Genomic DNA, 56,782 nt, shown 5'->3' on the forward strand with positions numbered 1-56,782 from the left:
TCGTCAAGGGGCTGGAAGGCATCGGGGTCCAGGCCGCATTCGGCGGGGCCGGCGAGAACGCCGCAGGCCTGATGCTGGCGCTGAAGCATTCCCGGCAGATCCGCCCGGTCATCACACGGCACGAGCAGGCCGCGTCCTTCATGGCCTGCGGCTACGCGATGTACACGAACCGGCTGGGCTTCTGCTTCGCCACGGCCGGGCCCGGTGCCTTCAACCTCTTCTCCGGGCTGGCCGTGGCGATGTCCGACTCCTACCCCGTCCTCGCCGTCTCGGGATACGCGTCGATGAAATGGCAGGGATGGGGTTCGCTCAACGAGACCTCGGGCCTGAACCGCACGCCCGACTCCCGGGCCATGTTCGCGGCCACGACGAAGAAGTCCTTCCTGCTCACGGATGCCGCCGACACGTGCGACGTCCTCGAGGAGGCGGTCAACACCGCGTTCGAAGGGCGACCCGGACCGGTACACATCCACGTACCCGAGAACCTCACCGAACGCGGCATCGAGGTCACGGACTTCCGGCACATCCGGCTCGACGTCAAGCCGATCGCGCCCGATCCGGCACGCGTGGAGGAGATCGCCTCGGTGCTGGCGGACGCCCTCACCCGGCGGAAGCGGATCGTGGCGCTCGTCGGCTTCGGCGCCGTCCGCAGCGGAGCGGGAGCGGAGGTCAAGCGGCTGATCGAACGGTTCCAGATTCCGCTGCTGACCACGCTGGACGGCAAGGGCATCGTCTCCGAGGGGCACCCGCTCTCGGTGGGCGTCTTCGCCGACAGCGGCCACTCGAGTGCGTGGAAGGCCTTCCGCGAGGCTGACGTCGTGCTGTGCATCGGCAACTCCCTCAACCAGCACGCCACGTTCAACTACCGCGAAGACCTCTTCGAGAACAAGCTGCTCATCCATGTGAACATCTCCGAGGCCGAGTTCCACAAGGCCTACCGACCCGACCACGCGCTGCTGTCCGACGCTCGCCTGGCCGTGGCGGCGCTCGTCGAGGCCCTGGAGAGGAAGGTCGGCGAGGTCCCGAGGGCCGACGTCGACGGCCGGGACTACGAGGCCCGGCACATCACCCACCTGACGGGGCACATCCACCCCGGAGAGCTCGCCCAGGCGATCGGCCGGATGCTGCCCCCACACGCTGTGCTGCTCGCCGATGCGGGCGCCCACCTGGCCTGGCTCGGCTACTACGTGGAGCTCGAGGAGGGGCAGCACTTCCGCAAGGCCGGTTCGTTCGGACCGATGGCCGGCCATGTCAACGGCGCCATCGGCCTGAAGGTCGCACACCCGGAGCGGACGGTCGTCGTCGGCTGCGGCGACGGATGTTACTCGCTGTCCGGGTTCGAGCTGATGACCGCCGTCGAGAACGAGATCCCCGTCATCTGGGTCATCTTCGACGACCGGGAGTTCAAGCTCATCAAACTCTTCCAGCTCACCACCTACGGAGAGACGGGGCTGGTCGAGTTCCAGAACCCGGACTTCGCCGCCTATGCGCAGGCGTGCGGCGCCGACGGCTACCGCGTCGAGACGCTGGAGGAGTTCGAGAAGGCGTTCCGTGCGGCGCTGGCCTCCGGCCGGCCCACCGTCATCGACGCCAGCATCACGCGGTGGGCCGTCCCGCACTACAGCCCCTCACCCGACGGCGTCATCGCCGGTCTCGTCGAGACCCTCGAAGCACGTCTGCGCGACTGACCGCCGGCCGGCTCGGCTGCACCGAGAAGGGGCAGGAGCATGACAGACCCGACGAACACGCACCGCCACACCGGGCTCGACGCCCTCATGAACCGCCCGCTGATCACGTCGATCTGGCACCGCCGCACCCACCGGGTCAGCCGCGGAAGCTCCGTGGAAGCCGGCTCGATGAGCTGGTCCTCCACCGAGGCACGTGCACCGCTGACGGAGCTCGAGGAAGCGGTGCTCATCTCCATGACGGGGTGCACCGGCCTCACCATGCCGGACCGCCCCTTCGCCGATCCCCGCAACGGCAAGCCGATCATGGCCAAGCCGAACCTCAACATGGCCGGACGGACGGCGGGCAGCCCCGACAACGCCCAGGGCACCCACTTCTTCCTGATCAACGACACCGGCACCTACTTCCTGCGCAAGCTGCCTCCCCCGGCCGACGGCTCGCAGGCGGCCTTCGACGCGGAGACCCTGTGCTCACGCGCCGCCGAGGCGAAGGTGCAGCTGCTCGACCACCGCATCGACGTACCGGACGGGAAGCGCGACTTCCCCGCCTACCTCGACTCCAACCGGTTCCTCTCGAACCTGCCCGGCACCACCGTCCTGTTCCCGGTGGTGGACCTGTCGCGGCAGTACATCAACGGCATGATGTACCTGCTCACGCAGCCCGAGGGCGCACGGCCGGCCATCGTCGACGACCGGAACCTCTACCGCTCGGCGGGCGTGGGCAAGTGGGTCAAGTCGGGGTTCCTGAACAAGGACATCAAGCTTCCGCTGGGCGCCATCTGGGCGATGCGCACGCAGATCGAGGCCGACCTGCTGCTGCAGAACATCATGCTCACCGCCGACGCCATGGGACTCGGGGCATGGATCCATGCCTCGCTCGCCCCGCCGATCATGCTGGGCGACCCGAAGTTCCGCCCCGCGTACGGTCCGATGCTCGGCTTCGACTGGACCACGCCCCGGTGGCGGCCGGCCGACCTGCTGCGCTGGCAGGTGCCGCTGCCGCGCTACTCCACGCTGCGGGCGACCACCGTCGGCCTGCGCCACAACGGGGAGCACCTGATCAAGGCGATGTGCCCGCCGAACTACGCCACCATGAACGACGCGGTCGACGCAGTCGTGGCGGACAAGTTCGGGCCGCGGGGCATCTACACCGACGAGGGCCTGTTCGAGCGCATCTACCGGGGCGAGTTCGGCGCCCGGTACCTGCGTGAGGCCAGCGACTACTCGGCCGACGTCATCGCCTGCACGCGCGACATCTGCACGTACATCTACGAGACCCACGGACGGTTCCCCGCACACTGCGACACGATCCACGTCCCGGGGGTCTGGCTGCAGGCCCACCACGTCGAAACCGCCTACTACGAGCGGTTCTTCCGCGACGGGCTGACCGAGGCCCACCAGCTGCACGATCGGCAATGGCACGGCTGAGCTGCCTGATCCAACCCCTTCGGGCCGCTGTTGGCCGTGACCGGATTCCCGGCCACCACCGCCAACAGCACCCCGGTCCGCGAGTCTGATCGTCCCCCGGGGTCCTGGCGCAGTCCGTGAGACACCACACCAGGACCCCGGCTGACCAGTGGTCAGTCGGCCTGGCCGAGCTCGTACGAGAGGTGCCGCGGAGCCAGTGAGCGCAGGAACGCGTGCGCGTCGAAGATCTCGCCGGGCGCGACCACCCCGGCCGTCCCGGCCTGTCCCGCGAGGATTCGGCCGACCGCTTCCACGACGAGAGGCGCGCTGACGGCGTAGATGTCCTGTCCGCGGGCCACCGCACGGCGCCTGGTGCCGCCCGCGCGGACGACGACGTCGACGAGGAAGGTCTGCGCCGACCGCCCTCGCTCGTCGACCGGCTTCGGAGGTTCGGCGTCCGGGGCCAGCACGTCCTTGACGGCCTCGAGCGTCATACAGGTGTGGATGTCGGGGGCGGACAGGTGATGGGCGATGGTCACGCTGTCCGTGGTGGTGAATTCGCCGATCACGGGCCGGTCCCCGACCGGAGCGGGAAACGTCCACCGGCCCGTGGGTGCCTCGTCGGTGCGCAGCTCCAGGCGGCCCTTCGCGTAGACGAGCCGCCGGCCCTCGCGACGGCGCCGGGAGACCTGACTGGACCCGCGCGTCCCGGCCGTGGGCTGCCAGCTGCTCAGGGCGAACGCGAGGTGCACCTCGTCGGCCTCCGGGGCGTCACCCAGTGCGGCGGTGGCGAGCAGGTCGCCGAGACCCCCGTAGAACGCCATCGCGGGAACGACCACGATTCCGGCGTCGCGGGCCCGGTCCGCGAAGTGCGCGAACGTATCGGCGACCGCTTCCACCTCTCCCGCGACGTCCAGGTAGGCGATCCGTGCGCGCAGCGCCGCCTCGATGACCGGTGCGGCCGTCACGGCGAACGGACCGGCGCAGTTGATCACGGCTGCCGCGCCGTCCAGTGCACGGTCGAGCGAGGCCGGATCGTCGGCCGAGGCCGGCCGGACCTCGAGTCCGGGAAAGGCGTCGGCCAGGGCCCGGAGCTTGTCGGGGTCGCGGCCGGACAGGATCGGGGTCAGCCCCCGCTCCAGCAGTTCGGACACGACGAAGCGTCCGGTGTGCCCGTAGGCGCCGAACACCGTTACCGCCGCCGCTTGACTCGTTCCCATGAGGTTCCCCCGTCTCGTGCGCTCGCGCTTCTCGTGCTCGTACGCGAATGATCACCGGATGCCATCGTGCCTCCGGCGGCCTGCGGCCGGGAGTGGCAGCAACGCCACGCCCCGTACACTTTCGGACATGAGCCTTGTCGCACTGGCCGTCACACCCGGGGTACCGCACTTCGAACTCGCCGCCGCCTGCGATGTGTTCGGTGTCGACCGGTCGGACCTCGTCGATCCCTGGTACGAGTTCATCGTGTGCGCCCCGGGCACCGTTCCGGTCGGCGACCGCTTCCGGCTCGAGCCCGACGCCGGACTCGACCGGCTCGTGCATGCGGACACCGTGATCGTCCCGGCGTGCGCCGACCTGGACGCGGACCCGCCCGCCGAACTGGTCGATGCCGTGCGCGCGGCACACGAGGCGGGTGCCCGGGTGGCCTCCCTGTGCACGGGCGCGTTCGTACTGGCCGCCGCGGGTCTGCTGGACGGGCGCCGGGCGACCACGCACTGGCTGCACGCCGCGGCGCTGGCCGAGAGACACCCCGAGGTCGAGGTCGATCCGGACGTGCTCTACGTCGACCACGGGACCGTATTGACCTCGGCCGGCAAGGCCGCCGCGATGGACCTGTGTCTGCATCTGGTCCGCCGCGACCACGGCTCCGCCGTCGCCAACGAGGTCGCGCGCCGCCTCGTCGTGCCGCCCCATCGGGCCGGGGGCCAGGCCCAGTTCGTCACCACCCCGCTGCCCGAACGCCGCGACCACCCGCTCGGCGCACTGCTGGCATGGGCGATGGAGCGCCTCGACCAGCCGCTCACCGTGGAGGACCTGGCGCGCCGGGCGAACATGAGCTCACGCCACCTGGCCCGGGTCTTCACGGACGTCACCGGCACCACTCCCCTGCGCTGGCTGCTGACGCAACGCATCCACCGCGCCCAGGGACTCCTCGAAACCACCGACGACACCATCGGCGCGATCGCCGCAGCCACGGGCATGGGTACTGACGCCACCCTGCGGCGCCACTTCAACCGCACGGTCGGCGTGCCCCCGGACACCTACCGACGCACCTTCCGCAGCACTCGTCCGGACCGCGCCGGCTGACCGGACGTGGTCACCCCCGGGGCAGTGCCTTCTTCAGATCTTCGTCCAGGGCTTTGGCGAGTTGCGCGGGGGAGGGCGGCTTGTCGCCCTGGAGCCGGGCCAGTTCGGCGGTGAACGTCTGGCTGAAGGCGCCGTAGAGCGGGGTGCGCGGCCGCTGGACGGCGTTCTCCAGGGCGGGCAGCAGGGTGCCGCGCGCGTACCCGGGGCGGCCGTTCCCGTCCCGCGGCATGTGGTCGGTGCGCTCTGCCGTCGGGGCCGCGGTGGCCTGGCCGGGTGGCTTCGCCGCCTTGCACCGCAGCTTGTCGTCCACGTACGCGGAGATCCGGGTGGCCGCGAACCCCGCGTCGAGCAGGCAGCGTTCGTTCTCCCTGTTGGTGAGGAACTCGACGAGCTGCTTGGCGGCGGTGCTCCGCTGCGAGCCCGTGGCCACGGCCAGGTTCTGGCCTCCCAGCACCGCCCGGCCGGGCAGTGGGGCCACACCGAGCTTCTCTTCGGGCAGGGACTGGTGGAGCGTGCGGTAGGCGTACGGCCAGTGGCGGAGGAAGCCGGTGCGGCCGGCCGCGAAGTCGGTGAGCGTGTCCGCCTCGTCGGACTGGGTGGCGGCCGGCAGGGTGTAGGCCGCCTCGGTGCGGTTGCGCAGCTCGTCCAGCCCCTCCTTCAGCTCGTCCACGGAACCGGCGTAGCGGCCCTCCTTGTCGGTGAGGGTGAATCCGTCGGAGCCCGAAGCGGAGGCGAAGGCCTCGATGCCGTTGACGGTGAGCCCTTCGTACGACGCGTCGAGCTGCGAGGTCCAGCCCTTCTCGTAGGCCTCCGGCAGCCTCTTGCGCGCCGCGTCGAGGGCGCGGATCAGCTGCTGGACGACGGGCCAGCCGCCGGTGCCCTTGCTCAGGTCGGTCTCCGTGACGCCCGCGCTCTCCAGGTAGTCGCGGCGGTAGAACAGCAGCCCCACGTCACTGTTGAACGGCACCGCGTACAGCTTGTCCCCCCAGCGGGCCGTGGCGGCGACCGACTTGATGACGTCGGAGTCGACCAGCTTGTCGGAGAGCTGCTGGACGAGACCCGCCGCGGCGAACTCCGGCACCCAGGTCACGTCGAGGTTGACCACGTCGTACTCGGCGCTGCCGGACTGCAGTGCGCCGAGCAGCTGGCTGCGCTGCTGGTCCGCCGAGCCGGGCAGCTCGACCAGGCGGGCCCGGTGGCCGGAGCCCTTGCCCTCCTGCTCCCGGTTCCACTCGTCTATCAGCTGCTGGCGGATGCCGCCCTTGCCGGTCACGTCCCGGCCGCTTGCCAGCACGATGTCGCCGGGCTGGTCGGCGGCGGCCGCGGCGCCGCTCTGCCCGCCGCCGGCTCCGGCGCCTGCGTCGCAGCCTGCGGCGAGCAGCACGGCGAGGAGCACTGCGGACGCGGCGCGCGCTGCGGGCCCGTTCCTCATCCCTGATCCCCCGTTCCGGTCCTCGCGACCTCGGCGCGCAGCCGCGCAACGAGATCGCTCTTGGTGTCCAGGCAGCGGCCGCCGCTCGCCTCGGAGACGGCGGCATCCGGTTTGCCCTTGTCGCAGCCGGCGCTGTCCAGGGAGGCCATGACCACCGGGATCCTGCGCCCCGTCCGCACGGACTGGAGCAGAGCGCCGAGCCGGCCGCCTTCGGCCAGCCGGTTGTTGTCCTCGTCATCCGTGATGTAGACGATCAGCTGCGGGCCACGGGCGTCGGTAGCGCGCTGCCTCATGTAGTCCAGGGCCGCGACCAGCGCCCTGTCGGGATCGGCTTCCAGGTCCTTGACCTGGGCCTTGGCGGCGATGGCGCTCTGCGCCTCCTTGCGCTGGTACTTGCCGAACGGCAGCACTTCGCTGTACGCGCGGGAGCCGTCCGGCTCGGTGGCAACCGCCCAGACCCCGTACTCGTCCCGCTCGCCGAGCCCGGCCAGGGACTGGGAGATGATGCCGGGCGCACCGCCGGGGCCCTCCCACAGGCTGCCCATGGACCCGGACGAGTCGAGCAGGAAGAGCACCCGGCCCGGCCCGTTGGCCTCCCGATACCCCTTCAGCGCCGCCGCCATCGCGGCCGGAGGGGCGGGGCCGCCGAGCAGGCCGGGGTCGTCCAGGGCCCCGAAGTCGCTGAAGACGACACCGGTGTCGGCGGACGGTCCGGTGCCGTTGCCGAGGGGCTTGCGAGGACCCGATGCACTGCGGAAGCCGTCGTTCCCGAACACGGCGAGTCCGCCCCGGACGGCGGACGCGTCGTCGTTCGCCCCGTTCTTCGCGGCCGTCCCCTTGCCGGTCAGCCACGCGTGGAAGCGCTCCGCGGCGCTGTCCCGCGCGGCCTTGTCCCGTTCGGGGCCCAGCCAGCGCACGCGCACGAACGTCGGGGTGAGGCCCGGGACGTCGAGGGGGTACTCGGCCATCCGGCGGACCCGGGTCCTACTGTCGCAGCCCACTCCGGTCCTGAGCAGGAACTCCGGTACCAGAACGGTGGTGCGCTTGTCCGCGGTGTCGTCGTCGGGCAGCGTGCACAGGAGGTCCCCGCCGGTGCGCGCGGGCGGTCCCGGCTGGGCCACGCCCTGTTCTGCGGCGGCCGGGTCCGGCGCTCCCGCGCCGTAGAGGCCGACGGTCGCGAGCAGTCCGGCGTCGGTGTTCTCCGGGTCCGTACGCCGTATTTCGGACGTCGGCTGACGCTTCCTGAGCGCGTCCGTCAAGGCCGCGAGAGCACCCACCCGCTCGGCGACCGGCTCCGCCGCCGGGTCCTGCGGTACGGCGAGCACGACCGGCGAGTACGCGAAGGGCTCGGGATCCGCCTCCAGCGCGACATAGGTCCGCTCGCTGGACGCGGTACGGGCCCGTTCGACGCTCGCGGACGAACCCGGGATCCAGATGTCCGGCTGCGGGCCGATGTCGCGCTGCGGGTTGGTGTCGTCGGCCACCGGCCGCTGCCACGGGTCGGACTGCCGGTTGAACGCGGCGACCGCCGCGGCGGCTCCGGCGCTGTAGACGGTGATGCCGACGCGCCTGCACCCGCCCTCCGACGTGTTCTCCGCCGACGTCAGGTACGCCTCCGCGGCCTTGCGGACGGTGGGCTCGAGGTCGGGGTCGGTGAGCAGCCGGAGTTCGAGCGGCGGCTTGCAGGGGGCGCCGTCCCCTCCGTCGAGTGCGGCGATGCCGGTGGCGACGAGTCCGGCGATCACCGCGGGCACGCCGATGGCGGCCGCGAGTCTGCGGCCGGTGAGGGGGCGGAGCCTGCCGAGCCTGTCTGGTCTTCCGCCGGGGCCGGGGCCGGGGCCGGGCGATTGCGGCGAAGTCGGCCCGCCGCCGGACCCGCCCGGGGCCGAGTCGAGTTCCTGCGACGGCGACGCGTCCGGCGAGCGGACGGAAGGGGCTGCGAGCAGCACGTCGGCGCCCGAGGCGGCAGCGCGGCTCTGCGGCTCCCACGGCTCGGCGGGCTCGCGCAGCGTCGTGTGGTGCTCGGACATGTGGGCCCACAGCTTTTGGGCCAGTTCCACGAAGCCGACTTCGCCGCCCCGCCCGGAAAGGCCCTCGTGCAAGAAGCTCACGAGTTGGGCGGTGTACGGCGTCGGCGAGCCACCGTCGCCCGCGTCGATGCGGTTGTTGGCCTGGACGCTCATCAGCAGCGAGGTCCGCTGCCGCTGGGCCGTGCCGAGCGCGTTCCATGCCGCCGAGGCGTTACCCGCGTAGCAGCAGTCGAGGATGACGACCACCTGCTCCGCCCGGGCGCGGGACAGCACGGTGAGAACGCCCTTCCAGGGCGTGGCGCCGCGGAACACGGACTCGTCGCCCGGGACGATCGTCGCCCGCCGCATCAGCAGCCAGAGCTCGTCCCCCGTACTGGGCACGGCGCCGTGGCCGGAGAAGTAGAGCAGGAGCAGCCCCTCGGCCGCGTCGACCGCGGCGTCCAGCTGCTGGTCGAACTCGTCCACGGTGTGCGGCCGGGTGACGGTGATCCCGTCCTCGGCGAACACACCGCCCTCGCGGAGAGCCTGTTCCAGTCCGGCGAGGTTGTGCTCGACCGCGCCGAGGTCGCCCGACACCCCGAAGGGGTGCTCGGGCTGCTTGAAGTCGTACTCGGGGACTCCGACGAGCAGCGCCCGGTTCACTTTCCCTCGCGGGTCGAAGCGCGCCACCGGGCTATCTCCCGTCGCTCTCCGGCGCGACCTCGACCTCCGGGGGTTCGCCGCGTTCCACGGACCGGCGGTTCTCCCGCCACGCGCGGACCCCGCTCTTCACCTGCTCGAACACTTCGTCGAATAATTTGGAGGCGGCTGCTCCGATCAGCACCAGCGTGATCTCCATCCCGGCTCCCATCGGGCTGCCGGGCCCGCCCTCCGTCCCGGCGCGCACGTGGATCTCCAGCACGCCGTCGTTCCTGTGCGTTTCGAGCTTCTGCTCCCGCTCGAGCCACGCCTTCAGCGCCCCGATGTCGCTCTCGCTGGCACCCTGTGTCAGGCGCACGCGGATAGCCGTATTCGCCATAGCCTCCCCCTCAGCCACGACTCAGCATCATGACATGCGAGTTGTACGGAGGGGCACCCTTTGGTCACGAACGGGATCACGCCAAGGCGCCGGCGCCTTCAGCGGGTTGCCGCCTGATACGGGCGGAAGAACTCACGCAGTTCCGCTGCGTAGAGCTCGGGCTCCTCGAACGGTGCGAAGTGCCCGCCGCGTGCGGGCTCGGTCACGCGCACGACGTTCGCCGTGCGCTCCAGCCATGCGCGCGGCGGGCGGACGACGTCGCCGTGGAAGAGCGAGAAGCCGGACGGCACCTCTACCCGGCGGGCGTGCTGCTCGGGCGGGATCGCGGCGTTCGCCCGGTACATGCGCATCGACGAGCCGATCGTCCCCGTCAGCCAGTAGAGCGTGACGTTCGTGAGGATCTCGTCCTTCGTGAAGCTCCGCTCGATGTCGCCGTCGCAGTCGCTCCACGCCCGGAGCTTCTCGACGATCCACGCGGCGAGCCCGGCCGGCGAGTCGGTGAGCCCGAACGCGGCGGTCTGGGGCTTCGTACGCTGCAAGGCGGCGTAGGCGCCCTCGGTCGCGCCCCAGGCTGCGGCGCCCTCGAGCCAGGCGCGCTCCTCGGGCGCCAGGTCCGCCGGGTCGCCGGTGAAGACGGGCAGGCCCGCGTCGGTGCGGTGGACGGCCACGACCCGGTCGGGGTGGTCGAGCCCGAGGTAGCGGCTCACGTGGCTGCCGACGTCCCCGCCCGCCGCGCCGAACCGCGCGTAGCCGAGGACGCCCATGAGCTCGGCCCACAGGCCGGCGACGGCGATGGAGTCCGGGGGCGGGCCGGTGGGGCGGTCGGAGTACCCGTAGCCCGGCATGTCGGGCACGACCACGTCGAACGCGTCGGCGGGATCGGCGCCGTGGGCGCCGGGGTCGGTGAGGAGCGGGATGACCTTCGCGTAGCGCCAGAACGAGTCCGGCCAGCCGTGGCTGAGTACGAGCGGCAGCACGGGGCCGGCCGGCGCGACGGCCCGGACGTGCACGAAGTGGATCCCGAGGCCGCCGAGCGGGACGCGGAAGCGGGGGAAGCGGGCCAGCGCCGCCTCCTGCGCCGGCCAGTCGAAGCCGTCCGCCCAGTAGGCGACGAGCTCGCGCAGGTAGCCGAGGTCGGTTCCGAACGACCAGCCGGCGTCCTCGGGCATGTCCGGCCAGCGCGTCGCGCGCAGTCGCGCGCGGAGATCCTCGAGCGCCGCGGGGGCGGTCTTCGGGGTGAACGGCTCGGGGCGGGGAGCGACGTCCGGCATGCGACGCATCCTAGGCGTCCCACGCCGAACGAGCCGCCCCCGACGCGGCGTCGGGGGCGGCTCGTTCGGCACGACCGGTCAGCCGGCCACTCGGCCGGCCGGTCAGTCCGTCAGTCGGTGCCGGACTCCATCGCGGCGCGGTCCAGCAGCTCGTCCTCGGCGGAGACCTCGCCGCGGGAGGCGATGGCCTCGGCGCCACCCTCGGGCATGGCACCGATCAGCCCGGTCGCCGCCGCCTGCGCGGCTCCGACCAGCTCGGGGTGGGCGGTACCGACGATGCCGAGGCCGGCGTACTGCTCGAGCCGGGCGCGCGAGTCGGCGATGTCGAGGTTGCGCATGGTGAGCTGGCCGATCCGGTCCACCGGGCCGAACGCCGAGTCCTCGGTACGCTCCATCGACAGCTTGTCCGGGTGGTAGCTGAAGGCGGGGCCGGTGGTGTTCAGGATCGAGTAGTCCTCACCGCGCCGCAGCCGCAACGTCACCTCGCCGGTGACCGCCGAGCCGACCCAGCGCTGCAGCGACTCCCGGACCATCAGCGCCTGCGGGTCCAGCCAGCGGCCCTCGTACATCAGCCGGCCGAGGCGCCGTCCCTCGTTGTGGTAGTGGGCGAGGGTGTCCTCGTTGTGGATCGCGTTGACGAGGCGCTCGTACGCGGCGTGCAGGAGCGCCATGCCGGGCGCCTCGTAGATGCCGCGGCTCTTCGCCTCGATGATCCGGTTCTCGATCTGGTCCGACATGCCCATGCCGTGGCGGCCGCCGATGGCGTTCGCCTCCATCACCAGGTCGACCGGGGAGTGGAACTCCTTGCCGTTGATCGCCACCGGGCGGCCCTGGTCGAAGCCGATCGTCACGTCCTCGGCGGCGATCTCGACCGACGGGTCCCAGAACCGCACGCCCATGATCGGCTGCACGGTCTCCACGCCGGTGTCGAGGTGCTCCAGCGTCTTGGCCTCGTGGGTGGCGCCCCAGATGTTGGCGTCGGTCGAGTACGCCTTCTCGGTGCTGTCGCGGTACGGCAGACCGTGGGCGACCAGCCACTCCGACATCTCCTTGCGGCCGCCGAGCTCGGTGACGAAGTCGGCGTCGAGCCACGGCTTGTAGATGCGCAGGTGGGGGTTGGCGAGCAGGCCGTAGCGGTAGAACCGCTCGATGTCGTTGCCCTTGAAGGTCGAGCCGTCGCCCCAGATCTGGACGTCGTCCTCGAGCATCGCCCGGACCAGCAGGGTTCCGGTGACGGCGCGGCCCAGCGGCGTGGTGTTGAAGTAGGCACGGCCGCCCGAGCGGATGTGGAACGCGCCGCACGCGAGCGCGGCCAGGCCCTCCTCGACCAGCGCCGCCCGGCAGTCGACCAGGCGCGCGATCTCGGCCCCGTACGTCTTCGCACGGCCGGGCACCGACGCGATGTCGGGCTCGTCGTACTGGCCGATGTCGGCGGTGTAGGTGCACGGGACGGCACCCTTGTCGCGCATCCACGCGACCGCGACGGAGGTGTCGAGGCCGCCCGAGAAGGCGATGCCGACGCGCTCGCCGGTGGGCAGTGAGGTGAGAACCTTAGACATGGGAAGAGTATGCACTTAACCGCATGGCTATGCAAATACTCCCTGCCCCTCTGCCCGCCGATCGGCCATCCGGCCCGGGCTCCGGCTCCTTCGTGCGGGTTGCCCTCCCGGTCCACCGGAGCGGCGCAGGCCATGCGACGGGCGGACCGTGAGCATGATCGCCACGAGATCGCGAGCACGGCGGAGGCCGGACGGGGGCCACGTCTGCTCCTGTACGAGGAGAGGAACTGCACGATGGCGGGACGCCGGGATGTTCTGCGGTGGGGAGCCGGGGCTGCGGTGAGCACGGCGGGCGCCCTGGCCGGCGGTCTGACCGGCGGGTACGGTGCCGCATCGGCTGCCGTCACGCCCTTGCACCGCCGGCCCGGCGGGGTCGCCGACGGGTCCCCGCCGGAGCCGGGGGCCTGGCGGCAGCTGCGCCGCAGCCTCAGCCCGGCGGCCGGTCTGTACCAGCCGGGCAGTGCAGGCTTCGGCCTGCTGGCGGCTCCGGACAACCTGCGCTACGCCCACGTGCGGCCGGCCGGCATCGTGGCCTGCGCGACGGCGGGCGACGTACAGGCGGCCGTCCGCTGGGCGGCGGCGCACGGCGTACCCCTGGCGCCGCGCTCGGGCGGCCACAACTACGCCGGGTACTCCACCACCCGGGGCCTGCTCATCAGCCTGCGCCGGATGAACGGCGTGGGCGTCCGCGGCACCCGGCTGCTGCTCGGCGCAGGCGCCACCAACTCGGACGTGTACGCGGCCAGGTCGGCGAACCTGTACTTCCCCGGTGGCCGGTGCGGCGGAGTGGGCCTTGCCGGACTGGCCCTGGGAGGCGGCCTCGGCTTCAACGACCGCAAGTGGGGCATGACCTGCGACCGGCTGGCGGAGACCCGCGTGGTGCTGGCCGACGGCACCCTGGTGCGCGCCGCGGACGACGAGAACGCGGACCTGTACTGGGCCTGTCGCGGCGGGGCCGGGGGCAACTTCGGCATCAACACCGGCTTCGTCTTCGATGCCACCGACGTCGGTGACCGGATCGCCACGGTCTTCGACCTCTCCTTCGATCCGGAGGCCGGGGTCAGGCTGGTCGCGGCGGTGCAGGAGATCCTCGCCGACGACGACGCGGGCGACTTCGACGTGCGCATCGGCTTCAAGAACGCCGGCGACGGACAGGCCGCCTCCGTCGCCCTGCTCGGCCAGTTGCTGGGCGACGAAGCGACGCTGCGGAGGATCTTCGCCCCGGTACTGGAACTGCGGCCTGCGCGTGCGTTCATCGAGCAGCGCCGGTTCTGGGCGGCGCAGGACTACCTGCTGGAGAAGCCCGGGGCGCCGGACGACTACGCGTCCAAGTCCCTGGTGCCGGACCGGTGGCTCGGCCCGGGGACGGTCGAGTCGGTGGTCCAATGGGTGCGCGACTGGCAGCCGGGCGCGCCGGGCAACGCCGGCTACGTCACCCTCTTCGCGATGGGTGGCGCCAGCGGCCTCCCGGAGCCGGGCGAGACCGCCTACCCGCACCGCGGCGCCACGTTCGTCATCGACATCGGCACCCACTGGAGGCCGGACACCCCCCAGGACGGCGTCCGGCAGCAGCTGGCGCGGACCCGCGCCCTGCACCGTACGCTCTCCCGCGACCTGGAGACCCGCGCCGCGTACGTCAACTTCCCCGACCCGGACCTGCGCGACTGGCAGTCGGCGTACTACGGCGACAACTACGCGCGCCTGCTCGAGGTCAAGCGCCGGTACGACCCCAGCGGGCTGTTCCACTACGCCCAGGCGGTCGGTACGTAGCCGGCCGCCGCGAGCCGGCCCGCTCGTCGCGCGGTGCTCAGGCGGTGTGCCCGGAGGGATTCAGCCCGAGCATGACGCGTGCGAGGCACCGCCGGCGGGCGGGGTCGGCGTGGTCCTCGTAGGACGTACGGCCGTGCAGGACGCGCCGGTCGTCGATCACGAGGCAGTCGCCGTCCTCGAGCAGCGCGGTGATCCGGAGCTCCGGGCGGGCCAGCACCTGGCCCAGGGCGTCAAGGGCGGCACGCCTGTCGGGCGCAAGAGGCTCCCCGGCCAGCTCCGCGCCGGTCTCGAGCCGCTTGACGTTGCACCGGACCCGGATCCGGCCGTCCGCCTGCTCGAACACCGGCGCCCACACCACGGGCGACTCCCCCGGGGGCGTGACAGGCCGACACGCCCCCGTCCCTGACCAGCCACCCGAGGGCCGTGTCCGCGCCCCGGCCCTGCGGGAGCGGCTCCCCGAGGTGCCGGAGCATCGAAACGCCGAACTCCTGGGCTTGTCCCGTGCTCATCGTGGTGAGGGGCGTGCCCGTGACCAGGGCGAAGCCGCGACCGTCGAGCAGCGCGTCACGCACCCCGCGGGCGAGCACCTCGTGGTCGCGTACGTAGGGGAGACGGAACTCCCGGGAGGAGGCGAAGCTCTCCCGCACCCAGCCGTCCGTGACACCTCGGGACATGAGCACCGTCCTCCTGCCGGCTGAGCCAACTCGCACGCGGAGCTTAGGAGTCGGGGACAATCACCGGGAAGACCGCCTTCCGCACGGCGTTGCCGGAGACGGGGTGGGGAGACCGGGGAGCGGAGGAACGGATGCAGAAGCGCCTGGGCCACGACGGCCCGCTCGTATCGGCAATGGGCCTGGGCTGCATGGGCATGTCCGACTTCTACGGGTCCGCCGACGAGGCGGAGTCGGTCGCGACGGTCCACGAGGCGCTCGAGCGGGGTGTCACCCTCCTCGACACGGCCGACATCTACGGCCCTCACACCAACGAAGAGCTGGTGGGCCGGGCCATCGCGGGCCGCCGCGACCGGGTGTTCCTCGCGACCAAGTTCGGCGTGGTGCGCGGCGAGGATCCGCGGGCGCGACGGGTCGACTCGAGCCCGGCCTACGCCAAACGTGCCTGCGAAGCATCACTGCGACGCCTGAACGTCGACCACATCGATCTCTACTACCTCCACCGCCGCAATCCCGACGTCCCCGTCGAAGACACCGTCGGCGCCCTGAGCCGGCTGGTCTGCGAGGGGAAGATACGCCACATCGGTCTGTCGGAGGTGAGCGCCGACACCCTGCGCAGGGCGCATGCGACCGCCCCGATCGCCGCGCTGCAGAGCGAGTACTCCCTGTGGACGCGCGGCCTGGACCGGGAGATCCTGCCAGCGGCGCGGGAGCTCGGCGTCGCGCTGGTGGCGTACGCGCCGCTGGGCCGCGGCCTGCTGTCCGGAGCCCTGAACTCCGTGGGGGGCACTGGCTGCGGATGACGTCCGCCGCGACCAGCCCCGCTTCCAGGGGGAGAACCTCGCCGCCAACCTGCATCTGGTGCACCGTCTGAGGGCTCTCGCCACCGGTATGGGCTGTACTCCGGCGCAGCTGGCGCTCGCATGGATGCTGGCCCAGCCGGACACCGTCATCCCCCTCCCCGGCATGCGCCGCCGCTCCCATCTCAAGGAGAATCTCGGGGCCTTGGCGGTCCGCCTCTCCCCCGCGCAGCTGGACTTGATCGGCGAGACGATCCCGGAGGCCGCAGGTGCCCGCGCACCCGACGTGTCCCGCCTGGAGCAGTAGCGCGGTCACCGACGGGTACGGTTTGGCCATGGATCTTTCCACGAGCGCTACCGATGAGAACTCCCCGCAGTCGGCGGTCATCAAGGCCACCGCGCGCCAACTGCTGGTGAAACTGGGCGCCTCAGGGCTGTCCCTGGATGCCGTTGCCGAGGACGGCTGTCTTGCCGTCAGCGACGTGGCAGGCGTGTTCCCGCATCGGGACGACCTGCTGACCGCACTGGTCATCGACGCCTACAACGACTCCGCCGCCGCGATGGAGGAGGCCGACCGGGCTGCAGGCGCCGCCGGGGCGACGGCCGGCGCGCGGCTCCTCGCGGTGACCCGCGCACTGCGGAAGTGGTCCTTCGACCACTCCGCCGAATTCACACTGATCTACGGCTCCCCCGTCCCCGGCTACCACGCCCCGCAGGACACCGTCCCGGCCGCCTCGCGCACCCCCGCCGTACTGGCCGGCATCGTACGTTCCGCGCTGACGGCCGGTGAACTCACCCCGCCCCGGCGGACGGTGCCGGGGCCGCCACTGCTCCGGCCGGAGGCCGTGGAGCTCTTCGGCGGTGCGCCCGAGGCCCCGTTCTCGGACCTCATCGAGCGCGGCATCGTGCTGTGGAGCAACCTGATCGGGCTCCTGGTGTTCCAGGTCTTCAGCCGTACCCACGACAGCGTCCGGGACGAGTCCGCCTACTTCGACTTCGCCATCGCCGTGGCGGCCGAAGGCATAGGCCTGACGGTCCCCCTGGAGGAGAACACCCCCGCCGGCTAGACGGTCTGCGTCGCGCGTGGTCCGTCGCCGTCTCGTGCGTCACCGGGTGCCGGAAGCCTGCGCACCGGCAACGGCTTCCGTCGGGGTGGGCGGCCGGTGGCGGGACACCGCCACGCCGGCCAGGCACAGCGCCCCGCCGAGCAGGGTCAGCCAGGCGGGGACCTCGCCCAGGAGGGCCCAGCTCAGCAGCACGACGATGGCCGGGACGGCATAGGTCGTCGCGCCCAGTTTCCCGGCGGGCATGCGCGCCAGGGCGTAGGTCCACGTGGTGAAGGCGAGGGCGGTCGGCACGACGCCCAGGTAGACCATGTTGAGCGTGGCGGACACCGGCGCCCTCGGCAGTTCCGCGACCAGCTGCCCCGTGAAGGGCAGGCAGGCCACGGTTCCGGTCAGGCAGCTGTAGGCCGTGATCTGCAGGGGCGTCCCGAAGGACAGCGCGGGCTTCTGCGCGATGACGCCGCTCGCGTAGGCCACCGCCGCGAGCAGGCACAGGACGACCCCGAGCACCGAGGTCGAGCCGTCACCGCCGGACGACATGGACAGGCCGACGACCACCGCCCCGACGAAGGAGACGGCCATGCCCGCCAGCAGCCGTGGTGGCAGCGCCTCGCCGAGCAGGCGGGCCGCGAGCAGGGCCATGAGGATGGGCCCGGTGTTCACGAGCAGGGCGGCCGTACCCGCGTCGACGAGCCGTTCGCCCCAGTTCAGCGCGACCGTGTAGCCGCAGAACCACACCAGCCCGGAGATCAGGATTCCGCGCCGGGCTCCGCGCGGCGGCAGGCCTTGGCGGCGGATCAGGAGCAGGGCGGCGAGCACCACCGAGGCGGCCAGCAGCCTGCCGAGGGCCAGGGCCCCGGGCGAGTACGCGTCGCCCGCGCTGCGGATGGACACGAAGGCAGACGCCCAGGCGAACACGGTGAACGAGATGGCGGCGACCGTGAGGACGGCGGGCGGAATCGAGCGCAGGCGGAACGTCATGAGACCCACCCTACGAGGCCAACACTTCGGCGTCCACCGAAATATTGAGCGAAATACTTCGGCTCAGCTCCAGGCCTCCGGGCCGATCCCCAAGAGGTCGCCGAAAGCCCGTTCGCCGGCCTCGGTCACCTCCAGCCCCCGCCCGCCGGCCGCGGGCCGCACCACCCACTCCTCGCCGAGCGCCCTCGCGCACAGCCGCGCCCCGGCCAGGCCCCCCAGGTGGCGGCGCCGCTCGGTCCAGTCCAGGCAGGAGCTCGCCAGCGGCCTGCGCCCCTCGTGGACGAGGCCGACGCCGGCCCCGGCACACCACTCGCGCCCGGCCTCCGTCAGCTCGAAGACCCCGTCCGTCCGGAGCAGCCCGCGCCGCTCCATGGCGTCGGTCACCGCCATCCCGAGCCGCCCCGCGAAATGGTCGTAGCACGTGCGGGCGCGGGCGAGCGGGTCAGGCGCGGCCACCACGGGCACTGCGTGCGCCGCGTCCCGGTCCGGGATCGCGTACGAGGCCAGTTCGTCGACGAGGCGGGCCGTCGCGGCGTCGGCGATCCGCACGTAGCTGTGGCGGCCCTGCCGCTCGGTGACGCAGATACCCGCATCGAGCAGGCGCGTCAGATGGCCGCTGACGGTCGACGGTGCGACGGCAGTGATCCGGGCCAGCTCACCCGCGGTCCAGGCACGCCCCTCGAGCAGCGTCATGCAAATGGCGGCCCGGGTTTCGTCGGCCAAGGCTGCGGCGAAGGCGGCAAGGCGCGCCGCCGGGGCGACCCCGTCCGCCGGTGTCCCGGCATGCAATGCGTTCATGCTCCCAGGATGCCTCAAGAGTTCGGTGAGCAGCGAATGATCAGGCCCTGATCCGCTCCAGCAGTCGAACCCTGACGGGGTCGCCCTCCTCCTTGCCGATCGCTCTGCGGGTTTCGCAGGCCGAGGCGGCAGCCGACTGACGGCGGGCCGGACGCTTCGACTAGGGTCGGCGGAACAGCGCACCACGATCAACCATCGACCACGAGGAGCAGCCGTGAGCCGGCCGGCGTCCACCGTTCTGCAGCAGGAGATCGCCCGGGAGCTCCAGGTGTCGGAGACTTTCGACGCACACCGGGAGATCGAGCGCCGGGTGGCCTTCCTGGCGGACCGGCTCACCTCCACCGGCCTGCGCTCCCTGGTGCTCGGGATCAGCGGCGGCGTGGACTCCACCACGGCCGGACGGCTCTGCCAGCTCGCCGTGGAGCGGGCCCGGGAGAGCGGCCACGAGGCGACGTTCTACGCGATGCGGCTGCCTTACGGGGTTCAGGCAGACGAGCAGGACGCGCAGCTCGCGCTCGGCTTCATCGAGGCGGACCGGGTGCTGACGGTGGACGTCAAGCCCGCCAGCGACGCCGCGCTGGAGGCCGCGCTCGCCGGTGGCACCGTCTTCCGGGACGCCCACCACCAGGACTTCGTGCAGGGCAACATCAAGGCCCGCCAGCGCATGATCGCCCAGTACGCGGTGGCCGGGGCCCACGACGGCCTGGTCGTCGGCACCGACCACGCGGCGGAGGCCGTCTCCGGCTTCTTCACCAAGTTCGGCGACGGCGCGGCCGACCTGGTCCCCCTGACCGGCCTGACGAAGCGTCGGGTACGCGCGGTGGCCGATGCGCTGGGCGCGCCTGCGGAGCTGGTCTGGAAGACCCCGACGGCGGACCTGGAGACCCTGGACCCGGGCAAGGCCGACGAGGACGCCCTGGGTGTCACGTACGACGACATCGACGACTTCCTGGAGGGCAAGCCGGTCGACGAGCGCGCCTTCGACACGATCGTCCGCCGCTACCGCCAGACGGACCACAAGCGCCAGCTGCCGATCGCGCCGTAACGGAACTCCTGTCCGCGACAAGGGGGGAGCAGCCGTGCCGCGAAGGGTCTGGCGCTGGGTGGTGGCGGGCTGGGTCGCCGTCGTACTGTGCGGCGGCGCGTACACGCTGTACCTCGATGACTCGACCAGCGCCACACCGGAGCCGCAGCGGTGGGAACGCGCCCCGTCACCGAGTGACCCGCCGGTCCCGTGCCCCACCACCCGGAGCGGCGAGGCGGCCCCCACCGCGCACTCCTGCAGCCACTGGCAGCGGAGCTAGCTCCGGCCCAGGCCGCGTGGCGGGTACGGCGCTCCTACGATGGCGGGAACACCGCGGGGGCTCGCGGGGAGCGGGCGAGGTCCCGTGTGACCATGGCCCCTTTGGCACATCCGCACCTCATGGGGGGACCATGCGCACCCGTACCACCAGCGTCTCGACCGGCATCGCCGCCGCACTCGCGGCGTTGCTCGTCCTGGCCGGCTGCACCTCGTCCGGTGGGAGCCCGAAGGAGAAGCCGGGCAGCGGGGTCTCTCCTGCTCCGGCCCTGCCGGGCAACGGCTCCGGGTACGAGGGCCCGCGGCCCCAGGACCAGAACCTCCTGGCCTGGACCGGCGACCCCAACGACGCGGGGCACGTCACCGCCCAGTCCGCCGCCGGGGTGGGCGGACGGGTCACCCTCGTACGGATCGTGCTGCGCGAGCAGATCACCTGGTCCAACATCTGGCTGGGGCTGGCCGGCGTCGACCCGAACGCCCAGCTCTCCCAGTCCTACCTCGGCGTCTACGACGCCACCGGCGCCCTGCGCGCGTCCACCGCGGACATCTCGCCGCAGCTGATGACCGACGCGATAGCCAAACCGCTGCCGCTGGCCAAGCCGTTCACCGCCGCCCCCGGTACGTACTTCGTCGCCCTCCTGCTCAACGGCAACTGGGCCACCAACGCCCTCACCCTCAAGGCCACGGGCGCCGGGATCTCGGTCAACGCAGGCCTGACCCCGCCGAACCTCCGCTACAGCACCGTCCTGACCGGCCAGACCTCCCTGCCGGCCACGCTGAATCTCGCCGAGCAGTCCACGAGCACGATCAACACCGGCTGGGCCAGCCAGTGGTACGGGATTTCCTGAACCGGGACCTGCCTTCCGCCCGGCCCCCGGCCCTCCGGGCCGGGCCGGAGGGCCGGCAGACGGCGCCCCACGCCGCAGCGGGTGCGGGGCAGGCCCGGATGGGGGAAGCTGGGGACGGGTGCAGCACCCTACGGCGGACGGATGACCCGAGGAGGTCCCGTGGACGTTTCAGGAGACGGCGGGCGCGCTCCTGCACCCCGAGCCAGGGTGCGGACCGCCACCCTGCTGTGCGCGGCTGCGGCCCTCGTGGCGGGCGTCGTGCCGGCCTCCGCGCAGACCCGGGCCGCCCCGGAACCGGATCCCGAACCGATCGTGGTCGTGGACTGCTTCGACGAGGCCCAGGTACGCCCCGAGGAGTACCTGCTGGCCTGCGGCGACGGGAACAACCGCCTCGTCCGGCTGAACTGGGACACCTGGGGTCCGCGGAAGGCGACGGCCACCGGCACCGACATGGTGAACGACTGCAAGCCCTATTGCGCGGCCGGCCGTTTCCACGCGTACCCGGTCACGGTGACCCTGAGCAAGCCGGAGCCCTGGCCCGGACACCCCGACGTCCAGCGCTTCACGACCATCCGGCTCTTCTACCCCGACACCGCGCCATCCCCGGTCCCCAAGGACGTCACGTACAAGCTCGTGTACTGAACGGGCAGCGGTGCAGCGGGCCGTGCCACGGCACCGGCGGGACGCTATCCGCCGAGGCGGGCGCTGATCAGGTAGTCGGCCTCTTCTAACAGCCGTGCCCGCCGCTCCTCTTCCCGGGCACGCTCGAGTTCTCCCCGCAGGGCCAGTTCGGTGCGCAGGACCGTCGCCCGCGGTACGGGGATCCGCTGACCGGGCTTCTCGGTGAACGGCTGCAGCTCCGCAGCCGATACGTGGGCGTCCTCCGACGCGCTGCGGCGGAGCGAAAGGAACACCCGGGCCAGCCAGTCGGCCGGGATCTGGACCATGAGATCAGTCATATCCGGGAAACGACAGGCCGCCCCCGCCGTGACTCCCCCTCCCCCGACCGGCTCAGTGGGCGGCGCCGGACAGCGGTCGGCCCTCGGTCACTTCGCGGTCAGTTCGCGGTCACTTCGCCCAGGGCTCATGGCACGCAACGGCGATCGCCGACATCCAGGCGACGGCCGCCTCGCGCTGCTGCGGCGTCAGTCCCGCCTCGAGCGCGGCCTCCCGTCGCTGGACGGCCGGCAGCGCGTCCTCGTAGCGGGTCCCGCCGCGATCGGTGAGGTGCAGCTGGTGCGTCCTGCGGTCGGTGGGGTGGGGAGAGCGGGTGATCAGGCCGTCGCGTTCCAGCGCCGTGAGCATCTCGTTGGCGGCCTGGCGGGTGCTGCCGACCGAGCGGGCCAGCTGGGCCACCGACATGCCCGGCGACTCCCTGACCATCATCAGGGTCGCGAACTGCGGCACGGTGAGGCCGAATTCCTCCAGCTCGGCCCCGATGGCCGCCCGCATGCCGAGCCAGGTGTGGCGGACCAGGAAACTCAGCACTCGGTCGTGGCTCTTCTCGCCCACGAGATGACCTCCAAAAATTGTTGATTGACAGGGACTTGACGAGTTTGCCACGATGACCAGACCGTCAAGTACCTGTCGATTCTAGCCGCGCACGGCAGGTCCGGAACCCTCTTGATCCGAAGGTAGTCACGTATGTCATCCGCCACGCCACCGACGCCGTCCACGCCACCCCGCAGCCGCCAACGACTCATCCTGGGCGTTCTCGTCTTCGCGCAGGTCCTCATCTGGCTCGACGGCACCATCCTGTCCACCGCCTTCGAGACGCTGACGGACCCCGTCCGCGGCCTGGGTGCCACGCCCGGCCAACTCCAGTGGGCCACCGGCGCGTACACCCTGGCCTTCGCCTGCCTGATGTTCACCGGGGGTGCGCTCGGAGACCGGTTCGGGCACCGCAACACCCTGCTGGCGGGCATGGCCGTGTTCGGCGCCGCCTCGGCCTTCGCCGCGTACGCCGCCACGCCCGGCCAACTCGTCGCCGCCCGGGCCGTGATGGGCGCCGGGGCCGCGTTACTCGTCCCGGCCACCATGGCGGTCGTCAGCTGGACCTTCGAGCCCCGGCAGCGGCCGGCCGCCTACGGCACGCTGTCGTCCTTCGCCGGGGTAGGGATCGCCGCGGGGCCGATCCTGGCCGGGGGGCTGCTCGCGAAGTTCTGGTGGGGCTCGGTGTTCCTCGTCAACGTGCCGGTGGTCCTCCTCGGGCTCGGTTTCATCGCACGGTACGTGCCGAACTCCCGTAGCCCGCAGGTCCGCCGCCTCGACCCGGCCGGACTGCTGCTGTCGACCGGCGGCCTGGGCCTGCTCGCGTACGGTCTGATCCGCGCAGGCCAGGACGCGTCCTTCACGGAGCCGCGCGTCTGGGGAAGTACCGCCGCGGGCATCGCTCTGATCGCGGCATTCGTCGTCACCGAGCTGCGGATCGCACACCCCAGTTTCGATCCCCGGCTGCTGATGCAGCGCCGCTTCGCCGCGGGGAACGTCACCTTGATGTTGGTCTTCCTGGCGATGACCGCGGGCTCGTTCTACCTCGCGTTCTATCTGCAGGGCGCGCGCCAGTACTCGGCGTGGGACGCCTCGCTCCTCGGACTCCCGGCAGCGCTCGGCGTGGTCGTCGGCTCGCCCGTCGCCGTCCGGCTGACCCGGCTGACGTCGGTGCGGCTCGTCGGCGCGATCGCGCTGACCGTCGCAAGTCTGGCGATGGGGTCGTTGGCCCTGTTCGACGCGACCACACCGATCGCGTGGTACCCGGTGGTCATGCTGGTCCAGGGCACCGCGATCGGCATGGTGATCGCTCCTGTCACGGGCGCGGTTCTGGGGTCCCTGCCGCTGGAGCGGGCCGGCGCGGGCAGCGCGGTCAACAGCACCCTGCGCCAGACGGGCAGCGTACTGGGCATCGCAGCGGGCGGAACGATCACCTCGATCGCGTACCGGCACTCGATCGAGGGCTCGCTGGCCGGCCTTCCGGATCCGGTCCGGCAACAGGCCCGGGTCTCGGCCGAGCTGGCCAGGCACGCGGCGGCCGCCACGCACGACCCCGCCCTCGCCAGGGCAGCGGACGCCGCGTTCATACACGCGATGCACGTCGGCGCCCTGTGGACGGCGGGATTCGCCCTGATCGGCGTGGTGGTCCTGGTGCTCGGCTTCCGCCCGGCCCGCCGCACGCCCCCGCCCGTCCCGGCCCGCCCGACGCCCCTCGCGACGAGCGCCACGGCCTCCTGACCCGCGCAGCCCCCGAGCAGCCACAGCCGCCGCGGAACCTGCCGGTTCCGGGGCGGCTGCGTGGAGGACGGCCGGGGCGGCTCGGTCAGCTCTTCTTGATCTCGTCGATGCAGAGCACGAACTGCTTGCCCGAGCTGCGGCGGGAGCCCCTCATCTGCTCCTGGTAGCCGATGTCCGACTTGCCCTGGCACTGGTTCGTGTCGAGGCTGTCGGGTATCACCTTGACCACCTTGAACTCGGCGTCGGCGCCGCCGCACTTCACCACCTGGAGGTCAGGGGTCACCGTGTTCCCCTTGTTCGTCAGGCAGTCCCCGACCTTCGCCTTGTCCGCGTCGTCGCGGCTCGCGAAGTAGCCGACCGCAACCATGATGACGACGACCACACCGGCGATGATCTTGAGGATCTTCATGACCCCCATGCCTCCGCGGCGGGCGGGCGGCGCCGGCGGGGCCGCGAACTGCTGCGGGTGCGGGTACTGCTGCGGGTGCGGGTACTGCTGGGGCGCCGCGCCGTAAGGGGGCTGGGCCTGCTGCTGCGGGTATCCGTATCCCGGCTGGGGCGGGTACCCCTGCGGCTGCTGCCCGTTCGGGACAGGCTGGCCGTACGGGCCGGGGCCCTGCTGAGGCGGATAGGTCATGTGGGAATCCCCCGTGAGCGTGTGCATCGTACGTATTTTGACGTGCGCACGCTATATCAACCTGCCGTCACCAGCCGCATTGCGCCCACGGCAACGGCGGTGTCAGGAACCCGCCGCGCGGAAGGCCGTGGCACGGACGCTGTTGTCGCACAGCGCGAACTCGCCGCCGTCGTCCGGCCCCAGCTGGTACCTCCCGCCCGCGACACCCACCACCATCGACGGTGCGACGGTGGGATCGGCGCCGGAATCGCAATAGCCGTCCGCCTCACCGAGAACCGGTGTGAACGTGAGCCGCGCCGAGGCCTGGCCTCCCGCTGCCAGCTGCACCGGCCGCGCCCTCCCCTGGCGGTTGACCTGAAGGGGCCTGTTCTTGTCCGGCGAACCCTGCCCCGCGAGGGCCACGGTGGGGAAGCCGTTCAGTACGCACGGCTTCGAACCCTGGTTGGTCACGGTGATCAGTACGTGGGTGGAGTCGGTCCGCTGCGCGCCGTCCGCAACGATCTGGCTGCTCGTGCACGGGGCCGCCGGGGCGAGTCGTTGGGCGTCCGCGGCTGTCGCCGTGCCGGAACCTGCACCTGCCAAGATGCCTCCGGCCATGGCGCCCGCCACGAGCAGCACGGACGAGACCTTGATCGCGCCACTTCGCCTTGTGCATTTCATGGGTTGTCCTCCACGCTTCCACGGCACGGTCCACAGTTCGGGCCGGCCTCCTCCCAGCGTCCCACCCACCCGCACCATCGGCGCGGCACGGGCCCCATCGCCCCCGATCGACACGCCGGGCCGGGCGGGGGACGATGAAAGGGACGGACACACCGCTTTTCCCTCGGCTTTCTCGGGAGGAAGCATGTTGAACCGACGCATACGTCTGCTGGTGCTCACCCCCGTGGTGGCCGGCGCGTTCATCGCCGCCCCTGCCGCCCTCGCGTGGAGCGCAGCGGCCGCCGCCCCCACGGCCACCTGCTCCATCTCCGGCGTCTTCGACAACGGCAAGGTGCACCTGTCCGGCGGCGGCTTCACACCGGGTCCCGCGTTCCTGTCCTCACCGACCGCCGCAGGCGGGTCCTTCACCATCGGAGCCGACGGCGGCTTCCAGATGCTGAACGTGGAGAACGCCCAGTACACCGTCTCGCAGGGCAACGAGCGCACCGAGTGCAGCGGCTTCAACGGCGGTTAGGGGCGACCGGGGCCGGGCGCGACCGGAGCCGTTCCAGTCACGCCCCGGCGTGCAGGTGGGCGGCCCACAGCAGAGGGGTGCTCCTCCGGTCATAGCCGGGCGGCAGGTCGTCACCGTCCCGTAGTTGTCGCACGGCCCCGTGCAGTGCGCGGGCGGCCCGGTCCGGGTCGACGGCTGCCGAGTCGGTCCGCAGGCCGTCGTAGAAGGACCGGGCGACACGGACGGCGGTCTGGTCGTCGATCTCCCACAGAGTGCCGATGACGTGGGGGAATCCGGCGAGTTGGAAGGCCGACGTGAGGTGGATGACCTCGTCGAGCAGATCGACGGTGTCGATGGCCGCGGTACGGCAGGCGGAGAGGTAGGCCAGCCTGACCCGGTCGAGGGCGACGGGGGCCAGGCTCTTGACGGTGAGCGGGTCGTCCTGGTGGTCGTGGAGCAGCAGCCGGCTCTGTGAGGGATCGGCGGGATCGCTGCTTCCATGGCACGCGAAGTGGGCGATCGCACAGCGGGGCAGGCGCGCCAGTACGCGGGCCTTCGTCGGGGTGGTGGAGGGTGCCGGGTCCGCCCGTCCCCCGCCGTGGTCCGTCTCTCTGAGGACGACGGGATCGGGAAAGCGGGCCTGCAGCATGGCGACTTCGGCGTCCACGAACCGCAACCGGCCCTGGTCGGGCAGTCCGGGCGTGGTCGGCATGGCGACGACCAGCGCCCGGCCGGCCGCGCTGGGGTCGTTCCCCGCGCGCCGGCTGCGTTCGCGGGCGTAGCGCAGTGCGCGCACGGTCGGGGTGTAGGAGGAGACGACCCGGTCCATCACGGTGCGACGGTGCGGGTCGTCCGGCGCGTCGGTGTGATGGCCGGCGGCGTGGAGGGGCAGGAGTCCGAGCAGTCCGCCCGGCACCCACCACACGCGTGGCATGGCGTCACTGTCCCGTTCGTTCGCGGGAGGGGGACCTTTGTGTCCCAGGGCGTCCAGCACGGGGCCGGCGGCGGCGTTCCAGAGCCATTCGAGGACGTCGACGAGCACGGACTGCGCCGCTTCCCGCTCCTCCGGGTCCGCTCCTGCCAACGCCGTGTGCTGTGCCTGCCGGAAGGCGTCGACCCGATCGATCACGGTGGTGTACTCGAGCTCGGGCAAGGGGAGGCTGGTGATGCTCTCGGCCGTGAGCAGCAGTGCGTCGCTGCGGTCCCTGCTGAGGTTGAACACGACGATCGGCCCATGGGACGCCTCGGCCCTGAGTTCGTCGATGGTGGGCGGGAGGGCGAAGGAGCCGAAGCCCTCCAGGGTGCGGATCTCCGCCAGGACGGCGGTGAACTCCTCTGCCAGTCGGTGCCTGTTCTGCACGGCGAGGTCCTGGCGCAGCCGGTGGCGTGCCCCGTCGTCGTCGGCGACCTGCATGTCCGCCGGCTGGTCCATTCGGTCGCGCAACTCGGCGAACCTCTGCGCCAGTCCGGGATGGCGCTCGCGCAGGTCGGTCAGATCGCTGCGGATCTCCAGTGCCTGGCCGAGCAGTACGGCGCGGCCCACCTCCAGCAGCCCCAAGGCACGCTCCGCCCGCCCGTCCGCGGTCCCGCCCGGAGCCGCGAGCACGAGCGCGGCGGCCGTGGCGGTCATACCCGCCGTATTGCCGATGACATGCTGCTGGTCCTGGCGCTCCAGCCGGCGCGGGGCCAGCCGGGACATCAGGCGCACGGCCGCGTCCGCCGTGTCGGCCGCTCGCTCCGCATCACCGGACTGCGCCAGGAGCCGAGCCGCGGACAGCCCTGCGTCGACCCGGACGGACACGGTGGCCGATGCCGTTGCCGACGCCGCCGACCAGGCGGCCGCCGCCGCCTCCCGGTCCGCCGCATCCCCGTCCTGCTCAAACCGGGCCAGCAGCGCGTCTCCGAGGTTGTTCAGGTGTACGGCGCGCTCGGGGTGGTCTGCGGGAGCGGTCCGCACCGCCTGCCGTCCCACGTCGATCGCGGCGTCCAGGTCAGACCGGTCGCCGGTCCGGCTGAAGCGGGTCCTGAGCGCGGGGCCGAGGTTGGACAGGTACCGCGCACGGTGGGGGTGGTCGGCCGGAACCGCCTCGACCGCCTCCCGGTGGCGGACGATGGCGGCGTCCAGGTCCGCGACGGCGCCGGTCCGTGCGAACCGGACCTGCAGTGCTGCCCCGAGATTCGACAGGAACATCGCGCGGTGGTGATGACTCGCAGGTGCCGCGTCCACCGCCCGGCGGCCCATCTCGATGGCGGCGTCCAGGTCCCCGATGTCGCGGGTCCGCGCGAACCTGGCCCGCAGCATGTTCCCGAGGTTGGACAGGTACCGTACGCGCTCGGGATGGCCGGCGGGCACGGCCTCGACCGCCTCCCGGAGGCGGTCGATCGCGGCGTTCAAGTCCGCGAGCGCGCCGATCCGCGCGAACCGGTCCTGCAGCGAGGTCCCGAGGTTCGACAGGATCATCAGTCGTCCACGGTGGCCGGCAGGCAGTGCGTCCAGTGCCTCCCATCCCGCTTTGACGGCGGCCTCCAGGTCCCCGATGGCGCCGGTCCGCTCGTAGCGGAGCCTCAGTGCGTTGCCGAGGTTGCACAGCGCCACGGCCAGTGGCTCGCGACCGCCGACGGTGGCCGCCTCGACCGACTGCCACCCGGCTTCGATGGCGGCCTCCAGGTCCCCGGTGTCGCCGGCCTGCTCGAACTTCGCCCGCAGCACGTTCCCGAGGCCGGACAGGACGTCGGCGCGGTCGGGATGGTCGGCGGGCATCACGTGCACCGCTTCCCGGTGCAGGGCGACGGCGCTGTCCAGGTCCGCGACCGCTCGGGCCCGGACGAACCGGGCGTGCAGCAGGTTCCCGAGCCCGGTCAGCATCGTCGTGCGGTAGAGGCGGCCGTCCGAAGCGCCCTGCAACGCCTCCCGGAGCAGGGCGATGGCGCTCTCGAGATCCGCGACCGCTCCGGCTCGTTCGTACCGGGCGCTCAATGCGTCTGCGAGGTTGAAGAGGTACATGGCGCGGCTGCGGTCCTCGGAGGCGGACGACAGCGCCTCCCGGAACCGGTCGATCGCGGCGTCCAGGTCTGCCGGGGTGCCACCCTGCCGGACCACGAGGCGCAGCGCGTTCCCCAGGGCGGTCAGGTGGATGGCACGGTGGGGATGTCCGACGGGGATGGCCTCCACGATGCGTTGCCACAGTCTCACCAGGCCGGAGAGCCGTGCCGGGTCGTCCGACTTCCATGCGTCCGAGAGCAGTGGCATTGCGTACCCGGCCGCGTTCTCCGCGAGCAGGGGCACCAACGGCTCCGGCAGTTCGCGGACGCCGGCCAGGAAGCACACGGTGAACGACGTCACGGCATCGCGCAGGTCCGGTTGGTCCTGGTCGGCCGGTACGGGTACGGCCTGGTGGCGGAACCAGTGGAACCAGCCGAGCAGATGGTGGGCGGGGAGGCCGTCCTCGCCCGGCAGCAGCTCCGCAAGCCGCTGGGCTTCCCGGAGAGCGCCGGGCTCCAGCACCGGTGCCAGGTCCCGCGATTCCACAACCCGCCGGAGACGCACCTCCATTGCAGCCAGTCGTACGGCGCGCTCAGGGCCCCCCGGATCGCTCATGCCCGGTGATGCTAGTCCCACGACCCGTGGAGCGGCTGGTAGTTCCTCGGATACGCTCCGCGACAGTGGGACGCCGAGCCGGGGGGAGAGCCATGAGCGAGGCCGACGAGACGGCACGCCGACTGGGGATCGTATGCGCGAACGCGGACCGCATCCGCGGGCGTCTGCGCCGCGGGCCGACCGGAAACGACGCCGTCCTGCAAGAGGTGCTCACCGCGGTGCGGGACGGACGGGAGACGGCCCGCCCGGTCGACGACCTGCATGCGGTCCTGCAGTCCCTGGGCGACAACCAGGGCCTGTACGCATACGGAGGGGCCGGGGGCACGGCGGAGCGCGGGGTCCATGCCGCGGGTGTGCACCGCGACCGCTGCGGCGAGCCGGTGTACCTGTGCCCCGCCAACCGGTGTGCGCGCTACGGGTGGCCGGGCCACGGACCGGCGCCGGTCTGCGCGATCAGCGGCGACCCGCTGCGCCTGGACCGGCTGTAACGGTGGGGACCCTGCTGGGAGAACTCGGCAAGAAGCTTGCCGAGCGGTGGCTGTCCCTGCTGGTGCTGCCCGGCGCCCTCTACCTGGCGGTCGCGGCCCTGGCCCGGACGCTCGGCCAGGCCCATCCCTTCGCCGTGGACCGCCTCACCGGCCAGATCAGCGCGTGGGCCGGCGCTCCGGCCGCGCGCACGGTCGGGGGGCAGGTGGTGGTGCTGGCGGCGGTACTGGGCGGCGCTGCGGCCGTCGGGGTCCTCGCACAGGCTCTGGGCTCCGCCGCCGAACGGCTCCACCTCGCCACGGACTGGTACACCTGGCCGGCTCCGGCCCGCGGGCTCGCGCACCGGATCACCGTCCGCCGTCGGCGAAGCTGGCGGACGGCGGCCGAAGCCTGGCACCGGCACCGGCAGGAAGCCGCAGCCGCCCGCACCCGCGGCGAACGCGTGGACCCCGCCGGACGGCGTTCCGCCCGGGCGGCGATGCTGCGGATATCCCCCGAGCGTCCGGACCGCCCCACGTGGAGCGGCGACCGCATCCATGCCGCGTCCGTGCGCGTGGACCGCGACTACCACCTCGATCTGGCCACCCTGTGGCCGCACTTGTGGCTGGTCCTGCCGGACACCACCCGGACCGAGGTCACCGCCGCCCGCCAGGCCCTGACCCGTGCCACCACGCTGTCCGCCTGGGCCCTGCTCTACCTGCCCCTCGCCCTGTGGTGGTGGCCCGCGGCCGCGATCGCGGCCGCTCTCGCCGTCACGGCCCGGCAGCGCACCCGTACCGCTGCCGACGGCTACGCCACCCTGCTCGAAGCCGCCACGCGTCTGCACGCCCGTGACCTCGCCGGCCTCCTCGGCATGGACCCGCCCGGTCCCCTCACCCCCGAGGTCGGGGGCGCGCTGGGCATCCGCTTGGCGCCCAGCCCGCCGCCGCCACCGTACGACGGGGCACCCTGAGGGGTGAGAACGGCAGTCAGACCGTTTGCCTGTCCTTGACGGCTTCCGAGGCTCCGGAGGCCCGTTCGTCTCCGCCGGCGGGGACGAACACGAGCCGGGTGCCGGACCGCAGCGGGGATTCCCAGGCGGCTTCCACCCCGGCCATCGGCACGGCGACCGCCTCGGTGGTCGGCACCAGGTCGGGCAGGCGGTCGAGCAGCTCGCGCAGGGCGGCATCGCGGCGGGCACCCGAGATCGAGCCGAGTCCGCTCCCGCAGACGCTCACGTCCCCCTTGCGCAGCCACGCGGACGGCACGGTCATGTCGGCCCCGGCCGCGGAGCCGACCTGTACCCACCGCAGGGTTCGGGTGAGATCGGAGCGGTGGCGCAGGATTCCGTCGAGGGCCAGCTCGGCAGGCCGCTCCCACAGATAGTCGAGCACGATGTCCACATCGGCGGCCGCCGCGCCGAAGGCGGCCGCGACATCCTCGTCGGAGCCCTGGAGGGTCACCGTACGGTGGGCGCCCAGGGCGGCCGCGGCCTCCAGTGCCAGCGGATCGCGCCCGGCCGCCACGACGGAGCCCGCGCCTTGGTCGAGGGCCAGCTGGATCGCGGCCCGCCCGGCGTTGCCCGTGGCACCGAGTACGAGTACCGAATCGCCCCTGCGCAGCCGGCTGCGCTCACGCAGCGCGATCCATGCGGAGGATGCGGGGTTCATGACGGCGGCGACGGTGACCGGATCGAGCCCCTCCGGTACGGGCATGAGCGCGGTGGCCGGTACGGAGACGCGTTCGGCCATCGTCCCGTGCGGGGGCTCCAGCCCCGAGATGTAGACGAGTTCACCGGCCGCGGTCCGGCCCACCCCGTCGAACCCGGGGATCAGCGGCAGCGCATCGCCGCCCGTGTAGTGTCCGCCCGAGGCGAACGAGCGCACCAGCGGGTACAGCGCGGCCGCCAGCACCTCGACGACCACCTCGCCGGCCGCGGGAGTGGGCTCGGGCACGGACTCGTACCGGGGCGGCTGCCCCAGGGCGTGGACCACGGCTGCGTACATGAACTGGCCCCCAAATGGGTGATTAAGCGGCATGGCGGACAGCCCCGATTGTGACGGCTCCCTGCCGGACGCGCCCGCTGCGCCACGCGGCAGAGGCTCACCTGCCCGCCGTGACGAGGCGGTGTGCCCCGGCCGAGTGGACGAAGTCCGTGAGGGAGACGGTGTAGTCGCCCTCGTCGGGGCGGTAGGCGGTGCAGTACCGCGTGGGGTACCAGCCCGGGATCCGCCAGGCGGCCGGCTGGGGAACGGCCTCGCAGGTGCGGTGGCCGGCCGAGGTGCGGTGCCGTTGGAGGAAGTCCCTGGTGAGCATGGGCTCCATGAAGATCAGGTCGCCCGCGTACGCCCCGTAGATGAAGGTCTGGCCGCTGAGCGTGCCGGTGGACGGGGGGCGGCTGTCCAGGTGCGCGCCCATGGCGCCTTCCGCGGTCTGCGGGCTGCTCGCGGGGTAGCCCGCCGGCAGGTACGCGGCCGGGACGGGCTTTCCGGCCGTGGCCAGTTGGCTGCAGGCGATCAGCAGGGCGCAGCCGCCGGTCTGGATGGCCGACCGGACCTCGCGGGGGACGAGGTAGAAGTGCACGTCGAAGTGGGCGACGTCGTAGCGGCCGTGCGGGTTGTGGCCGTACGGGTTCCAGTTGAACAGCACCCACTGGAAGGGCAGGCCGGCCGGGGCGGGCGGGGCGGGTGGCAGCGCGAGTTCCAGGCTGTGGCCGCCGACGCACTCGTGGGCGGCGTCGACGCTCCCGTCGGCGTCCGCGTCGTAGCAGTGCTTGCCGTCGGTGGGGGTGGTGGGCAGGGCGGTGACCGCCGGGGCGGTCAGGGAGACGCCCAGCGTTCTGGGGACCCCGCCCTGGTACTCGCCGTACGTGCGGACCGTGCCGCGGCCCAGGCGGGCGGCGGGACCGTACGTGGAGCACACCGCGCCGCCGGCGTGGTCACCGCAGTCGGGCATGCGCGCGGCGGAGCCGGAGGGCAGCGGGGCCGCGGGCTGCCCGGTGGCGGCCAGGAGCGCCGCCAGCAGAACGGCGGAGGCGAGCGCGGCGGCGGAGGTGGAGCGCAGACGGGAGCTGTTCATACGGCGACGCTCCAGGAGGAACGCGCATTGAGCGCGGTGGCGTCCACGCCGGTGACCTGGCGCGTACAGGACTTGATGCCGTCCAGCCTGTCCTCCGGCAGGACGTGGCGAATGTCGAGGAAGCCGTGCGGGGCAAGGGCCTCCACCTGGCGGAGGACCGGGTCGGGTTCCAGCCGGCGGTGCGCCGCGAGGAGGAGGGTGGTCTGCGGGCGGCGGTCCGCCACGTACCGCGCCAGGGCCTCGTCCACGTCGTGGTGGGCGAGCGCGTAGGCCAGTACGCGGGCGTCGACGATGGCCTGCGAGGCGCCGTTGGAGCCGGTCGGGTACAAGGGGTGGGCGGCGTCGCCGAGCAGGACGACACGGCCGTCCGTCCAGGCCGGCAGCGGGTCGCGGTCGATCATCGGGTACCGGCCGATGCGGGGCGCCCCGGCGATGATGCCGTGGAGGTCGAGGAAGTCGCTGCGCCAGCCTTCGACGTGCGCGAGCACCTCCTCCGGCGGTACCGCACGGTCCCAGTCGGCGCCGGCCCGTGCCTCCTCGTCGCCCAGGCCGTCGGCGGTGCGGCTCTCCACCACCCAGTTGAGCAGGCACCGCCCGCTCCCGTCGGGCCGGGAGACGGGATAGGCCACGGCCTTCACCCGCGCGTTGCAGCCGACGATGACCATCGTGCGCCCGTCGAGGAAGGGCGGGCCTTCGGTCACCCCGCGCCACATGGATATCCCGTTGCCGAGCGGCGGCCCTTCGTCCGGATACATGGTCGCGCGCACGGCGGAGTTGATCCCGTCCGCGCCGATGAGCAGGTCGCAGCAGAACGGGCCCGGCCGGCCCGCCGCGTACGCCCGTACGGTGGGCCGCCCGTGCTCCCGGCCCTGCTCGTACCGTACGAGGCGCTCTCCGGTGACCAGTGCCCCGGGGCCGAGGCGGTCCCGGACCGCCGACAGCAGGATGTCCTGCAGGTCCGCCCGGTGGACCGAGTACTGCGGCCAGTGGTAGCCGGCGGCGCGCCCGCGCGGCTCCGACCAGATCAGGCCGCCGTAGCGGTGGTGGTACTCCAGCCGGGCGGTCGCCACCGCGACGTCGTCGAGCGCCTTCGCCAGACCGAGTTCGGTCAGCTCGCGCACGGCGGCGGGCTGCAGATTGATTCCCGCACCGACCGGGCGCAGGTTCGGACACGCTTCCAGGACGAGAACTTCGTCCAAGCCTGCCGCATGAAGGCTCAAGGCCGTTGTCAGTCCGCCAATTCCGGCACCGGCGATCACGATGCGCGGAGAATTCTTCCGGCCGTACGGAGACATGCCCTCTACCTCCTGGGAAAGACGCCTTCCGTTGAAAGTGCGGTACTTCACCGATGAGTACAACCACGGTTGCAAGGGGTCAAGATGCGCAGGTCAGGCATCTCCGTTCACCCGATCAGGCTACGGCCAAGTGCCGCCTGATGGGTGACATGGCTTTAATCAGGTGTCGGCAACAGAAAGGCTGCGACATGCATCAAGTGACGTTCGAACCGTGCGACGTCCAGCGCCTCCAGCATGCTGTTGACTACGCCCTCCACGCCTCCAAAAAATCACTGGACGCCCTCTTGCCACCCTGGATACCGGGTGATCTCAAACGGGAAATCAAGAGCGGATGCGTTGTGTCGCATTGTGCAACGCTACTGTTCCCGGAAACAGTGGAATCCGCTCTCGAGTACTTCGAGGAGAACGGCTGGCCCGCATCGACCACCATACCGAGCGTGCTGGTGAAGCGCCGTCTGGTGGAGCGTCACTGGCTCCCGGACGATGCGGACATACGGGTGACGCGGCTGCGCGTCACGAGCGGCCTGGCGCCGGAGGTCGAGGTCTTCCTCTTCCCGCGGTGCAGCCCCGGCTACACGGACGACGTGGGGGCGCAGGAGCGCGTCCACGGTTTCGAGAACCACGTCGGTCTGTTCATGGACAGGCCCGACGCGAGCGCGCTGGCCCGCCTGGCGGACCGCCTCGAGACCACCGGCCGAATGGTGTACGAGGGTTCGGCGCACAACCCCCACGAGAACACCACCATGCTGTATTTCGCCCCCAGCGCGTCCGTGGCCACGTCCCGGCGCCGCTTCCCGCGCTGGGAGCTGCAGTGCGCAGGCGATCTGACCGCTTTCGCCGACCGGCGCCCGGTCCGCAGGCAGGCGCTGTCCAGCGCGTACGCAGCGCTCAGGGCGAACCACGTGGACGGCGGAATGACACGGTCCGCCCGCCGGCCCGTTCCGGTGGCGGCGCCGAAAGGCTGATCCCGGCTATGGGCTCCCCGTCTCGGTGTGCCGCCGCGTACGAGGCGGGGAGTCCTTCGCGATACCGGGGCCGCCCGGGCAGCCGCCGCTACGGAATCCGCCACTGCTGGGCTCTGCTCCCGGAGCAGGCGACCACCGTCAGCTGGTTGCCGGCGCCGTTGTCCGTCAGGCAGCCGCCCTGGAACGCGATGTCCTTGATGTAGTAGGCGCCCGCCGTGGGGGCCTTCTCCAGGTTCCACCACCCGTCTCCGGCGAACGGGCCGGCGAGCTCGACGCGCACGGTGTCGTTGAACTGCGTCAACGCCCGCGTCATCGAGATGCCTGACGAGCCGCACGTCTTGAAGCTGTCGTAGTTGTTCTTCTCGTGGAGCCAGCCGAATGCGGTGGTGCCGCCCATGATCACCTTGGCGTTCCCCTGCGGGGCGGCGCCGCTGAAGCCGATCTTGAGCCCGTCGCCGACGTTGGTGATGGCGCCCCAGCCGGCTCCGCCGCAGCCCTGCGGCGGGTTGGACCCTCCGTTGCCCGATCCTCCGGGGGTCGAGCCGCCGCCCCCGGGCGTGGTCCCGCCCCCGGCGCCGCCACCGCTCGGCCCCGAGCCGGGCTGGCTCCCGCCGTTGCCGGAACCGCCTGCGGCCGGCTGGGGGTCCGGGGCCGGCGCCGCGCCGCCGACGCCGCCCGCGGCGGCCCCGCCACCGCCCTGCGCGCCCGGGTTCTCGCCCGGCGGCGGAGGCGGGGTATCGGGCGTACCGGCTGCCGCGCTCCCCGAGGGGGACACACCGGGACTCTGGCTCCCGCTGCCGGATGCCGGCGCGGACGCGGACGCGGAGGGGTGCTGCCCCGGCCCGTTCGCATCGGTCCGCCGAGCCCCGGGGTCGATGTAGAAGACGGTGACGGCCACCGAGACCGTGATCGTCACGCTGAACCCGATCGCGAGCGGCGCGGAGACGGACCCGGGGATGCGCAGCCGATCCCGCCACGACCGCCGCAGCTCGGCGCCGGCCCCCGCAGCCGGGGTGGCCGCCGCCGCGACGACCGGTACCGCGGGCGCGTCGAGCTCGCCGAGCGGCCGTCCGGCTGCCGCGCGCCGCGCCGCCGCAGCCATCACCGAGGCGTCGGCGTACCGCTCCTCGGGCCGCTTGGCCAGCGCTCTGGCGACGAAAGCGCGTACCGGCCCGGGGAACTCGGCCGGAAGGTCCGGGACCGGCTCCCTGATGTGCTTGAGCGCGATCTCGACGACCGATTCGCCGGTGAACGGTGGTTCTCCGGTGAGCAGTTCGAAGCAGACCACGCCCATGGAGTACAGGTCGGACGCGGCGATGGCGCCGAGCCCCTCCGCCTGCTCGGGAGCCATGTACAGCGCGGTCCCGAGAACCGCGTGCGAGTCGGTGATCCCGGTGCTGGCCGCGCTGGAACGGGCGATGCCGAAGTCGGTGACCGTCACCCGGCCGTCCTCGCCCAGCATCAGGTTCGACGGCTTGATGTCGCGGTGCGTGACACCCTGCAGGTGCGCGGCGTGCAGTGCGTCGAGGGCCTGCCCGGCGATGTCGAGTGCCTGCTCGACGGGGAGGGGTCCGGACTGTGCGCGGACCTCGTTCAGCGTCCGCCCCTCGACGAGGTCCATGACGATGTACGCGACCTGCTCACCGGATTCGATCCGGCTCTCGCCGTAGTCGTGCACGTCGACGATGCCCGGGTGACTGAGCGAGGCGAGGACCGTGGCCTCGCGGCGGAACCGCGCCGCGAACGAGACGTCGTCGAGCAGCGCGGGAAGCAGCACCTTCACGGCGACCTGACGTCTGAGCACGTCGTCGTCGGCGCGCCAGACCTCGCCCATGCCACCGCCGCCGATCCGCTCGGCCAGTGTGTACCGGTCCCCGAGGACCGTCCCCCGCCCCCACATATCTGCCCCTCGCCGTCCCGGTTCGCTGGTGGTCAGCCAAAGTCCGTCTGGCAGAGGATACTTGGGCACTCGCGAGCTTCCACGTCACCCTCGGGCATCGTGATCGATCGTGATCAGACGATGCTCGTCAGCCCTTCGATCGCGGTCCGGGCCCATTCCTGCGCCCCCACCGTCGTACCGGCCACGACGCCGGTGGCGATCGGGGCCAGCGTTCCCTTGAGCAGGGCGAGCGCGCGGCGGAGCCGGCCTTCCTCAGGAGGTTCCGGGCGGCTGATCTCCGCGAGGACCTCCCTGGCCGCGGACTCGGCGTCCTCCCGGTCCCGATCGGCGAGGCCCGCCCGGGGCAGTTGCCGGAGCAGGTCGGTGACGAGCGCGGCGAGCTCGGCGAAGCCCGGGGCGACGGTGCCGTTGTTCTGCTGGTTCTGGGTGACCGTGTCGTTGTTCCAGGCGAACTGTGCGCCCGACACGGGGGCGTTGAACACCGGCCCGTCGTAGTTGTTGACGTTCTGCGGTTCGTTCATGGGCTGGAACCGTCCTCGTTGGTCTGCTGGATCACGTTGCCGTTGTTCCACGCGAGCTGAGCACCGTGGACCGCGGCGTTGAAGACCGGGCCGTAGAAGTTGTTGACGATCGTCGGCGGACGCTCGACCGGCGGTGCGGTCTGCTGGACGACGGGCAGCGACGTACGCAGCGAGACCAGTTCGACGCGGCCGTTGTCCTGCACGGCCGCACCCTGCGTGCCGTTCACCGAGCAGTCCACCAGCCGGCCCCCGCACTCGTCGGCGAATCGGGCGCCCGCGGCCGAACAGTCGGTGAACTCGCTGTTCGCGACCTCCAGATAGGCGGAGTCCGTACCGCAGAGCCCGAATGCGCCGGAGCCCGTCACGGTGAGGCTCCGCGCGACGAGTCTCCCGTTGCCGAAGGCGATGGCCCCGCCGGCGCTCACCGCCCCGACCCGGCAGTCGTCGACGAGCAGCTGGGCGTCCTCGCCGACGCCGAAGCCCAGCACCCCGCGCTCAGCCGTCACGCCCTTGAGCGTAACGCGGGACTGGCCGAGGACGGATACCGCGCCCAGGTCGAAGTCACGGAAGTCGGTGTCGGAGACGGTGGTCTTCGTGCCGCCGTCGCCCCGGGAATCCAGGCCCAACGGACAGCGCTCCACGCGGACTTGCTCGAACACGGCCCCGGAGCCGTCCCAGACCCGCAGGCCGAGGCCCGTCAGGTCCGCGATCCCGACCCGGGTGAAGCGGCCCCGGGCGGCTTCGGTGACGGCGATGCCGACGTTGCCGCCGGAGATGCGGCAGCCGTGGACCTCGGGGGCGCCGCCCGTGGTGGACAGCACCGCGACGTTGCCCGCGTCGTGGACCTCGCAGTTCTCGAACCTGCCGCGGCCGGAGGTCTGGACGTTGATGCCGGTATCGCGGCAGCCGGTCAGGATGCAGCCGCGCACCACCGGGTCGGCACCACTCGCCACTGCGATCCCGTGTTCCGCATCGGTCACGCGGGTGTCGTCCACGGAGCCCCGGGACTGTTCGATGAACATGACGCCCTCGGCGTGCGTGGCGGTGATCGTGCAGCCGGTGACGGCGAGTTCCGCGCGCGTGTCCGCGATGACGGCCGCCTTTCCGGTGCCGGTCAGCTCGCACCGGACGACCTCGGCCCGCGCCTCGCTGACCCGTACGCCGTGGATCCGGCTGCCACCGATCCAGCTGTCGCGGACCGAGACGTCGGCGCCCTCGATCACCGCGACGGCATTGTCGGCGGCGTCGGTGAACCGGCACCGTTCGACGAGTCCGGCCGACCCGGCGAAGAGGGTCCGGCCGTGCAGGACCACGCTGTCCCGCAGGGTCACGGAGGTGTTCGGTTTCGCGTGTACGCCGACGCCGTGGTCCGCCCGGATCTGCGTGTGCTCGAGCGTGAGCGTTCCCGCATGGCAGGCGACGACGTCCGCGTCGCGGCCGGTCAGTACGAGGCCGTGGACACGGACCGATCCGAAGGTGTCGAGCACGGCGCCGCGCGGCCGGTTCACGACCACGGAGCCCGGGCCGTCGATGGCGGTCAACCGGACCTCGCCGTGGACGCTGAGCGCCTCGTCGTAGCGGCCGGCCGCGATCTCGATCACCGCTGGGCGGCCCCGCGCGGCTGCGGCGCGCAGAGCGGACGTGATGTCGGGGTGGGCGCGGCGGCCGCCCTTCGGCGAGACGACGTACCTCGCGACCATGTGCCTGCCTCCCCCGTCCGGCCGGAGAGGCCGATGCTACCGAAGCCTTTCGGGGGTCCAGTTCAGCCGTCCCGTGTGGATCAGCCGGAGTTGGCGGCGGGCGGTCCGGGTGACCGCTGCCCACTCCTCGTCCTCCGGGCCGGCGGCCAGGTAGGCGGAAACGGTCATCACCATGTGGTCGACGTACAGCCGCGCCAGCATGAGCAGGTCGTCCGCGCTCCAGCCCGCACTCAGCGGATCGGCGCCGAGGCGCTCGGCCACCTCGTCGGCGAACGCGTCGAGCTGGCCCGCCACCGCCTCGCGTACCCTGCGCACGCCGCCGTGCCGTTCCCGCACGATGAAACGGATGTGCCCCGGGTACTCCCGTACGAGTCCGGCCATCAGGCCCACCGTCGTGTCGATCCGCTGCTCCGCGTCGCCGGAGGCGGTGAGGGTCGAGCGGACGGTGCCGTGCAAGCTCTGCAGCGCCTCGTCCACCAGCGCGATGCCCAGCTCTTCGGTGTCGCGGAAGTGCCGGTAGAAGGCCGTCGGCGTGACCCCCGCGACGCGGGTCACCTCCCGCAGGCCGAGGCTGCCCAGGCCCTGCTCCTCCAGCAGTGACAGGGCTGCGTCCAGCAAGGCCCTGCGAGTTTTGTTCCGTTGGGCCTGGCGCGCCCCGATGGTCTCACTCATGACGAAAAGTCAACCCCCGATTCCCTGAATCCGCGCGCTTGCATTTAGACTGAGCAGTCAGTGCACAACTGTCTCCTATTCTTTGGAGTGAGCACGATGGAGGAAGCACGATGCTCTTCCTGATAGCGGCCCTCATGCTGATGGGGGTCGCCCTGGGAACCGTGGCCCATGTGCCCGTCGACATATCCCTCGCCGCCACCGCCGCGATCTCCTGCTGGTTGCTGGTCTTCGCGGTGCGCGAGCGGACCGCCAGGCGCCACCGACCGGCCGGCCGACAGGAAGGATGATCATGAATACCCCCGGTACCGCGCTCCCCGCTCCCGTCGTCCGTCAGGCCGACGGGATGGCGGTGGCCTCGTTCGTGTTCGGCCTGATCGGCCTCCTCGCGATGAACCTGTTCCTCGGGCCGACCGCGATCGTCCTCGCCGCCCTCGCCCTGCACCGCGGCACGGGCCGTCCCGGACGCGCCCGGCTCGGCCTCGCCCTGGGCGTCGCCGACCTCGTCGTCCTCGCCTGGGTGGTCAGCGCGGACCAGACCTGGTCGTGGAGCATCTGACCGCCACACCCTGACACCGCCGGACCCGCCGGACCGCCGACCCGCCCGCCCCGCTACGGCAGCGGGGCTCCGCGGGCGGCGATCCACAGCTCGTACCACTCCTCGTGCGTGAGATCGGGTTCGCGCAGCGCGGCGTCGCGGCAGGCCCGGATGCGCTCGGGGCGGCCGCTGCCCACGACGGGGGCGACGCGGGCGGGATGCCGCTGCAGCCACCACAGCAGTACCGTCTCCGGCGTGGTGCCCTTCGCTTCGGCCAGCGACCGCACGAGGCCGGCCGTTGCGTGCTCCTCGGGGCTCTCCTGCCGGCCGGTGAACCGGCCCTGCGCCAGCGCGCCCCAGGCCTGGAGGCGGACTCCGTTCTCCACGCAGTACTCGAGCGTCCCGGCCGGGAAGCCGTTCCCCGCTGCCGCGGCCGTGTTGACGAGGACGCCGTCCTCGAGCCAGTCCCGCCGGTCCAGGCTCATCTCCAGCTGGTTGGCGACCAGCGGGAACTCCAGATGCCGCTGGAGGGCGGCGATCTGCGCGGCGTTCATGTTCGAGACGCCGAACCGGCGGACCAGTCCCTGCTCACGCAGCGAGGTGAGGGCCGCCGCGATGTCCCCCGGGTCGGCCAGCGGGTCGGGCCGGTGCAGGAGCAGGACGTCGACGACGTCGGTGCGAAGGCGGCCGAGGCTCTCCTCGACGCGCCGCACGATGGACGGGCCGCGCAGGTCGTACATGCCGGGGAGGTCGCCGTCGGCCAGCCGGATCCCGCACTTCGTCTGCAGCACGATCCGCTCGCGCAGGCCCGGAGTGCGGGCCAGGACCTCTCCGAAGACGGCTTCCGCCTTGCCGCGCCGGTAGATGTCAGCATGGTCGAAGGTGTCGATTCCACTGTCCAGCGCCGCCGCGATCGCCGCCTCGGCCGCATCGATGTCCGCGGGGCCGTACGTATCGGTGTCCCAGCTGCCGCCGAGCGCCATGCATCCGTACAGCAGCCGGGTGCCGTCCTGCTCCGCTGGTGTGATCGCCATCCCGCCACCCTACGAGGTCGCGGCCCGACCCCGTATCCGGGCTCCGTGCGCGGGCGTCCGGGCCGCCGGCTTCGTGGCGGGCCGGGGGCGTGGGGCTTCCACGGGCTTCTTCTGCGGCGGAGGCGTCCTGGGCGGGTAGGAGGGCGGCACCTTCGGTCCGCTCGCACCGGTCGGCTTCGTAGTCATACCACCACGCTACGGGCCGGGCTTCCTTCCCGGGCCGGGTCCGCCACCGGGAGCGAGCAGCACGGCCCGCCACCGCGCGGGCGAACGCGGTGGCGGGCCGGAGCGGCTGCTGCGCTGCCGTCGTTACGGCGCCATCTCGTACGCCCCGGACAGTGCCTCGACACGGTCCCAGACCCGCGCCGAGCGGGCTGCATCGATGACCGGACGCCGGACCGCACCCATGGCCCAGCTCTGCTGCTCCTCGGTGGCGGAGTCCTTTCCGTGCAGCTCGACGGCGTGCGCGGAGAAGTCGCGTACGAGGACGGCGAACAGCTCGTCCAGGACGTCCTCGTCCAGGCCGGTCAGCTGCGCCTGCTCCAGGATCAGCTGACCGTGGACGACGAGCGCGAAGAGCTGGCCGACGGCGAGCAGGAGGTCCAGGTCGCGGCTCTGCTGCTCGTCGGGGGCGGCGGTGGTCACGAACGTGCACAGCGCGTCCGCCTGCTCGCGGAAGCGGGCGACGTTGGGCAGGGCGGCGTACGCGTCGAAGGCGGGGCGCCAGTCGTGGAAGCGTACGGAGCCCAGGCCGCGGGCCGGGCCCTGCCGGAAGAGGAACTCGTCGTCCGCCGCATCGAGGCGGGTCGGGACGGGCGCGTACTGCGCCGGGTCCAGCAGGTGGTTGCGCATGAACTTGAGGATCAGCGCGAGGTTGACGTGGACCGTGCCCTCGAGCTTCGGCAGCCCGCGGATCTCGACGGCGGCCTGGGCGAAGTAGTTGTCCTTCTCGAAGCCCTTGGCGGCGATGACGTCCCACATCAGGTCGATGACCTTCTCGCCCTCCGTGGTCACCTTCATCTTCGTCATCGGGTTGAAGAGGAGGTAGCGGCGGTCGTCGGGGCCCGCGGTGCGGAAGTAGTCGACGGCTCGGTCGCTGAACAGCTTCATCCCGACGAGACGGACGTACGCGTCGGTCAGCTCGCGCCGCACGTGCGGGAAGGCGGTGACGGGGCGGCCGTACAGGATGCGGTTCTGCGCGTGCGTGACGGCCTCGTACATCGCGTGCTCGCAGATGCCGATCGAGGCGGTGCAGAGGTTGAACTTGCCGACGTTGACGGTGTTGAGGGCGGCGTCGAAGGCGGCGCGACCGGTGTGCAGGACGTCGTCCGGGCCGACCGGGTAGTCCTCGAGGCGGAACTCGCTGACGTACTTGGAGGAGTCGACGACGTTCTTCACCAGGCGGTAGGCCGGGTGGCGGCTGTCGGCGGCGAAGAAGACGTACCCGTCCGGACCCTCGATGTCGGTGCGGCGGCCGAAGACGGAGACCAGAGCGGCTGCGTTGCCGTTGCCGATGTAGTACTTGGAGCCGGTGGCCCGGAATCCGCCGTTGCCGTCGGGCTCCAGCAGCATGTCGGTGGAGTAGATGTCGGCGCCGTGCGCCTTCTCGGACAGGCCGAAGGCGAACACCTCGCCCTGGGAGAGGAGTTCGGCCGCGCGGGTGCGGGCGGCGGCGTTGTCGCTCTGCCAGACGGGGCCGAGGCCGAGGATGGTCACCTGCCAGGCGTACCAGTAGTCGAGGCCGTAGAAGCCGAAGATCTCATTGAGGGCGGCGATGCGGGCGGTGTCCCAGCGCTTGTCGGCGTGGCCGTCGGCGGCGGAGGCCGGGGTGAGGAACGTGGCGAACAGGCCCTCCTTCGCGGAGAAGGCGAGGAAGTCCGCCAGCCAGGCGCGGGACCGGTAGTCCTCGATCAGCCGGCGCTTGCCGCGCTCCTCGAACCAGTCGACGGTGGCGCGCAGCAGCCTGCGGGTCTCGGGGTCGAAGTGCTGCGGGTCGTAGGTGCGCGGGTTGAACAGCAGGGCGTCGGCCATGGAGGTCCGCCTTCCGAGGGGTTGGGTCGAGGGGTGAAGGGTGCTGGTTCCGGATGCGGGGGGGGCGGTTCAGCTGCGCGGGCGGGGCGCTGCGAGCCGGTGGACGGTGGCGAGCACGTCGTCGAGCCAGGCGATCGTCATCCGTTCGTACGCGATGCCGCCGCGCAGCACGACGTGCTGCAGTTCCTGACCGGCGTCTGGCGTTGCGGGCGCCTCGGGCCCGGTGAAGTCGCGCAGTTCCCCGGCGAGGTAGTGGGCGAGCCGGTCCCGGTGCACCTGGCGGTGCCGCTCGACCTCCTGGACGAGTGCGGCCGGGTCGTCGAAGGCCGCGCCGCGGATCTTCACGGCGAGGTCGTGCCGGAGGCTCTCGGGTTCGATCGGCTCGTGCAGCCACCGGGAGAGGGCGGTGCGGCCGGGGCCGGCGACGGAGTACTCCTTCTTGTCCGGCCGGCCCTGCTGCACCACCTCGCGGACGGCGAGCATGCCGTCGCTCTCCATGCGCTTGAGGACGCGGTAGATCTGCTGATGGGTGGCGGTCCAGAAATAGCCGATGGACCGGTCGAAGCGCCGGGCCAGCTCGTAGCCTGAACCCGGCTTCTCCAGCAGCGAGACGAGGATCGCGTGTTCGAGCGCCATGCCCCTGATCTTTCTATGCAACTCGTTGCATAGACAAGCCGCTGCGCCCGGGTGAGACGCGGCTCACCCGCGGCCGGCGGGTCGGCCGCCGCCCGGCAGCGGGACCCGTTTGTCATGCAATCAGCGGCCGGGCACTGCCGCCGCCGAGTCGATCGGCGGCCCCTGACGCGAACGAACACTTTACCCGCCCTTCATGGCATGGCCCGGTCAAATCTGCCAGGCTCTTCCGGCAGTCGTCGCCCTGACCCCAGGGGGACGTGGCACAGCAGATCTCACTCAGCGCTCGTGCAGACGATGCGCACAGCCCGCGGCCGCCCTCCGGCGCACCCGAGCCGACCGGGCGGCCACCGAGCAGGCCGGAACCCCGGCCGCCTCAAAGGAGTTTCGTGTGAGACCGACCCCCCACAAGGCCCTCGCCGCGGGCGCGTTCGCCCTCGCCGCGCTGGCAGCCGCCGCACTCTCCGCCACCCCCGCGGCCGCCGCGCCGCCCGAGGCGCCTCTCGCAGCCGCCTGCACTCCGGCCCAGGTGGTCGCCAACGGCGACTTCGAGAGCGGCACCTCGCCCTGGACCCAGTCACAGACCGGCCTCATCACCAACCGCGCCGGCCAGGCCGCCCACGGCGGCACCACGTTCGCCTGGCTGAACGGTGTCGGCCGGACGCACACCGACACGCTCTCCCAGAGCGTCACGATCCCCTCCGGATGCAGCACGGCCAGCCTCACGTTCTGGTTGCACATCGACACCGCCGAGACGACCACGTCGACCAAGTACGACAAGCTCACGGCGAAGATCGGCGCCACGACGCTGGCGACGTACTCGAACCTCGACAAGAACACCGGCTACGTGCAGAAGTCGTTCGACGTGTCGGCCTTCGCGGGCCAGACCGTGAGCGTCGCCTTCACCGGAACGGAGGACTCCAGCCTCCAGACGAGCTTCGTCGTCGACGACGTGGCCCTCGCCACCTCCGGTGGCACGGTCCCGCCCGCCGACTCCACGCGTACGCCGGCCGCACCCTCGTACACCGTCAGTCTCAGCAGCAACACGAGCGGCACCGTCTGGACCGGCCACGAGAGCGCGACCTTCACCAACGCCTCCGCCACCCCGCTCAGCGAGGTGTACCTGCGGCTGTGGGACAACTACCACGGCACCTGCTCCGCCATGCCGATCACCGTCGGCAACGTCACCGGCGGCACGGCGGGCGCCCTCTCGGTCGGCTGCACGGCCCTGAAGATCGGCCTGCCCGCGCCGCTGACGCAGGGACAGACCGCCACGATCGGCTTCGACCTGGGCATCACCGTGCCCAGCGGCGCCGACCGCTTCGGCTACGACGGCGCCTTCAGCTTCATCGGCAACGCCCTGCCCGTGCTCGCGGTCAGGGACGCGGCGGGCTGGCACCTGGACCCGTACACCAACAACGGCGAATCGTTCTACTCGCTGGCCGCCGACTTCCGCGTGGCCCTCGACCACCCGAACACCCTCCTGGTGCCCGCGACCGGCGGCTCGGTCGACACCCCGGGATCGAGCGGACGTACGGTCACCACGGCAACCGCCACCAAGGTCCGCGACTTCGCCTGGGCGGCCGGCCCGTTCAGCAAGATCTCCGGCACCTCGGCCGCCGGCACCCCGGTCAACGTCTACTCCGTCTCGGGCATCGGCTCGGCCGACGCGCAGTCGATGCTCACCACCGCCAAGTCCGCCGTGGACGCCCACGCGGCCCGGTTCGGCGCCTACCCGTACGGCGAGCTGGACGCCGTGATCGACAACAACTTCTGGTTCGGCGGCATGGAGTACCCCGGGTTCGTCCTCGACCTGGTCAGCACCACCGCACTCACCCACGAGATCGGCCACCAGTGGTGGTACGGCATCGTCGGCGACGACCAGTACACCAGCCCCTGGCTCGACGAGGCGTTCACCGACTACTCCACCGACCTGGCGCTGAACAAGACCGGTGCCAACTGCTGGAACGGCGTCTCGTGGGCCGGATCGGCAGAGAAGATCACCAACTCGATGGCCTACTGGGACGCCCACTCGTCCCGGTACTCCACCGTCATCTACGGCTACGGCAAGTGCGCCCTGCACGACCTGCGGCGCGTCCTCGGCGACAGCGTGATGGCCAAGCTGCTGAAGGACTACGCCACTTCACACTGGTACGGCGTCTCGACCACCGCCGAGTTCAAGGCGGCCGCCCAGGCAGCCACGACCACGGACCTGACCTCGTTCTGGACGCAGCACCGCATCGACGGCTGACCTGACGTCGGCCTCCTCGCACGGCTCGCCGCGGGCGGGCGCCTCCCGGCGTCCCGCCCGCGGCGAACTTGTGACGTCTCCAGCACTCTAGCCGTCACCTGTGACATGTGAAATATTACCTGCGCTTCGACCGAACTCACGAAAGGTCAGCCACGTTGCGCAGACTCCCCGCGGTGGTAGCGGCGATATCCCTCGCCCTCCTCGCCACCCCCGCGCTCGCCGCGCCCGCCCCGCCGCCCCCCGCGGCGCGGCCGGCCCCCGAACTCTCCCCGGCCCCACCGCCCGCACCGCTGGAGCTCCAGCGCCAGAGCCTGCGCCGCCAGGCGCTCGAGGGCGTCGCCTCCGGCGCCACCGCGGCCGAGGCGGACGGCACGCTCCCCCGCCGGGCCGCGGTCGGCAAGCGGTACGTCGAACTCGCCCAGGAGCGCAAGGACAAGGTCTTCGTGATACTCGCCGAGTTCGGCGACCAGGTGGACACGACCACCGAGTTCGAGGGCAAACCGCGCTTCGGCGGCACGCCCGGCCCCCGCCACAACACCATCGGCAAGCCCTCGAAGAGCGACAACCACACCCTGTGGCGCAAGGACTTCAGCCAGGCGTACTACCAGCAGCAGTTCTTCGGAACCGACCCCGGCGCCGTCACGCTCCGCAACTACTACCGGTTGCAGTCCTCCGGCCGCTACGACATGGACGGCCAGGTCAGCGACTGGGTACGGCTGCCGTGGAACGAAGCCCGGTACGGGACCGACAACTGCTCCGAGCCCGGCCAGTGCCGCACCAACTGGGACCTCGTACGCGATGCCACCAACGCCTGGTACCACACCGAGCGCGCCAAGGGCCGTACCCCGGAGCAGATCAAGGCCCAGCTGGCCGAGTACGACGTATGGGACCGCTACGACGCCGACCACGACGGCAACTTCGACGAGCCGGACGGCTATCTCGACCACCTCGTCGTCGTCCACGGGGGCAAGGACCAGACCTGGGGCGGCGGCGACCAGGGCAAGGACGCCGTGTGGGCGCACCGCTGGTTCGCGTACTGGGACCAGGCCGGCAGCGCGGGGCCGGCCGGCAACAAGGCGGGCGGCACCCCGGTCGGCGACTCCGGCATCTGGGCCGGCGACTATCTGACCGGCGGCGAGAACAGCGGGGTCGGACTGTTCGCCCACGAGTTCGGGCACGACCTCGGACTGCCCGACCTGTACAGCTCCGACGGGGACAACAGCGTCAACTTCTGGTCGCTGATGTCCTCGGCGTCCTACCTCGGCAAGGGCCGGAACACCACCGGCGACTACCCCGGCGACCTCGACCCCTGGAGCAAGCTGCAACTGGGCTGGCTGGAGTACACCGAGGCCGACGCGGGCCGCAGGACGCGCGCCGTGCTCGGGGTCTCCGGCTACAACACCGAGGATCCACAGGCGTTGTTGGTGCATCTGCCGCCGTCGGTGACCCGCACCGATCTGACCGACCCGTACGAGGGCGCCGGCCAGTGGTGGAGCGGCACCGGCGACTTCATGGACAACACCCTGACCCGGACGGTCGACCTCTCCGGCGCGGGGCAGGCGGCCCGGCTCGACGCCCGTGTCTGGTACGACATCGAGCAGGACTTCGACTTCCTGACCGTGGAGGCCTCGACGGACGGCGGCACCACGTGGTCCCCCCTGCCGGGCACGGTGGGCGGCGCCCCGATCCCGGCGAAGGGGATCTCCGGCACCTCGGGCGGCTGAGCCGAACTCGCCGTGCCGCTGGACGGGTTGGCCGGCCGCAGCATCCAGCTGCGGCTCCGGGTGACCTCGGACGGCAACACGCACGGCAAGGGCGTCACCTTCGACGACATCCGGATCACGGCGGGTGATCGGGAGCTGCTGCGCGACGGGGCCGAGCAGGGCGCGAACGGCTGGAACGCGCTGAAGTGGTCGCGTACACAGGGCCGTACGGGCACCGCGGAGCACCCCCGCGCGTACCTGGTCGAGAACCGGCGCTACACCGGCTACGGGGCCTACCTCAAGAGCGGCCCGTACAACTTCGGCGCCGGGAACGACACGGTCGAGTTCTACCCGTACCAGCAGGGCGTGCTCATCTGGCTCTGGGACACGGCGTACAGCGACAACACCACGAAGGCGCACCCGGGCGCGGGGATGCTGCTGCCCGTCGACGCGCGGCCGGAGCCGCTGCGCAACGCCGACGGGACCCTGCTCAACGCACGGGCCCAGACCTTCGACGCGACGTTCTCCACGCGCCCGAGCGACGAGATCGTGCTGCACAAGGCGGGCGTACCGGTGCTGATCCCGGCGCGGCCGGGTGTCCCGGTCTTCGACGACCGGCGTGCCGGCTACTGGAACGCCGACCTGCCGCAGGTGGGCGTGAAGGTACCGGACACCGGCACACGCATCACGGTCGTGAAGGAGGCCTCCGGCGGCGCCCTGACCACCATCCAGGTCACCCCGTCGTCCTGACGCGCTCGGTCCTCTCGGCGCAGGGGCGCGGAGAGGACCGGAGCGGCGCGGCCGCGCCGTACGTGTCAGCGGGCGGTGAAGGGGCCGGCGGTGCCGAAGGCCAGTTCGGCGAAGCGGTCGGCCATGCGGCGGTGGGTGGCGGCGTCCGGGTGGAGCTGGTCCGGGAGCGGGAGGTCGGCGAAGTCCGCCTCGCCGTAGAGCTCGCGGCCGTCGGCGTAGTGCAGGTGGGGGTCGTCGGCCGCCCGCTGTTCCACGATGCGGGCCAGCTCCTCGCGGATGACGTTGAGCGTCAGCTTCCCGGCTGCGCGCTCCGCGGGATCGCCCGCGGCCCGGAATTGCAGCCTCCCGGCGCCGAGGGTGCAGAAGTCCGGGGCGGTGGGGCCGGGAGTGTCCTCGTGGATGGGGCACAGGATGGGCGAGACGACCAGCAGGGGCGTGGTGGGATGCCCCTCGCGAAGGGTGTCGAGGAACCCGTGCACCGCCGGGGTGAAGGCGCGCAGACGCATCAGGTCCGTGTTGACCAGGTTGACGCCGATCTTGACGCTGATCAGGTCCGCGGGGGTGTCCCGCATGGCCCGGGCGGTGAACGGATCCAGCAGGGCGCTGCCGCCCAGACCCAGGTTGACCAGCTCCACGTCGCCGAGGGAAGCGGCCAGCGCCGGCCAGGTCGTGGAGGGGCTCGCCGCGTCCGAGCCGTGGCTGATCGAACTGCCGTGGTGCAGCCACACCCTGCGGCTCCCCTGCGGTACCGGCTCGACGGGGGCGTCCGTGCGCAGCGCGACGAGCTCGGTGATCTCGTTGTACGGCAGCCAGATCTCGACGTCCTTCGGCCGGTCGGGCAGACCGGCGAACCGGACGGTGCCGACCGGGCCGGGGCGGGTCTCCGCGGATCCGGTGCTCATGTCGACCAAGAGGACGCGGCCGCCGGTCACACCGGACCGCCCGGCCACGCGGCCGTCGACCAGGAGGTCGTACACGCCGTCGGGGCGGGGCGGTGCGCCCACGTAGGCCATCTTGGTGCGGAGCGTGTCCAGCTCGACGACGGTGGCCCGGGTGCGGAACACCAGCCGTACGCCGGAGGGCTGGGCCTCCGCCATCGCCAGCTGCCCGTCGGTGCACTGGGCGCGGGCCCTGGCCGGCAGCCGGTGCGGGAGCACACCGTGCTCGGTGCGCTCCAGGTCGAGGGCGCCGCGCAGGAGTTCCGCGGTGATGGGTGTGGTGGTCAGCTCGTTCATGATCTCAGCCTGTCAACCCGACGCCGGATCCGCACATCAGTTTGTGCCGGTTCAGCCGGCCGTGGTGGAGCGGGCCGGGCTGTCCGCCGGGGTGCTACGGCGCTGGGGTGCCAGGAACAGGACCATCGTCGGGACGAGGTAGAGGCCCCACACGGCCAGCTGGAGGACGGTCGGGTCGGGCTGGAAGTTGAACACGCCCTTGAGGAGGGTCCCGTACCAGCTGTCGGCCGGGACGGTGTCGCTGATGTCGAAGGCGAGGGTGTGCAGGCCGGGGAGGAAGCCGGCCTCCTGGAGGTCGTGGAACCCGTACGCGAGGACGCCCGCCGCGACGACGATCAGCATGGCTCCGGTCCAGGTGAAGAACTTGGCCAGATTGATCTTCAGCGCACCGCGGTAGAACAGCCAGCCCAGCACGACGGAGGTCAGGAGTCCGAGCAGCGCGCCGATCAGGGGGCGGATGCCGTCACCGGTGGCCTCGACGGCCGTCCAGATGAAGAGGGAGGTCTCCAGCCCCTCCCTGCCGACCGCGATGAACGCGGTGAGGACCAGGGCGCCGGCGCCCATGGCGAGGGCGGCGTCGAGCTTGCCCTGCAGGTCGCTCTTCAGGTGCCGCGCGGTGCGCCGCATCCAGAAGACCATCCAGGTGACCAGGCCCACCGACAGGACGGACAGGAAGCCGCCGAGGGCCTCCTGGGTCCGGAAGGCAAGGGTGGAGGAGCCGAACTGGAGGGCGGCACCGAAACCCAGCGACAGGGTGACGGCCAGGCCGACGCCGAGCCACACGGGCGTCAGTCTGTCCTGGCGGCCGGTCTTGACCAGGTAGGCGATCAGGATGCAGACGATGAGGCTGGCCTCGAGTCCTTCGCGCAGGCCGATCAGATAGTTCCCGAACACGGTGCGGGGTTCCTTCCGGTGGGGTCAGCTGAGCAGGGACCGGCCCCACCAGTCGTCCGTGTCTCGCACGCCCGGCGGAACGGCGAAGACGGCCGAGCCCACGTGCTGGATGTACTCGTTGAGCACGTCGCTCTTGGCCAGGCTGCGCTGGATCGGGACGAAGCCCCTGCGGACGTCGCGCTGGTAGGCGAGGAAGAAGAGACCGGCGTCGAGGCGGCCGAGGCCGTCGGTGCCGTCGGTGAACGAGTAACCGCGGCGCAGGATCGTGGCCCCGCTGTTGCTGTCCGGGTGGGCTAGGCGGACGTGCGCCTCCGGCTTCATCGCCTTCAGGAACGGCTCGTCGCGCTCCTTCGACCTGCCTGCGGGGGCGCCTTCGCCCTTGTCCCGGCCGATGATGTCCTCCTGCTCCTGCAGGGAGGTCCGGTCCCAGATCTCGATGCGCATCCGGATGCGGCGGGCCACCAGGTAGGAGCCGCCGGCCAGCCAGTCGGCTCCGTCGCCGGCGCCTACCCACACGTACCGGTCGAGGGACTTCTGATCGGTGCCGGAGATGTTCCGGGTGCCGTCCTTGAAGCCCATCATGTTGCGCGGGGTCTGCTCGTCCGGGGTGGTGGACGAGGTCTTGCCGAAGCCGAGCTGCGACCAGCGCACCGCCGTCTTGCCGAAGCCGATCCGGGCCAGGTTGCGGACGGCGTGCACGGCGACCTGGGGGTCGTCGGCGCAGGCCTGGATGCACAGGTCGCCGCCGCTCCTGGCCGGGTCCAGGCTGTCGCCGGGGAACTGCTCCAGGTCTACCAGGGCCTCGGGGCGCCTGCCCTCCAGACCGAAGCGGTCCTTGGCGAAGAGGCCCGGGCCGAAACCGATGGTGAGGGTGAGACGGGAGGGCTTGAGGCCGAGCGCCTCGCCCGTGTCGTCCGGCGGGGCCTGCGGCAGGCCGCCGACCGCGCCCTCGCCGACGGGAAGCCCGGCGGTCATCCGCTCGGCCGCCCGTGTCCAGTCCTCGAGGAGCCGGACGAGCTCCGCGCGGTCCTTCGTCTTCACGTCGAACGCGGCGAAGTGCAGCCGGTCCTGGACGGCGGAGGCGATACCGGCCTGGTGCTCGCCGTGGAAGGGCACGGCAGCACCGCCCGTGCCGGGGTCACCGGGGGCGGACTTGCCGTGGAAGACCGCGACGGCGCCGCCGGCCACGGCGGCGCCCAGCGCCAGACCGGCGCCGCCCCAGCCGAGCAAAGCCCGCCGCGAGGTCCCGCCCTCGGGTGCGTCCGTACTCGCGCCGCTCCCCCTCCGGCCGGGCTCCGGGCCCGCTTCGGGCATCAGCGCTCTCCTGCCTGTTGCCGGTCCGCTGCCCGGACCCGTGCCCGGGCTGCGAGGCCGCCGCTGCGCGCTCGGTCGGCGGCTCGGTCGGCGGGCCGGGGCCGTCCCCGAGGCGCCTGCGCTTCGGGGGGCCCGCCTTCGTACGGGGTGTTCCGCGGGGCGGACCGGGTGGCGAGCGTCCCGGCGAGCGCCGGGCGGGAAGGTGGGGACACGGATGCTCCCGGGGATGGCATGGCGGCAAGACGGCAAGGCCGCGACAGACCGCGGTAAGGCAAGGCTGCCCTTCTGTCTACGGAACTGTAGGCGATGGCGGACGATATGGCCGTTTACCGGGGCGCCTGCGGCGGCGACAACGGCCTGATGTCACATCACACACGCTTCGCCGCGACCACGGCCCCGGCGGCGGTCAGCCAGGTCAGGGCGTAGAGCCAGCCCCCGAGGACGTCCGTGGGCCAGTGCACGCCGAGGTAGATCCTGCTCAGGCCGACGGCGATCGCCCAGCAGGCCGCCAGGGCCCAGTAGAACCGGGCGGTGGCCGCAGCCGCCGTACGCCATGCGGCCCAGGCCAGCAGCCCGGCCACGATCGCCGAGGTGGTGGCGTGTCCGGAGGGGAAGGCGAACCCCGTGGCGAGCGCGGCCCAGTCGGCAACGGGCGGACGGGGCCGCGCCACGCCGTACAGGACGGCGTGGCGCACGGCCTGGACGAGCACCAGGATGCCGAGTGCGCCCGCGGCGGTCAGCACCCGGCCGCGGGTACCCCGGCCCGCGATGAGCCCGGCGGCGACGGCGCACGCGTACGGGACGGGGCCGCTGCCGGTCGCCGTGATGCCGCGCGCAAACGCCACCGCGACCGCGGGGCGGTGCTGCACCGACCACCGGTGCCAGCTCTCGTCGAGGGGGTACGGGGTGCCGTGCCGGGCCACGACCAGGGCGGTCAGCAGTACGAACAGTGCGGCGCACAGCACCGCGGCCAAGGCCCGGCGGGTGGGCGACGGTGCCTGGCCGGTCTTCATCGCGGGGCGATCCGGGGCGGCCGCGGCGGCCTGGCGCCCGGGGGAGAGGCTGCCATGGGGAACAACTCCCGTGCGGTGAAGGGGTGAGGGCCCAGGACGGTTCCCGACCGGCTGCCGAGTGCAGCCCCGGAAACGTCCACGGAACTGTAGACGACCGAGGTGCGCAGCACGTTCCCTCGGCGGACGCTGCTTTGACGGCACGGCCCAAGGCGGGGCGTCCCCCGACCGTACGCGAGGTCAGGGCTCCAGCGCCGGAAGAGCAGCGAGCCCCGTGTCGCTCCCCTGTACCGGCCGGGCGGGCTCCGTGTCGGATCCGGAGCCGTCCCGAGACGCTCGATGGGCAGGAGGCCTATCCGATGGCGACCACGCGGGCCCACGCGGGCGGCGAGTCCGGCACGTAGTCGGGATCGTCCTCGTCCCACGACTGAGGTCGGGGAAAGAGGCCGACCACCGTCCGGCACGGCGGTCGTGTGCTGGGCCAGGGGGTCTGCCCGTCGGTCAGGACCACGATGACGTCCGGCCGGGCGCCCGCCCGGAGTGCCTTCGCGAAACCCGTGCGCAGATCCGTACCCCCACCCCCCACCAGTGCGATTCCCCCGGCACGGCACAGTGGGTGGGCGATCCGGGCCGCCGCGTCGCACGCCACCACGGTGACCAGGTCCCGACGGCCGCCCACGGCACGGGTGATCGCGGCGACCTCCAGGAGCGCGCTGCCCAGCTCGGCGTCGCTGACCGAAGCGGAGGTGTCGATGACCACGCAGACCCGGGGCGGCCTGCGCCGCAGGCTCGGCAGAACGGCGCCGGGCAGCCCGGCCGAGCGCCGCGACGGGCGGCCGTACGAGTAGTCCTCGCCCGCGCCGGAACCGGAGGCTGCCGAACGGACCGCCGCTCCCAGCAACTCCCGCCACGGCTGCGGCGGGTGGAAGGCCTCCTCCGCCCACCGCTTCCACCCCTTCGAGGCAGTCCCCGGACGGCCCCTGATGCCCTGCGCCACCCGGAACCTGACCGCGTCGCGTTCCTGTTCACTGAGTCCGTGCGCGCCGTCCTCCCCGAGGTCCCATTCCCGTTCCAGACCGTCGGCGCCGCTGCCGCAGTCCAGCCAGGCCATGTGCTGCGTACGGGGCCCGAGCGTGAACTGGCGCAGGTAGTCCTCCATGAGCTGCCCCTCGGACAGCCCCAAGGACAGCGGATCGACCACGTCTTCGGGCCGCACCAGCCCGTCGCCGAAGACGTCGTCGTTGATCTCGCAGTCCGCGGCGATGTTCATCCGCAGCCGCTCCCCCGGGCCGTGCAGTCCGCGCTCCCGTGCGACCCGGTCACCGCGGCCGTGGTGGTCGCGCAGCAGGTGGGACACCTCGTGCACCCACACCCCGGCGAGTTCCTCCACCGGCATGCGGTCCACGAACGCCGGTGAGACGTAGCACCGCCAGTGCCGGTCGACGGCCATCGTCGGTACCCGCCGCGACTCCACGGTGTGCAGGGCGAACAGCGCGGTCGCCAAGTACGGCCGGGCCCGGGCTGCGTGCAGTCGGGCGGCGAAGAGCTTGCCGCGGTCCAGTGCCCGCGGTGTCTCCCCCGTCATCGCCGGCCCGACGCGTCGGCCGCGGCCCGGGCGGCCGCGTGGTCCGCCCGCCGGGAGAGGGACACCGCACCGGCGAGCCGCTCGATCGCGGCCGGCACGTCCCACTCCTCGCGTCGCAGCGAGGCGAGGGTGGACGCGGGGACGACCACCAGGTCCGGGGCTCCCGTCTCCAGCGCCCGGACCAGGAGCGCCCATGCCGCGTCCCAGCGCGCCTGGTCGGGGCGCTTGCGGACCGCTTCCACCACGCCGTCGAGCACGGCTTGGCGCAGATCGCCCCGCTCGGGCAGAACCGCGCCCGCCGGATCGGCGAGCAGCACCTCGGGGTCCGGGAGGTCCATCCGGTCCAGGCTCGCCAGCAGTTCCAGTCCGGGGCCGTCTCCCACCGTGCTCCTGACCAGGAGGGACAGCACGTCCCGGGAGGAGCCGGCGGCGGTCGCGAAGGCGATCAGGCTCAGGGTCATCTCCCAGCTCCGAGGTGACGGCCAGGGGCCGCCGCGGCGGGTTTCACCGCTCGGCAGCCGGTGTACGAGCCCGGGGCGGGCGGCGAGGAGCCCGCACACCGCGCGGCGGGCGAAGTCCACGGCCTGCGGCAGCGTCGAAGGGTCGAGCCGCGGCAGGGTGGCCCGGGGCCACGTCCCGCCGAGGCCGCGTACGACGACGTCGTGGTCGTGGGTCCACTGGAGGTGGACGAAACGGTTGGCCAGCGGCGGGCTCAGTTCCCAACCGTCGGCCGCCGAGGACCGCGGATTGGCCGCGGCCACGATCCGGACCCCGGGCGGCAGTTGGAGGGCGCCGATCCGCCGCTCGAGTACGAGACGGAGCAGGGCGGCTTGAACGGCCGGCGGCGCGGTGGACAGCTCGTCCAGGAACAGCAGCCCCCGGCCGGCTCGTACGAGCCGCACGGCCCAGTCCGGCGGGGCCATCGGAACGCCCTGTTCCGCGGGGTCGTCCCCGATGATGGGCAGGCCCGAGAAGTCGGACGGCTCGTGGACGCTGGCGATCACGGTGGTCAGGGGAAGGCCGAGCGACGCGGCGAGCTGGGTCAGGGCCGCGGTCTTGCCGATCCCGGGCTCGCCCCACAGCAGGACGGGCAGGTCGGCGGCCACGGCGAGGGTCAGGGCCTCGAGTTGCGTGTCGGGGCGCGGTTCGGTGGTCGTGTCGCGGAGCAGGGCCAGCAGGTCGCCGGCGACGTCGAGCTGGGAGGCGTCGTCGGCCGGGCCGGCGGGGGTGCTGCGTACGGCGAATGGGGCGTATGCGGGCATGTTCGATCACCTTTTGTGGGTTTGTCGTGCGTGGCGGGAAGGGCGGGTACGGAGTGCGGTCCGCGGGTCAGCGCCCTGCCGTATGACGTGGATGCGAGCGGTGCCCGCGGGGGCGGCGGGGGCCCGGGCGGATGCGGTCGGGTCCGGGGCCGGTCAGGCCGGCCCTGAACAGCCCGTACGTGATCCGCTGCCGCGCGGCCGCCTCCAGTTCGTCCCGGAGGGCGCCGTCGCGCAGCAGCGCGTCGGGGCCCAGCAGGCTCTCGACGACGGCCAGCGCACCGGCGGTGTCGCCGTGGTCCAGGCGTTCGCGTACGCCGGTGAGGCAGTCCGGACGACGGTGCGCCTCGTCGATCGCCTGCAGGCAGGGCAGCGGTGTGCCGGTCAGGGCAACC

General features: G+C 72.1%; 50 protein-coding genes and 1 pseudogene (2 of these 51 running past the window's edge). 20 read left to right on the top strand and 31 right to left on the bottom strand.

From position 1 onward, the window contains the following. Together ACZ5WG_RS22150 and ACZ5WG_RS22155 are read left to right on the top strand one after the other, a co-directional pair. Nucleotides 1-1,688 carry the 3' portion of a thiamine pyrophosphate-binding protein gene (locus ACZ5WG_RS22150; protein ID WP_468725292.1) on the top strand. 19 nt of this gene lie to the left of the window's left edge, so only the last 1,688 of its 1,707 coding nucleotides appear in the window; its start codon lies off the left edge, out of view; the stop codon is at nt 1,686-1,688. Between the two features lie 39 nt (nt 1,689-1,727). Further along, entirely contained in the window at nt 1,728-3,113 is a 1,386-nt protein-coding gene (locus ACZ5WG_RS22155) for a hypothetical protein (RefSeq protein WP_468725293.1), read from the top strand. 152 nt (nt 3,114-3,265) lie between these two features. Here the strand turns inward: ACZ5WG_RS22155 and ACZ5WG_RS22160 are convergent, their stop codons facing one another. Then, a complete protein-coding gene (locus ACZ5WG_RS22160) occupies nt 3,266-4,312 on the bottom strand; it encodes a saccharopine dehydrogenase family protein (protein WP_468725295.1) in 1,047 nt (348 codons plus the stop codon). 127 nt (nt 4,313-4,439) lie between these two features. On the opposite strand from ACZ5WG_RS22160, the gene ACZ5WG_RS22165 reads away from it, so the two are divergent. Then, nucleotides 4,440-5,399: a helix-turn-helix domain-containing protein gene (locus ACZ5WG_RS22165; RefSeq protein WP_468725296.1), complete on the top strand. Its 960-nt coding sequence runs from the start codon at nt 4,440-4,442 to the stop codon at nt 5,397-5,399. Between the two features lie 10 nt (nt 5,400-5,409). On the opposite strand, the gene ACZ5WG_RS22170 is transcribed toward ACZ5WG_RS22165, so the two are convergent. The 5 genes from ACZ5WG_RS22170 to argG form a co-directional block, all read right to left on the bottom strand. Further along, entirely contained in the window at nt 5,410-6,831 is a 1,422-nt protein-coding gene (locus ACZ5WG_RS22170) for an extracellular solute-binding protein (RefSeq protein WP_468725298.1), read from the bottom strand. Next, nucleotides 6,828-9,530, bottom strand: a complete 2,703-nt coding sequence (locus tag ACZ5WG_RS22175) for a substrate-binding domain-containing protein (protein ID WP_468725300.1) — start codon at nt 9,528-9,530, stop codon at nt 6,828-6,830. The genes ACZ5WG_RS22170 and ACZ5WG_RS22175 overlap by 4 nt, the downstream gene beginning before the upstream one ends. Nucleotides 9,531-9,534: 4 nt before the next feature. Further along, nucleotides 9,535-9,858, bottom strand: coding sequence for a hypothetical protein (locus ACZ5WG_RS22180; RefSeq protein ID WP_468725302.1), 324 nt, complete (start codon nt 9,856-9,858; stop codon nt 9,535-9,537). Nucleotides 9,859-9,977: 119 nt separating this feature from the next. Further along, complete coding sequence (locus ACZ5WG_RS22185; protein ID WP_468725303.1) at nt 9,978-11,150, bottom strand: epoxide hydrolase family protein; 1,173 nt, start codon at nt 11,148-11,150, stop codon at nt 9,978-9,980. A 110-nt stretch (nt 11,151-11,260) separates the two neighbouring features. Beyond that, nucleotides 11,261-12,709 (bottom strand): argininosuccinate synthase, encoded by a 1,449-nt coding sequence (gene argG, locus ACZ5WG_RS22190; RefSeq protein WP_468725304.1) that lies wholly within the window; start codon nt 12,707-12,709, stop codon nt 11,261-11,263. Between the two features lie 279 nt (nt 12,710-12,988). On the opposite strand from argG, the gene ACZ5WG_RS22195 reads away from it, so the two are divergent. Then, the gene (locus ACZ5WG_RS22195; protein WP_468725305.1) at nt 12,989-14,479 is read left to right on the top strand and encodes an FAD-binding oxidoreductase; all 1,491 of its coding nucleotides are present in this window, start codon (nt 12,989-12,991) and stop codon (nt 14,477-14,479) included. A 37-nt stretch (nt 14,480-14,516) separates the two neighbouring features. Here ACZ5WG_RS22195 and ACZ5WG_RS22200 read toward each other — a convergent pair whose 3' ends face one another. Next, nucleotides 14,517-14,837, bottom strand: coding sequence for a TauD/TfdA family dioxygenase (locus ACZ5WG_RS22200; RefSeq protein WP_468725306.1), 321 nt, complete (start codon nt 14,835-14,837; stop codon nt 14,517-14,519). Nucleotides 14,838-15,284: 447 nt separating this feature from the next. Between ACZ5WG_RS22200 and ACZ5WG_RS22205 the strand changes: the two are divergent. Continuing rightward, nucleotides 15,285-16,257, top strand: a pseudogene (locus ACZ5WG_RS22205) (aldo/keto reductase). A 28-nt stretch (nt 16,258-16,285) separates the two neighbouring features. Then, the gene (locus ACZ5WG_RS22210; RefSeq protein ID WP_468725308.1) at nt 16,286-17,017 is read left to right on the top strand and encodes a TetR-like C-terminal domain-containing protein; all 732 of its coding nucleotides are present in this window, start codon (nt 16,286-16,288) and stop codon (nt 17,015-17,017) included. Nucleotides 17,018-17,056: 39 nt separating this feature from the next. On the opposite strand, the gene ACZ5WG_RS22215 is transcribed toward ACZ5WG_RS22210, so the two are convergent. Both ACZ5WG_RS22215 and ACZ5WG_RS22220 read right to left on the bottom strand, forming a co-directional pair. Next, nucleotides 17,057-17,995: a DMT family transporter gene (locus ACZ5WG_RS22215; RefSeq protein WP_468725310.1), complete on the bottom strand. Its 939-nt coding sequence runs from the start codon at nt 17,993-17,995 to the stop codon at nt 17,057-17,059. 63 nt (nt 17,996-18,058) lie between these two features. After that, nucleotides 18,059-18,793, bottom strand: a complete 735-nt coding sequence (locus ACZ5WG_RS22220; RefSeq protein ID WP_468725311.1) for an ArsR/SmtB family transcription factor — start codon at nt 18,791-18,793, stop codon at nt 18,059-18,061. 214 nt (nt 18,794-19,007) lie between these two features. Between ACZ5WG_RS22220 and nadE the strand changes: the two genes are divergently transcribed. The 4 genes from nadE to ACZ5WG_RS22240 all read left to right on the top strand — a co-directional run bounded on the left by nadE (nt 19,008) and on the right by ACZ5WG_RS22240 (nt 21,583). Then, on the top strand, nt 19,008-19,838 hold the full coding sequence (gene nadE / locus ACZ5WG_RS22225; protein WP_468725313.1) for an ammonia-dependent NAD(+) synthetase: 831 nt from the start codon (nt 19,008-19,010) through the stop codon (nt 19,836-19,838). A gap of 34 nt (nt 19,839-19,872) precedes the next feature. Further along, on the top strand, nt 19,873-20,097 hold the full coding sequence (locus ACZ5WG_RS22230) for a hypothetical protein (RefSeq protein ID WP_468725314.1): 225 nt from the start codon (nt 19,873-19,875) through the stop codon (nt 20,095-20,097). 130 nt (nt 20,098-20,227) lie between these two features. After that, on the top strand, nt 20,228-20,941 hold the full coding sequence (locus ACZ5WG_RS22235; RefSeq protein WP_468725316.1) for a hypothetical protein: 714 nt from the start codon (nt 20,228-20,230) through the stop codon (nt 20,939-20,941). Nucleotides 20,942-21,100: 159 nt separating this feature from the next. Next, nucleotides 21,101-21,583 carry a hypothetical protein gene (locus tag ACZ5WG_RS22240; protein ID WP_468725317.1) on the top strand — a complete coding sequence of 161 codons (483 nt, stop codon included), beginning with the start codon at nt 21,101-21,103 and terminating at the stop codon, nt 21,581-21,583. Between the two features lie 44 nt (nt 21,584-21,627). On the opposite strand, the gene ACZ5WG_RS22245 is transcribed toward ACZ5WG_RS22240, so the two are convergent. Together ACZ5WG_RS22245 and ACZ5WG_RS22250 are read right to left on the bottom strand one after the other, a co-directional pair. Further along, nucleotides 21,628-21,888 (bottom strand): hypothetical protein, encoded by a 261-nt coding sequence (locus ACZ5WG_RS22245; protein ID WP_468725319.1) that lies wholly within the window; start codon nt 21,886-21,888, stop codon nt 21,628-21,630. A 121-nt stretch (nt 21,889-22,009) separates the two neighbouring features. Next, nucleotides 22,010-22,453, bottom strand: coding sequence for a MarR family winged helix-turn-helix transcriptional regulator (locus tag ACZ5WG_RS22250; RefSeq protein WP_468725320.1), 444 nt, complete (start codon nt 22,451-22,453; stop codon nt 22,010-22,012). A 132-nt stretch (nt 22,454-22,585) separates the two neighbouring features. Between ACZ5WG_RS22250 and ACZ5WG_RS22255 the strand changes: the two genes are divergently transcribed. Further along, a complete protein-coding gene (locus tag ACZ5WG_RS22255; RefSeq protein ID WP_468725322.1) occupies nt 22,586-24,169 on the top strand; it encodes an MFS transporter in 1,584 nt (527 codons plus the stop codon). An 85-nt stretch (nt 24,170-24,254) separates the two neighbouring features. Here the strand turns inward: ACZ5WG_RS22255 and ACZ5WG_RS22260 are convergent, their stop codons facing one another. Further along, entirely contained in the window at nt 24,255-24,806 is a 552-nt protein-coding gene (locus ACZ5WG_RS22260) for an LppU/SCO3897 family protein (RefSeq protein ID WP_468725323.1), read from the bottom strand. A gap of 102 nt (nt 24,807-24,908) precedes the next feature. Further along, nucleotides 24,909-25,466: a DUF4232 domain-containing protein gene (locus tag ACZ5WG_RS22265; RefSeq protein WP_468725324.1), complete on the bottom strand. Its 558-nt coding sequence runs from the start codon at nt 25,464-25,466 to the stop codon at nt 24,909-24,911. A gap of 184 nt (nt 25,467-25,650) precedes the next feature. Here ACZ5WG_RS22265 and ACZ5WG_RS22270 point away from each other — a divergent pair, with 184 nt between their 5' ends. Further along, the gene (locus tag ACZ5WG_RS22270; protein WP_468725326.1) at nt 25,651-25,980 is read left to right on the top strand and encodes a hypothetical protein; all 330 of its coding nucleotides are present in this window, start codon (nt 25,651-25,653) and stop codon (nt 25,978-25,980) included. A gap of 37 nt (nt 25,981-26,017) precedes the next feature. On the opposite strand, the gene ACZ5WG_RS22275 is transcribed toward ACZ5WG_RS22270, so the two are convergent. Then, nucleotides 26,018-29,512: a CHAT domain-containing protein gene (locus ACZ5WG_RS22275; RefSeq protein WP_468725328.1), complete on the bottom strand. Its 3,495-nt coding sequence runs from the start codon at nt 29,510-29,512 to the stop codon at nt 26,018-26,020. 137 nt (nt 29,513-29,649) lie between these two features. Between ACZ5WG_RS22275 and ACZ5WG_RS22280 the strand changes: the two genes are divergently transcribed. After that, a complete protein-coding gene (locus tag ACZ5WG_RS22280) occupies nt 29,650-30,045 on the top strand; it encodes a hypothetical protein (protein ID WP_468725329.1) in 396 nt (131 codons plus the stop codon). A 2-nt stretch (nt 30,046-30,047) separates the two neighbouring features. Beyond that, a complete protein-coding gene (locus ACZ5WG_RS22285; RefSeq protein ID WP_468725331.1) occupies nt 30,048-30,995 on the top strand; it encodes a hypothetical protein in 948 nt (315 codons plus the stop codon). Between the two features lie 16 nt (nt 30,996-31,011). Here the strand turns inward: ACZ5WG_RS22285 and ACZ5WG_RS22290 are convergent, their stop codons facing one another. From ACZ5WG_RS22290 to ACZ5WG_RS22300, 3 genes are all read right to left on the bottom strand, one after another. Next, nucleotides 31,012-32,028, bottom strand: a complete 1,017-nt coding sequence (locus ACZ5WG_RS22290) for a quinone oxidoreductase family protein (protein ID WP_468725332.1) — start codon at nt 32,026-32,028, stop codon at nt 31,012-31,014. Between the two features lie 97 nt (nt 32,029-32,125). After that, nucleotides 32,126-33,100: a hypothetical protein gene (locus ACZ5WG_RS22295; protein WP_468725333.1), complete on the bottom strand. Its 975-nt coding sequence runs from the start codon at nt 33,098-33,100 to the stop codon at nt 32,126-32,128. Continuing rightward, the gene (locus ACZ5WG_RS22300) at nt 33,097-34,395 is read right to left on the bottom strand and encodes a flavin-dependent oxidoreductase (protein WP_468725334.1); all 1,299 of its coding nucleotides are present in this window, start codon (nt 34,393-34,395) and stop codon (nt 33,097-33,099) included. Before ACZ5WG_RS22300 ends, ACZ5WG_RS22295 begins: the two co-directional genes overlap by 4 nt. 374 nt (nt 34,396-34,769) lie before the next feature. Here ACZ5WG_RS22300 and ACZ5WG_RS22305 point away from each other — a divergent pair, with 374 nt between their 5' ends. Continuing rightward, nucleotides 34,770-35,360 carry a hypothetical protein gene (locus ACZ5WG_RS22305; RefSeq protein WP_468725335.1) on the top strand — a complete coding sequence of 197 codons (591 nt, stop codon included), beginning with the start codon at nt 34,770-34,772 and terminating at the stop codon, nt 35,358-35,360. An 88-nt stretch (nt 35,361-35,448) separates the two neighbouring features. On the opposite strand, the gene ACZ5WG_RS22310 is transcribed toward ACZ5WG_RS22305, so the two are convergent. The 4 genes from ACZ5WG_RS22310 to ACZ5WG_RS22325 form a co-directional block, all read right to left on the bottom strand. Next, complete coding sequence (locus tag ACZ5WG_RS22310; protein ID WP_468725336.1) at nt 35,449-37,260, bottom strand: protein kinase domain-containing protein; 1,812 nt, start codon at nt 37,258-37,260, stop codon at nt 35,449-35,451. A 113-nt stretch (nt 37,261-37,373) separates the two neighbouring features. After that, nucleotides 37,374-37,781 (bottom strand): hypothetical protein, encoded by a 408-nt coding sequence (locus ACZ5WG_RS22315; protein ID WP_468725338.1) that lies wholly within the window; start codon nt 37,779-37,781, stop codon nt 37,374-37,376. Then, nucleotides 37,778-39,481 carry a right-handed parallel beta-helix repeat-containing protein gene (locus ACZ5WG_RS22320; RefSeq protein ID WP_468725339.1) on the bottom strand — a complete coding sequence of 568 codons (1,704 nt, stop codon included), beginning with the start codon at nt 39,479-39,481 and terminating at the stop codon, nt 37,778-37,780. The genes ACZ5WG_RS22315 and ACZ5WG_RS22320 overlap by 4 nt, the downstream gene beginning before the upstream one ends. Nucleotides 39,482-39,517: 36 nt before the next feature. Then, nucleotides 39,518-40,153, bottom strand: a complete 636-nt coding sequence (locus ACZ5WG_RS22325; RefSeq protein WP_468725340.1) for a TetR family transcriptional regulator — start codon at nt 40,151-40,153, stop codon at nt 39,518-39,520. 110 nt (nt 40,154-40,263) lie between these two features. Here ACZ5WG_RS22325 and ACZ5WG_RS22330 point away from each other — a divergent pair, with 110 nt between their 5' ends. Both ACZ5WG_RS22330 and ACZ5WG_RS22335 read left to right on the top strand, forming a co-directional pair. Continuing rightward, nucleotides 40,264-40,440 carry a hypothetical protein gene (locus tag ACZ5WG_RS22330; RefSeq protein ID WP_468725342.1) on the top strand — a complete coding sequence of 59 codons (177 nt, stop codon included), beginning with the start codon at nt 40,264-40,266 and terminating at the stop codon, nt 40,438-40,440. After that, a complete protein-coding gene (locus ACZ5WG_RS22335) occupies nt 40,437-40,709 on the top strand; it encodes a DUF4190 domain-containing protein (RefSeq protein WP_468725344.1) in 273 nt (90 codons plus the stop codon). The genes ACZ5WG_RS22330 and ACZ5WG_RS22335 overlap by 4 nt, the downstream gene beginning before the upstream one ends. Before the next feature lie 53 nt (nt 40,710-40,762). Here the strand turns inward: ACZ5WG_RS22335 and ACZ5WG_RS22340 are convergent, their stop codons facing one another. The 3 genes from ACZ5WG_RS22340 to ACZ5WG_RS22350 form a co-directional block, all read right to left on the bottom strand. After that, nucleotides 40,763-41,722: an aldo/keto reductase gene (locus ACZ5WG_RS22340; RefSeq protein ID WP_468725345.1), complete on the bottom strand. Its 960-nt coding sequence runs from the start codon at nt 41,720-41,722 to the stop codon at nt 40,763-40,765. A 309-nt stretch (nt 41,723-42,031) separates the two neighbouring features. Beyond that, on the bottom strand, nt 42,032-43,753 hold the full coding sequence (locus tag ACZ5WG_RS22345) for an acyl-CoA dehydrogenase family protein (protein ID WP_468725347.1): 1,722 nt from the start codon (nt 43,751-43,753) through the stop codon (nt 42,032-42,034). A 69-nt stretch (nt 43,754-43,822) separates the two neighbouring features. Then, a complete protein-coding gene (locus tag ACZ5WG_RS22350) occupies nt 43,823-44,389 on the bottom strand; it encodes a PadR family transcriptional regulator (protein WP_468725349.1) in 567 nt (188 codons plus the stop codon). A gap of 388 nt (nt 44,390-44,777) precedes the next feature. Here ACZ5WG_RS22350 and ACZ5WG_RS22355 point away from each other — a divergent pair, with 388 nt between their 5' ends. From ACZ5WG_RS22355 to ACZ5WG_RS22365, 3 genes are all read left to right on the top strand, one after another. Beyond that, complete coding sequence (locus ACZ5WG_RS22355) at nt 44,778-46,637, top strand: M1 family metallopeptidase (RefSeq protein ID WP_468725350.1); 1,860 nt, start codon at nt 44,778-44,780, stop codon at nt 46,635-46,637. A gap of 173 nt (nt 46,638-46,810) precedes the next feature. Continuing rightward, nucleotides 46,811-48,361, top strand: coding sequence for an immune inhibitor A domain-containing protein (locus tag ACZ5WG_RS22360; RefSeq protein ID WP_468725351.1), 1,551 nt, complete (start codon nt 46,811-46,813; stop codon nt 48,359-48,361). Between the two features lie 27 nt (nt 48,362-48,388). Beyond that, on the top strand, nt 48,389-49,090 hold the full coding sequence (locus ACZ5WG_RS22365; protein WP_468725353.1) for a hypothetical protein: 702 nt from the start codon (nt 48,389-48,391) through the stop codon (nt 49,088-49,090). Nucleotides 49,091-49,155: 65 nt separating this feature from the next. Here the strand turns inward: ACZ5WG_RS22365 and ACZ5WG_RS22370 are convergent, their stop codons facing one another. The 7 genes from ACZ5WG_RS22370 to ACZ5WG_RS22400 all read right to left on the bottom strand — a co-directional run. Further along, nucleotides 49,156-50,325, bottom strand: a complete 1,170-nt coding sequence (locus ACZ5WG_RS22370; protein ID WP_468725354.1) for a GDSL-type esterase/lipase family protein — start codon at nt 50,323-50,325, stop codon at nt 49,156-49,158. 51 nt (nt 50,326-50,376) lie between these two features. Beyond that, nucleotides 50,377-51,219, bottom strand: a complete 843-nt coding sequence (efeU, locus tag ACZ5WG_RS22375) for an iron uptake transporter permease EfeU (RefSeq protein ID WP_468725356.1) — start codon at nt 51,217-51,219, stop codon at nt 50,377-50,379. A 24-nt stretch (nt 51,220-51,243) separates the two neighbouring features. After that, the gene (gene efeB, locus ACZ5WG_RS22380) at nt 51,244-52,533 is read right to left on the bottom strand and encodes an iron uptake transporter deferrochelatase/peroxidase subunit (protein ID WP_468725357.1); all 1,290 of its coding nucleotides are present in this window, start codon (nt 52,531-52,533) and stop codon (nt 51,244-51,246) included. A 368-nt stretch (nt 52,534-52,901) separates the two neighbouring features. Then, a complete protein-coding gene (locus ACZ5WG_RS22385) occupies nt 52,902-53,546 on the bottom strand; it encodes a phosphatase PAP2 family protein (RefSeq protein ID WP_468725359.1) in 645 nt (214 codons plus the stop codon). 349 nt (nt 53,547-53,895) lie between these two features. Further along, nucleotides 53,896-55,128, bottom strand: coding sequence for a vWA domain-containing protein (locus ACZ5WG_RS22390; RefSeq protein ID WP_468725360.1), 1,233 nt, complete (start codon nt 55,126-55,128; stop codon nt 53,896-53,898). Continuing rightward, nucleotides 55,125-56,390, bottom strand: a complete 1,266-nt coding sequence (locus ACZ5WG_RS22395) for an AAA family ATPase (protein ID WP_468725361.1) — start codon at nt 56,388-56,390, stop codon at nt 55,125-55,127. The genes ACZ5WG_RS22390 and ACZ5WG_RS22395 overlap by 4 nt, the downstream gene beginning before the upstream one ends. 67 nt (nt 56,391-56,457) lie before the next feature. Next, nucleotides 56,458-56,782 carry the 3' portion of a hypothetical protein gene (locus ACZ5WG_RS22400; protein ID WP_468725363.1) on the bottom strand. 1,130 nt of this gene lie beyond the right edge of the window, so the window shows 325 of its 1,455 coding nt (coding positions 1,131-1,455); its start codon lies beyond the right edge, outside the window; it ends in the stop codon at nt 56,458-56,460.

The organism is Streptomyces sp. NPDC032745, from assembly GCF_055579465.1.

Coding starts and splice junctions, on each gene's coding strand:
- ACZ5WG_RS22330 (WP_468725342.1), top strand. CDS start 40,264: ATGCTCTTCCTGATAGCGGCCCTCATGCTGATGGGGGTCGCCCTGGGA.
- ACZ5WG_RS22270 (WP_468725326.1), top strand. CDS start 25,651: ATGTTGAACCGACGCATACGTCTGCTGGTGCTCACCCCCGTGGTGGCC.
- ACZ5WG_RS22170 (WP_468725298.1), bottom strand. CDS start 6,831: ATGAGGAACGGGCCCGCAGCGCGCGCCGCGTCCGCAGTGCTCCTCGCC.
- ACZ5WG_RS22265 (WP_468725324.1), bottom strand. CDS start 25,466: ATGAAATGCACAAGGCGAAGTGGCGCGATCAAGGTCTCGTCCGTGCTG.
- ACZ5WG_RS22300 (WP_468725334.1), bottom strand. CDS start 34,395: ATGTCTCCGTACGGCCGGAAGAATTCTCCGCGCATCGTGATCGCCGGT.
- ACZ5WG_RS22350 (WP_468725349.1), bottom strand. CDS start 44,389: ATGGCGCTCGAACACGCGATCCTCGTCTCGCTGCTGGAGAAGCCGGGT.
- argG (WP_468725304.1), bottom strand. CDS start 12,709: ATGTCTAAGGTTCTCACCTCACTGCCCACCGGCGAGCGCGTCGGCATC.
- ACZ5WG_RS22155 (WP_468725293.1), top strand. CDS start 1,728: ATGACAGACCCGACGAACACGCACCGCCACACCGGGCTCGACGCCCTC.
- ACZ5WG_RS22280 (WP_468725329.1), top strand. CDS start 29,650: ATGAGCGAGGCCGACGAGACGGCACGCCGACTGGGGATCGTATGCGCG.
- ACZ5WG_RS22320 (WP_468725339.1), bottom strand. CDS start 39,481: ATGGTCGCGAGGTACGTCGTCTCGCCGAAGGGCGGCCGCCGCGCCCAC.
- efeB (WP_468725357.1), bottom strand. CDS start 52,533: ATGCCCGAAGCGGGCCCGGAGCCCGGCCGGAGGGGGAGCGGCGCGAGT.
- ACZ5WG_RS22295 (WP_468725333.1), bottom strand. CDS start 33,100: ATGAACAGCTCCCGTCTGCGCTCCACCTCCGCCGCCGCGCTCGCCTCC.
- ACZ5WG_RS22310 (WP_468725336.1), bottom strand. CDS start 37,260: ATGTGGGGGCGGGGGACGGTCCTCGGGGACCGGTACACACTGGCCGAG.
- ACZ5WG_RS22165 (WP_468725296.1), top strand. CDS start 4,440: ATGAGCCTTGTCGCACTGGCCGTCACACCCGGGGTACCGCACTTCGAA.
- ACZ5WG_RS22390 (WP_468725360.1), bottom strand. CDS start 55,128: ATGACGGGGGAGACACCGCGGGCACTGGACCGCGGCAAGCTCTTCGCC.
- ACZ5WG_RS22345 (WP_468725347.1), bottom strand. CDS start 43,753: ATGGCCGACGCCCTGCTGTTCAACCCGCGCACCTACGACCCGCAGCAC.
- ACZ5WG_RS22315 (WP_468725338.1), bottom strand. CDS start 37,781: ATGAACGAACCGCAGAACGTCAACAACTACGACGGGCCGGTGTTCAAC.
- ACZ5WG_RS22340 (WP_468725345.1), bottom strand. CDS start 41,722: ATGGCGATCACACCAGCGGAGCAGGACGGCACCCGGCTGCTGTACGGA.
- ACZ5WG_RS22370 (WP_468725354.1), bottom strand. CDS start 50,325: ATGAACGAGCTGACCACCACACCCATCACCGCGGAACTCCTGCGCGGC.
- ACZ5WG_RS22245 (WP_468725319.1), bottom strand. CDS start 21,888: ATGGTCCAGATCCCGGCCGACTGGCTGGCCCGGGTGTTCCTTTCGCTC.
- ACZ5WG_RS22260 (WP_468725323.1), bottom strand. CDS start 24,806: ATGACCTATCCGCCTCAGCAGGGCCCCGGCCCGTACGGCCAGCCTGTC.
- ACZ5WG_RS22385 (WP_468725359.1), bottom strand. CDS start 53,546: ATGAAGACCGGCCAGGCACCGTCGCCCACCCGCCGGGCCTTGGCCGCG.
- ACZ5WG_RS22220 (WP_468725311.1), bottom strand. CDS start 18,793: ATGAACGCATTGCATGCCGGGACACCGGCGGACGGGGTCGCCCCGGCG.
- ACZ5WG_RS22185 (WP_468725303.1), bottom strand. CDS start 11,150: ATGCCGGACGTCGCTCCCCGCCCCGAGCCGTTCACCCCGAAGACCGCC.
- ACZ5WG_RS22215 (WP_468725310.1), bottom strand. CDS start 17,995: ATGACGTTCCGCCTGCGCTCGATTCCGCCCGCCGTCCTCACGGTCGCC.
- ACZ5WG_RS22255 (WP_468725322.1), top strand. CDS start 22,586: ATGTCATCCGCCACGCCACCGACGCCGTCCACGCCACCCCGCAGCCGC.
- ACZ5WG_RS22325 (WP_468725340.1), bottom strand. CDS start 40,153: ATGAGTGAGACCATCGGGGCGCGCCAGGCCCAACGGAACAAAACTCGC.
- ACZ5WG_RS22335 (WP_468725344.1), top strand. CDS start 40,437: ATGATCATGAATACCCCCGGTACCGCGCTCCCCGCTCCCGTCGTCCGT.
- ACZ5WG_RS22235 (WP_468725316.1), top strand. CDS start 20,228: ATGCGCACCCGTACCACCAGCGTCTCGACCGGCATCGCCGCCGCACTC.
- ACZ5WG_RS22160 (WP_468725295.1), bottom strand. CDS start 4,312: ATGGGAACGAGTCAAGCGGCGGCGGTAACGGTGTTCGGCGCCTACGGG.
- ACZ5WG_RS22290 (WP_468725332.1), bottom strand. CDS start 32,028: ATGTACGCAGCCGTGGTCCACGCCCTGGGGCAGCCGCCCCGGTACGAG.
- ACZ5WG_RS22210 (WP_468725308.1), top strand. CDS start 16,286: ATGGATCTTTCCACGAGCGCTACCGATGAGAACTCCCCGCAGTCGGCG.
- ACZ5WG_RS22275 (WP_468725328.1), bottom strand. CDS start 29,512: ATGGAGGTGCGTCTCCGGCGGGTTGTGGAATCGCGGGACCTGGCACCG.
- ACZ5WG_RS22395 (WP_468725361.1), bottom strand. CDS start 56,390: ATGCCCGCATACGCCCCATTCGCCGTACGCAGCACCCCCGCCGGCCCG.